A 55000-nucleotide genomic window follows, 5' to 3' on the forward strand; every position below is an offset into this window, starting at 1 on the left:
TGGCTTATCAAGCACCCTGTTGAGTTCTCAAAGAACAACCACACACCATCAGAACACCCACATCAGCAGGCACCCCTCCGGGGACCAACCCGCACCCACCTCGCGGCGAGCACTTTTACTACGTTACCCGGTGGTTTCAACCGTGTCAAACCGGCTTCCGCTGGTTTGTCGCGCTTCAACCCTTTTAACGGGCACCATGAATTCGTTCGGCTTTCGCCGCCCGTCTCGTGGCTTTGGCAGGCCGGCCGCTTGCGGTCTCCCGCTCGCTCGCCCGTTTCCCTGCCGGTCGTCAACCCTACCCGGTCGGTTCCGCCTCGCCAAATCCGCCTCGCGGCGGATCCGGGGGCACCACCCGGCCTCGGCATCGGTGAGTGTGTCCACCGCGTTCGAGGGGTTGACCAGCGCTCCGGCCTCAGGTCTTTCGACCGTTTCGTCCGTTCCGCGCTGACAGAGAGAAAGTTACGCGCCCGACGGATTGATCGTCAAATCCGCCGGACGCGTCCCGCGTCACACCGGGCTCAGCTCTCCAGTTCGACGCCGGCGAAGGAGCGCTTGCCTCGGCGTAGCACCAGGTACCGCCCGTGCAGCAGGTCCTGCGCCGTGGGAACGGCGTCGACCTCGGTCACCCGCTCGTTGTTGAGGTAGGCACCACCCTCGGTGATTACCCGCCGGGCCTCCTTCATGCTCGGCACCAGGCCGGACTCCTTGAGCAGGGTGGCCACGTCCGGCAACCGGTCGAGGCGTACCAGGCCGGCCTCGGCGAGCGCGGCGCGCAGCGTCACCGGCGTCAGGTCGGCCAGTGAGCCCCGACCGAAGAGCGCCTGGCTGGCGGCGACCACCTGCGCCATCTCGCGTTCGCCGTGGACCAGGGTGGTCAGCTCCTCGGCCAGGGCGCGTTGCGCCGCCCGAGCCGCCGGGCGCTCCGCGCTCTCCTTCTCCAACGCCTCCAGCTCCTCCCGCGATCGGAAGCTGAAGTAGCGCAGGTAACGGCCGATGTCCCGGTCGTCGACGTTGATCCAGAACTGGTAGAAGGCGTACGGGCTGGTCATCTCCGGGTCGAGCCAGACGGCGCCGCCCTCGGTCTTGCCGAACTTCGTGCCGTCCGACTTGGTGACCAGTGGAGTGGTGAAGGCCTGGACCGGGCCGAGCCCGCGGCGGCGTACGTAGTCCACGCCGGCGGTGATGTTGCCCCACTGGTCCGAGCCGCCGAACTGGAGCTGGCAGCCGTGCCGACGGTGCAGCTCGAAGAAGTCGTTGGCCTGGAGGAGCTGGTAGCTGAACTCGGTGAAGCTGATCCCGCTCTCCAGCCGGGCGCGGACCACCTCGCGGGCCAGCATCTTGTTGACCGGGAAGTGCTTGCCGACGTCGCGGAGGAATTCGACCACCGACATCTCGCCGGTCCAGTCCAGGTTGTTGACCAGTTCGGCGGCGTTGTCCCCGGCGTACGAGACGAACGGGGCGAGCTGGTCGCGGATGCGACTGACCCATCCGGCCACCACCTCGGGGGCGTTCAGGGTGCGTTCCGCGCTCTCCTTCGGGTCACCGATCTGCCCGGTCGCGCCGCCGACCAGCAGCAGCGGCCGGTGCCCGGCGAGCTGGAGACGGCGGGCGGTGGTGACCTGCATGAGGTGGCCGGCGTGCAAGCTCGGCGCGGTCGGGTCGAAGCCGACATAGAACGCGGCCCCGCTGCCGTCGAGCAACGCGCGCAGCTCGTCGGGGTCGGTGGAGTCCTGGATCAGGCCGCGCCACCGCAGGTCATCGGTCAGGGAGTCCCGCCGGGGCGACGGGAGGCTGCTGTCGGTCACGGTCACCGATTCTCCCCCATCGGCCGGGTCCGGCCCTACCGGGTCAGCGCGTTCCGGGACTACGGCTACGCTGACGACGCCAAGATCGAGGAGGCTGCCGTGGAGTTCCCGGACGTGTCGAGCGGCTTCGCCGGGCTGCTCGGGCTGGAGTTCGACGAGATGACCGGCGACCGGGTGACGATCCGCTGGCGGGTACGCCCGGAGTTGCACCAGCCGTACGGGCTCCAGCACGGCGGGGTCTACTGCGCGGTGGTGGAGACGGCGGCCAGCGTGGGCGGCGGTGTGTGGCTCGGTGACCGGGGCCAGGTCGTCGGCGTGTCCAACCAGACGGACTTCCTGCGGGCGGTACGCGACGGCGAGTTGACCGCGGTGGGCACTCCGGTGCACCGGGGACGCAGCCAGCAGCTCTGGCAGGTGGAGATCACCGACGCGGACGACCGGTTGGTGGCCCGTGGACAGGTACGCCTGCAGAACCTCTACCCGAACGCCTGAACCCCGGCTTCCGCCGTCGGTGCCGCCTCCCGCGGCAGACTGATCGGCCGTGGGTGCGGCTGAGTCCGGCAGCGGATGCCGGTTTTGCGGAAAATTGACGCTTTAACGGCGATATGGTCGCGTCGATGACCGAGCCCGCGCCGCCGCCGACGTGAGGAAGCTGCTCGCCGCCACGCTCGGCATCCTGTCCGCGGTCGGTGGCTTCGTGGACATCGGCGACCTGGTCGCCGCCGGGCAGGCCGGCGCGCGGTTCGGCATGGCGCACACCTGGGTGCTGCTGCTCGGGGTGGTCGCCATCTGCGCGTACGCCGAGATGGCCGGACGGATCGCGGCGGTGACCGGCCGGGCGGTCTTCGACCTCGTCCGGGAACGGCTCGGCGCGCGGGTGGCCCTGGTCAACCTGGTGGCGTCGTACCTGGTCACGGTGATCACCCTGGCCGCCGAACTGGGCGGGGTGGCGTTGGCGCTGCGACTGGCCACCGGCGTGCCGTACCTGGTGTGGGTGCCGATCGCCGGGGCCGCCGTCTGGCTGGTGCTGTGGCGGATGCGCTTCCCGCTGATGGAGCGGGTGTTCGGACTCGCCGGGCTGTCCCTGGTGGTCTTCGCGGTGGCGCTGTTCTGGCTGCCCACCGACTGGGCGGAACTCGGCCGTAGCGCGATCTCGCCGAGCGACTCCGGGCAGGGCTGGGGCGCGTACTGGTTCGTGGCGGTGGCGTTGTTCGCCTCCACGGTCAGCCCGTACGAGGTGTTCTTCTTCTCCTCCGGCGGGGTGGAGGAACGCTGGAGCGCGGCCGACCTGGCCGACGCCCGGTTCAGCGTGCTGGTCGGGTTCCCGATCGGCGGGTTCCTCGCGTTGTCGCTGATCGCCACCGCCGCCGTGGTGCTGCGTCCGGCCGGGGTGACGGTGAGCAGCCTGAACGAGGTCGCCCACCCGGTGGTGCTGGCCTTCGGCACGGTCGGACTGGCGGTGGCGGCGTTGGCGTTCTTCGCGGTCACCTTCGGCGCCGCGCTGGAGACCGGGCTCTCCGCCGCGTACGCCGCCGCGCAGTACTTCGGGTGGCAGTGGGGCAAGCGGGTCAGCCCGCGCGAGGCGGCGCGGTTCCACACGGTGCTGCTGGTCAGCGTGCTGCTCGGGGTGCTACTGCTGCTCACCGCGATCGACCCGGTGACGCTCACCGAGTACATGCTGATCATCAGCGCGGTGGCGTTGCCGCTGACGTATCTGCCGATCCTGGTCGTCGCCAACGACCGTACGTATCTCGGCGACCGGGTCAACGGGCCGGCGCTCAACCTGCTCGGCGCGGTGATCCTGCTGGTCATCGTCGCGGCGGCGATCGCCGCCGTACCGCTGGCCGTGGGCACGAGGATGGGACAGTGAGGATCGAGGTGAGTCGGCAGTTGCTGGACCGCCAGCTCGTCGACGTGGCGGGGCGTCTGATCGGTAAGGTGGACGACGTGGAGTTCGCGTTCGACGCGGACGGGGTGCCGTACCTGCGGACGCTGCTCAGCGGGCCCGGCGCGCTCGGCGCACGGGTCGGTGGGCGGCTCGGGCGGATGCTGGTGCTCACCGCCGAACGCTTCGTCACGGACCGGCCGGTGGCGCCGCTGCGTATCCCGTACGACCTGGTCGCCCGGGTCGACAGCGCGGTGTGGCTACGGGTGTCGGCCGAGGAGCTGGCTCCCTCGCCGGTGGAGGAGTGGCTACGGCGCAGGTTGATCAGCCGAATCCCGGGGTCCGGCCGTGCGAGCGGGTGAGCTGCTCGGCCGGACCGTCTACGACGAGCAGGGCCGGCGGCTGGGTCGGGTGGTCGACCTGGTGGTGCGGGGTGGTCCGGCGGGGCCGCTGCGGTTGACCGACCTGGTGGTGACCCGACACTGGTACGGCCGGGTGAGCGGGCGGCTGATCGGGCCGGAGCGGCATCCGTCCGGCCCGTGGGCGATCCGCGCGGTGGCCCGGCGACTCGGCCGCAGCACCGTGCAGGTGCCGCTGCACCGGGTCCGGCTGGACCCGCCGCTGCCGGAACCGCCCGGCGACGAGGTGCCGCCGGGCGGGCCCTAGGGTCGGGTCCCGTCCAGCACGGTCCGCTCGTCCGGCGTCGGCTCCGGCGTCGGCTCCGGCGTCTCCGTCCGCGCCTGGCCCGCACGACCGGCCGCAGACGGACCCGTCGGGTCCGTCGACGCCCTCGGCGGGTCGGCCGGGGACGAGACCTCCCCGTCGGCCGGCGGGTGCTCCGCCGGGTCGGTCGAGGACCGCTCGGCGGAGTCGGTCGCGGCGTCCGGGGTCTCCGGGTCGCCGGGCCGGCACAGCCGTACCCCGTGGATGGCCCGGGTGTCGACCTCGGTGACCTCCAGCAGCCAGCCGTCGACGGTCACGTGCTCGCCCTGGGTGGGGATGCGGCCCAGGGCGGCCAGCACCAGGCCGGCGATGGTGGTGTAGTCACCCTCCGGACGGCTGGGCAGCTCCACGGAGATGTCCGGCAGGTCGTGCACCGGGAAGGTGCCGGGCAGCAGCAGCGCGCCGTCCGGCTCGGTACGCACCGAGTGCACGTCCCGGTCGGTCTCGTCGTAGATCTCGCCGACGATCTCCTCCAGGATGTCCTCCAGCGTGACGATGCCGTCCACGGCGCCCCGCTCGTCCACCACCAACGCCATGTGCTGACGTTCGGACTTGAACTGGCGCAGCGCGTCGACCACCGGCACCGAGTCGGGCAGCAGCATCGGCGGGCGGACGTACTCGTCGACGGGCCGGTCGTCGCGGACGCCGACCAGGTCGCGCAGGTGGATGACGCCGACCGCCTCGTCCAGCCCGCCGTGCCGGACCACCGGCGCCCGGGAGTGTCCGGACGCGGCGAGCACCAGCCGGGCGTCCTCGGCGGTGGTGCCGCTGTCCAGGCAGAAGACCCGCAGCCGGGGCACCAGCACGGCGCGCAGCCGGCGGTCGGCGATCTCCACCGCCCCGGCGATGATGGTCTGCTGCTCCTTGGTGAAGCCGTGGTGGCCGGAGACGATGTCCCGCAGCTCGTCGGGGCTGATCTCGTCCGGCTCCGGTTTCGGGTCGAGCCCGAACAGCCGTACCACCAGGTCGCTGGTGGCGCCGAGCACCCAGACCGCCGGCCGGGTGAGCGCGGCGAGCAGGTCGAGCGGGCGGGCGACCATCAGCGCCCAACGCTCCGGCACCTGCATCGCGATCCGCTTCGGGGCCAGTTCGCCGAAGACCAGCGTGACGAAGGTCAGCACCAGCGTGACCAGGACCACCGCGACCATCTCGGCGGCCCGGCCGAAGACGTCCTCCAGCAGTGGCACCAACGGTCGGGCCAGCGACACCGCGGCGGCGGCCGAGGCGAGGAAACCGGCCAGGGTGATGCCGATCTGGATGGTGGCCAGGAACCGGTTCGGGTCCCGGGCCAGCCGGGCCAGCACCTGTCCGGCACGGCCGGTGCGCTCCAGCCGCTGGACCTGGCTGTCCCGCAGCGACACCAGTGCCAGTTCACTACCGGCGAAGATCGCGTTGATCACGATCAGGACTCCGACCAGGGCCAGCTGGCTCCAGTAGCTCTGCACGCCCGGTTCTCTCCCTCACTGGACCACGCCGGGTGGCGTCGCCGGCGGAGGCCCCGCGGCGTAGCGGTGCCAATTCCCCGTCGCCCCGACGCCGAATCCTGGTATCGGCACGAGGCTTGTGACCGGGTACGGCCGCCGCGCGGACGGTCAGCCCAACGACACCGTCGGTGCCGGCAGGTCCAGGACGAACGAGTCGCCCTCGCGGCGGAAACCGAGCCGGTGGTAGTACGCGCCGACCATGCCCGGTGGGCTGACCACGCGGCGGAACCCCCGGTCGGTGAAGAGGCTGCTGCGCCGGTAGACGAACTCGCCGGGGGTGAAGTCCCGGAAGGCCGGGGTGACGTAGTCGAGGTCGATCTGGGCGACGCCGTCGCCGACGTCGCGGGCCAGCACCACGCCGACCACCTCGTCGGCGCGTACCACCAGGAAGGCCGCGCGGCCGGTCACCCGCCCGGAGTCGAAGCCGGGATTGAACCGTGCGATGTCGGCGGCGTGCACCCGCAGCGTGTGGGCCAGGAAGGCGTCGTCGGCACCCACCTCGACCACCTGGTAGGTCTGCTCGTCGTGCCGGGTGGTGAGCAGCCCCCGCAGATACCACACGTTGATCACGGCCAGGACGACGTTAAGCCCCACCATCGGCCAGACCTGCACGGCGGTGTTGTAGCCGATCAGCACGAAACAGCCGACCAGGTTGAGGGCGCGCAGCCGCAGGATGCGCGTCTGCAGCAGCGACCACACCAGCAACGCGGAGCCGGCCCAGCCGACGAGTTCCAGCCAGTTCACCCCGCGAGGGTAGTCGCCGCCCTGGTCAGCGGCCCGGCGGGGCGGGCCGTCCGGCGAGGTGGGCGGTCAGGCGGGCAGTTCCAGGACGTACTCGTCGACCTCGTGACCACGGGCCGGGGCGAAGGCCCGGTCAGTGCCGCGCACGACGAACCCGCAGCGCCGCAGCACGGTCAGCGAGCCGGCGTTGTCGACTGCCGCGCGCGCGTGCAGCGGCCGTCGGGTCACCTCCCCGAGCAGCGCGCCCAGCGCCCGCGTGGCGTGGCCCCGGCCCCATCGGGTCGGGTCGATCCAGTAGCTGACCTCGGTGCGGTCCCCGACGGGGAAGGCCAGCACGTAGCCGACCACGGCGTCGTCGACGGTCACGGTGCGGGCCAGGATGTCCGGGTCGGTCAGGATGCGGACCCAGCGCGCGGCGAACACGCGCGGGTCGGCCGGGTCCGCCGGACCGAAGGCGGCCATCCGGTTGGCCTCGGCGTCCAACTGGTGGGCGTAGAACTCCGGCAGGTCGTCCTCGCCGACGGGCCGCAGTCGCAGGTCGTCGGTCATTCCTCAGACGATACGCAGCGCCTGCCTCGGTCGGGCAGGGTCGTTGGTCCCGGGCCACGCGGGCGGATCGCCCCTGCCGCCCGGCGCCGGACCGGACCAGGCTGGTGCCGGGAGAGCCGTCAGCGGGACGGCCCGGGCACAGGGCGGAGCGGACGTTGGCCGGACAGGTCCAGGTCACCGGCGGAGAGCGACCGACGCGGACCGGGGTGGTCGCGCAAGCGGCACCGGACGGCGCGACCGGCGCCCGCACCGAGAGGCGGTGGGCGGTACGGCACGTGGTCACCTCGGGCGGCGTCCGCTTCGACGTGACCGGCACCGGGTACGCCCCGTTCGGCGGCGTGCACCGCGACGGCACACCGGTGGCCGTACCGGACGAGCTACGCCGCCTGGCGCGGGCCGGGCTGCTCTGCTCCGACGCCTCCGTCGCTCCGCCGGACGCCGACCGACCGGACTGGTACGCCGTCGGCGATCCGGTGGAGGCGGCGCTGGTGACCTTCGCGGCCCGCTGCGGGCTGGACCCGGTCCGCACCCGGACCGCCTGGCCACGTCTCGCCGCGTACCCCTTCGACCGGCGGTTGCGCCGGACGACAACGGTGCACCGCTGCTGCGACCGCCGGTACCTGGTGGTCTGCGCGGGCGCCCCGGAGGGGGTGCTGCGCATGCCGCTGCTCGACGCCGTCGACGGGGACGTGACCACCCTGACCGCCGCCGCGCAGCGGATGGCCGGCACCGGGCTGCGGGTGCTGGCGGTGGCGGCGGCCCTGGTGGGGACGGCACCCGTCGACGCCGCCCACCCGGTCGGGTTGCGCCCACTGGGGCTGGTCACGGTCGGCGACTGCGCGCGGGCCGCCACCTCCTGACGCGCGGGTTCGGTGCCGCGCAGACCCCGTACCGTCGAGGGATCATGAGCCGGTGACGGGTCGGGCCCGGTGGTGTGTCGAGGCCGGCTCGCCGGTGGACGGCCCCGACAATGGGCAGAGGCGAATCTGGAGGGCCGATGAACCGACCTGTCGTGGTGGGGGTGGACGGATCACCGCCGAGCCTGGTCGCCGCGGAACACGCGGCGCAGGCGGCGGTCTGGCGATCCCGCCCGCTGCATCTGGTGCACGGCTACCTGCACCCGCTCGGCTACGGGGTGCCGATCAACCCGTACGAGGTGGGGTTGCCGGCGCCGACCGAGGACGGCCGGAAGATGCTCGAACAGACCTCCGCCGAGCTGGTCGACCGGTGGCCGGGGCTCACCGTCGAGGTACGCCAGGTGGCCGGAGGCCCGGGCGCGACGCTGGTGGAGGAGTCCCGGCGGGCGGAGCTGGTCGTGGTCGGCAGCCGGGGTCTCGGCGGCTTCGCGGGGCTGCTGCTCGGTTCGGTCGGTACCCAGGTCGCCGCGCACGGCCACTGTCCGGTGCTGGTGGTCCGGCCCCCGGACCGTCCGTTGCCGACCGAGGGGCCGGTGCTGGTCGGGGTGGACGGCTCCGAGTCGGCCGAGCTGGCCGTCGGGTACGGCGCCGAGGAGGCGGTCCGGCGCGGTGGCACGCTGGTGCTGGCGCACGTCGCCGACGAGCGGCACGCCGACGACGGCGGGGAGGCGGCGGCGCTGCTGGCCACCGCGGCGGCCTCGGCCCGGGGCAGCCATCCGGCGCTGACCGTCGAGGAACGGTTGATCACCGCGGCGAAGCCGGACCAGGCACTGATCGAGGCGACCTCCGACGCGGCCCTGGTGGTGGCGGGCTCCCGTGGGCGGGGCGGCTTCGCCGGACTGCTGCTCGGCTCGGTCAGCCAGGCCCTGGTGCAGCACGCCCGCTGCCCGGTGCTGGTCGCCCACCCGCACGAACCGGAGCTCTGAGTCGCCAACGCCCTCGCCGTGGTCACGGCGAGGGCGAACGCGTCGTACGGTCAGGCGTCGCCGCCGCGCAGCAGCCGCTCGAAGTCGGTGCCGAGCGCGAACGGGTCGGCCGGTCCGCCCGACGGGGCGGCGCGGTGCACCTGCTCGGCGAGTTCCCGGGCGGCACGGGTGATCCGGGACCGCAGCGCGCCCTCGGCCGTACCGCCGGACCAGTCCTCGGAGGCGGCGAAGACCGCCGTCGGCATCACCACCGACCGCAGGTAGCCGAACATCGGGCGGAGCGCGTGCTCCAGGGCGAGGGAGTGCCGGGCGGTGCCCCCGGTGGCACCGATGAGCACCGGCCGTCCGCCCAGCGCGTCGGCGTCGAGCAGGTCGAAGAACGACTTGAACAGGCCGCTGTACGAGGCGTTGAAGATCGGCGTGACGGCGATCAGGCCGTCCGCGCCGGTGACCCGGTCGAGCACCTGCCGCAGCGGATCCGGGGCGAACCCGGTGAGCAGGTGGTTGACGATGTCGTGGGCGTACTCGCGCAGCTCGACGTGGTGCAGTTCGACCTGCTCGCCGCGTCCGACCAGCTCGTCGCGGGTGGCCACGGCGAGCTGGTCGGCGAGCAACCGGGTCGACGACGGCTGGCTGAGGCCGGCCGAGACGACGGCGATCGCGCGTGCGGTCACCGCTCCCCCTCCGCCGACGCGGCGCCGGCCAACGCGTCGTCGCCGGAGGCGGCCCGCTCGGCGGCGGCGCGCAGCGAGGCGTGCGTCGGTGCCGCCGGGACGTGGGCGGGACGCAGCGACTCGAACTCCTTGCGCAGCACGGGTACGACCTCCTCGCCGAGGATGTCGAGCTGCTCCAGCACCGTCTTCAGCGGCAGACCGGCGTGGTCGACCAGGAAGAGCTGACGCTGGTAGTCGCCCACGTAGTCACGGAAACCGAGGGTCCGGTCGATCACCTGCTGCGGGCTGCCCACGGTCAGCGGCGTCTGCGAGGTGAACTCCTCCAGCGACGGGCCGTGCCCGTAGACCGGCGCGTTGTCGAAGTAGGGCCGGAACTCGCGTACCGCGTCCTGGGAGTTGCGCCGCATGAAGACCTGCCCGCCGAGGCCGACGATGGCCTGGTCGGCGGAGCCGTGGCCGTAGTGCGCGAAGCGCTGCCGGTAGAGGCCCACCATCCGGCGGGTGTGCTCGGCCGGCCAGAAGATGTGGTTGGCGAAGAACCCGTCGCCGTAGTACGCGGCCTGCTCGGCGATCTCCGGGCTGCGGATCGAGCCGTGCCAGACGAACGGCGGCACGCCGTCGAGCGGTCGCGGCGTCGAGGTGAAGGACTGCAACGGGGTACGGAACTTGCCCGACCAGTCGACGACGTCCTCCCGCCAGAGCCGGCGCAGCAGGTCGTAGTTCTCGATCGCGAGCGGGATGCCGTTGCGGATGTCCTGGCCGAACCAGGGGTAGACCGGGCCGGTGTTGCCGCGCCCCATCATCAGGTCGACCCGGCCGTCGGCCAGGTGCTGGAGCATCGCGTAGTCCTCGGCGATCTTCACCGGGTCGTTGGTGGTGATCAGCGTGGTCGCGGTGGACAGCAGCAGCCGCTCGGTGCGGGCCGCGATGTAGCCCATCATGGTGGTGGGCGAGGAGGGCACGAACGGCGGGTTGTGGTGCTCGCCGGTGGCGAAGACGTCGAGACCGACCTCCTCGGCCTTGAGCGCGATGGCCACCATCGCCTTGATCCGCTCCGCCTCGGTCGGCTCACGACCGGTGGTCGGGTCGACCGTGACGTCGCCGACGGTGAAGACTCCGAACTGCATGACAGCTCCTCGTGTCGTCCGACCCGGGCGGTTCGTACCCGGCGTTGCGGACAACATATTTGACTCGTCAACTATTCCGTAGCCCCGGCCCCCTCCAGTGTCCCCCGTCACGCCGCGCTTATCCCCGGCCGGGGGTCGCCGCCGGGAAGCCGGATCGCCGCCGAAACGCTACGGGACCGTCGGGCTCGCCGTCTGGCGCTGGTAGTGCCGGGACACCCGGGCACGGTTGCCGCAGGACGGCTTGCACCACGCCTGGCGGGGATGGTCCTTGACGAAGTAGCGCACGCAGCGCGGCGCCGGGCAGGCGAGCAGTTGGACACGCGTCGGGCCGGTGAGGAACTCGATCGCCGCCCGCGCCAGCACCGCCGTGAGCCACCGCCGGGCGTCGGGGGACGTTCCCCGCCAGGCGACCGTCGGCGTCGAATCCTCCGGCCAGCTCAGCACCGGCCGGACCGGCAGCCGACCGGCGGCCTCGTTGAGTCGGTCGACGGCGTCCGGCACGGCCAGCAGCGTCGAGGAGTCGGCGCGACTCGGCGGCCCGGGACGGACCGCGTGCGCGAAGAGAGCGCGTACGGCGCGCCGCACCGCGACCACGTCGAGGCGGAGTCGCTCGTCCGGCCTGCCGGCGAACGGCCCGTCGGCGTACGCCCGCAGCGGTTCGGCCTGCTCCCGGAGCCAGGTGGCCAGTCCGGTCACGTCCGCGAGGTCGTCGGCCACGCCTCCGTTGCCGTCGTGCCGGATGGTGCTCGCCAGAGCGAGCACGAGCTGCTGTGACATCGGGCCTCCTCGGACCTGCTTGACGCACCCGATTCGATCACGTGTAGTTTCCCTAATGCCTAAGGACGCTACAACCATTAGGGGATGTCGTGCTCGTCATCGCACACCTCAGTGACACGCACCTCGACAGCCACCCTCGCTCGGCCGAGCGGACCGCCCGGGTGATGGACTACCTGCACGCCCTGCCCCGACCGGTCGACGCGATCCTGATCAGCGGGGACATCGCCGACCACGGCGAGGTGGCCGAATACCGCCTCGCCGCGGAACTCTTCGCGTCCCCACTGCCGGTCATGGTCTGCCCCGGCAACCACGACGTCCGCGACGCGTACCGCAAGGGCCTGCTCGGCGACGACGGGGGCGGCAGCGGCCCGATCAACACCCGGCACGACGTCGCCGGCGCGGTCTTCCTGCTCGCGGACTCGTCGATCCCGGGCGAGAACGACGGTCACCTCGACGAGGAGACCATGGAGTGGCTCGCCGGAGAACTCGGCTCGGTGCCGGCCGGGACACCGGTCTTCGTCTCCTTCCACCACCCGCCGGTCGCCCTGCACCACCCCGTCGTCGACTCGATGCGGCTCACCCCCACCGCGCCGCTGGCCGCACTGCTGGCCGCCCACCCACAGGTCGTCGCGGTGCTCACCGGCCACTTCCACACCGCCGCCGCGAGCACCTTCGCCGGTCGGCCACTGCGGATCGCGCCCGGCGTCGTCTCCACGCTCCGACTGCCCTGGGAAGGTGACGGACCGCTTGTCGACCTGCGCCAACCACCCGGCGTGGCGTTCCACGTGTACGACGACGCCGGACTGCTGAGCACCCACTACCGCGTGGTGGTCTGAGGTTGGACAGGGTCGCCGTACTCGGCTTCCTGGTCGCCGTCGCGCCGATCACCCTGACGCCGGGGACCAGCCTGACCCTGGTCGTGTCGCGGGTCGCCGTCGGAGGGTCCCGGCTGGGGTGGTGGGTGATCCTGGGTACGGTCACCGGGATCTACGTGCACGGCACGCTCGCCGCCGTCGGCCTCGCCGCGCTGGTGCTCCGCTCGTCGCAGGCGTTCTGGACGGTGAAGCTGCTCGGTGCCGCCTATCTGGTCGGATTCGGGCTGTGGATGCTGCTGTCCACCATCCGTCGCCGACACCCGACCGACCCCGCCCTGCCCGACCACCCCACCCTGCCCGACGGTCCGGCCGGGTCCGACGAACCGGCCACCGCCCGCCGGCCCCGGCGGCTGCCGTGGCGCGGGCACCACCCGTACGCGCAGGGGCTGCTCGGCACCGTGCTCAACCCCAAGGCCGCCGCCGTGTACCTGACCCTGGCCCCGCAGTTCCTCGGCTCACACCGCTCCGTGCTGGTGCCGATGCTGGTGCTGGCCTCGGCGCACGCGGTGCTGCACACCTGCTGGCTCGCCGGCTGGACCGTCGCCTCGGGTGCGGCGGCCCGGCTGCTGCGCACCCTCCGGGTACGCCGGATACTGGACCGGCTGACCGGCGCGCTCCTGGTCGGTCTCGGCGTCCGTACCGCAGTCGGATAGAGCGGCCTGACAAGCCCGGGTCAGCGCGGGCGCGGGTCAGCGCCGTCGCCGGGGCACGTGGCGACGGTAGGCGCTGACCGTCGGGTCACCGGTGATCCAGAAGCGCCAGGGAACGTCGTGGGCGGCAGCCACACCGACCCGAGGGCCGGCGGAGACCTCGGACGGCGCGACCGGACGCGTCGGCGGAGTCAGCAGCAGCGGCCCGCTGCCGTCGACGAGGTTGGTGCCGTTCGCCGTCGCGTCGAGCCCCAGCGCCACCACCAACCGGGCCGGGCCGCGCGCCAGGTCCCGGTCGGGCACCTCGCCGCGACGCTTGCGGGCGAGATCCACCCCGTCGACCACCGCACCGGCGCGCAGCAGCACCGCCGCCGCCTCCCCCTCGCGCCCGCAGACCACGTTCAGGCACCAGTGCATGCCGAAGACGAAGTACGTGTAGGCGTGGCCCGCCGGACCGAACATGACCTTCGTACGCGGAGTCGGCCCGCGATGGGCGTGCGAGGCCGGGTCCTCACCGGTGCCGGCGTACGCCTCGACCTCGGTCAGCCTGATCCGGACGCCGTCAGCCGCGAGTTCCCAGCCGAGCAGCGTGCGCGCGGTCTCGGCGATCTCGGCGGCGGGCGCGGTCAGCCAGGAGCGGTCCACCCGTCCAGATAACCCCGACCGGAGTTCGATCGGCAACCACGCGCCGACGTCCCGCCCCGAACAGCCGCCAGGCCAGAACAGCGACAGAGAGTTACGGAACGAACTCGGCAGGTCGTCGCGGCGGCCATCCGGATCACTTCGCTCAGCGTGCCAGCATCACAACTTTCTGCTGTACGGCCAGGTGAAAATCTTGATCCTTGATCTCCATGAACTTTGTGGACTATGCCCCATCAACATCTGGACCCCCGCCACGGATAGTAATTGACGGGATTGAGGGGACGAGGGGACACGATGAACGAGACGCTGCCGGAGTCGCTCTCCGCTTACGGAGCGATTGCCCTGGCCCTGACCGCCGCCGGAACGGCGGCGGGGATGGTACGCGCCTACGTGGCACACCGGACACGGCTACACGAGGAACGTGAGGCGTCGACACGCACCGCGACCCGCCTGGCCGGGCTGGTCGAGCTCGCGGCGGCCGACCGTGAGGTCGTACGAATCGTGGAGCGGGACCGCGACGGACATCGCGAGGTGCAACTGGGCAGCCGCGTGATGCTCGGCTGCGACGATGCCGAGAAGGCCGCGTGACCGGGGTCGAGGGCACCGCCGCCCTGACTCCGGAACCGGCGGACCGCGAGGCGATGCGCAAGACGGAGGCCACGCGCCTCAAGGCCGAGCACGACGAGCAGTTCGCTTCTTTCGTCGAAACTTCGTACCACCAAGTGGAGCGCGCCCTGAACGCCAGGTGCCGGAACCGCGACCTGGTCGAAGATGCGCTCAACGAGGCGTACGAGGACGCGCGGATCAAGTGGCCCGCGCTCCGCGACCACGTCAAACCTGCTGCCTGGGTGGTCCTTACGGCGCGGTACAAGATACGCAAGGCCGAGCAACGGCGGCGGCGGGAAGCAGCCACGGCGCCGGAAGAACTGCCGCTACCACTCACGGCGCCGGACATCGCCGACGTCTGGGAGGCCCAGGAGGTACTGCGTACCTGGTTGATCCAGCTTCCGCCGCGGCAAGCGGAGGTGTTCCAGATGGACCACGACGGCTTCTCCAACCAGGAGATGGCCCGGATTCTCGGGTTGACCGAGAACAGCGTCCGTTGGTACAAGACCGCGGCGAAGAAGCGGATGCGCGAACTCGCCGAGGAGGCCGGCTACACGGATTCGGAAGGTCGCCGACGTGAGGGGGGCAGCCGTGGATCTCGATGACATTCTGGCGCTGGCCAAGACCCGTCCACCGAGTCCGCTGGAACTCGCCCGGGCCCGCCGCTTCGCGCGAGCCGTGCAGAACCAGTACGACCTCTCCTGTGCCGATGGACACGAGGTCATCGTCGACACCGACCTCGTCGATCCGCTGTCCGTGGTGGTCGACGAGGCGACCCGCAGCGCCCGCGCCGCTGAGCTGGCCAAACTGGGAACAATCATCTGGACACCAGGCACCGACGCCATCGAGGGCGCCGAACACCTCACCTGGTCCGACGAGATGGCAATGATCTTCGGACACGCACCGGGCACGCTGCGCCTCACCTTCGACGCGCTGGTTGAGCTCGTGCACCCCGACGATGTGCACAGGGTGCGCCACGTGGTGCGGGCGGCCTGGATACAGAAGCGTCCCGACGAGTTCACCTTCCGGGTGATCCAACCGGGCGGCAGTGTCCGCCACGTGCAGATCCACCTTGAGATAGTCGAATCCGCAGGTAAGCCGACGGGGATGATCGCCACCGGCGAGGACGTCACCTCGTTCGAGCTCGCCCGGCAGGAGCGACGACGGCTGACCATCCGTAGCCGGATGCTCTCCGCTGACTTGGCCGAGCGGGACATCCTGACCGGACTGTCGACCCGCAGCTACCTCACCGACGAGGTGGATCGTGCCCGGCGCTCCACCGGTGGGGCCCTCATCATCGTGACGACAGAGCCCTCCACACGGCCGTCCGATGCGCTCAGCGACGCGGACCGCGACGAGTTGACGGCTTCGGTCGCCGGGCTCCTGCGGGCGATCGTGGGTGACAAGGTGACCTGCGGACTGGTTGGTGCGGGCCTGTGGGGCGTGCTCGTCACCTCCGTCGAGCACACGGACGCCGCAGCGTTGGCCGCCCGGATCGTCGACAGGTTCAAGCGTCACCTGTTCGGTATCCGGCAACCGACGTCGCGGCTCAACACGTGGGCGGGTGTGGTGCATTTCCACGGCGACGTCCATGCAAGCGGATCCGACCTGCTCGTCGACGCCGAGCACGCGGCCTACGACGCCCGCGCCAACGCCATACCGGTCACCGTTCTCGACGAACCCGTTCTCGACCAGGATCGGATCGTGAGATGCCGTGCGCGAGTACGCCGCGCGGTCGCTTCTAGCCGGTTCGCCCTCTACGCCCAGCCGATTGTCGACCTCCGCCTCAACCAGGTCACCCGGCACGAGATCCTGCTACGCGTACGCAATGAGACGGATGAGCTTGTCGCACCCTGGGCCTTCCTCGACATGGCCGAGCGGGTGGGCGAGATCCTCGCGGTCGACAAGTGGGTCGTCGACCATGCCCTAGAACTGATCGGCCGTGGCGCCCAGACCTCCCACTACCAGGTCAATATCTCCGGCAAGTCGCTGGCCGACCCCGGCCTGCTCAGTCATGTGACGGAGTCGATCCAACGGCACCACGTCAGGCCGGAATGCCTGACCTTCGAGATCACCGAGACCGCACTCATCGAGAACCGCAACGAGGCCCTGGGCTTCGCTAGTGGGATCAGGGAGATCGGCTGTGGCCTCGCCCTCGACGACTTCGGCACGGGGTACGCCACCCTGTCCCATCTGAAGTACCTCCCGGTTGATCTCATCAAGATCGATGGGACCTTCGTGTCGGACCTGCAACGGTCGCCGGCGAACCAAGCCATCGTGTCCAGCATGGTCCGTCTCGGACATGACCTGGGAATCCAGGTCGCGGCCGAACATGTCCAGGACGAGGAGACCATTGAGCTGCTGAAGAACTGCGGGGTCGACTTCGCGCAGGGCTACCAGACCGGCCGACCTCAACCGATAGCGGCGACTCCAGAGCCGCCGGTACGGAGCATCGAGTTCGAGTTCCGGCTACCACCGCAGTACACCGCGCTCGGTTGAGACGGTCGGCATGGCGGTTCCACCCATCGGCGGGAGCGCACCCGACCTCGACGGATCGGGCCTCCCGCACTCCTCCTTGCCGCCTTTCGAGCTGAACCGTCGGCGCTATCGCCCGCACCGGGTACGGACTCGGGGCGATGCCCGATCCGCTGCTGCGGTCAGCTCGACAGGCGCCTCGGTGGACTAGGTGTCGACGCCCGACCGGCACCCGGCAATCGACGCTCCTCTGGGCTCAAGGCTCCTGGCCGTCCGATCGGCATCTCCTTCACCGAAGCCGTCTTTCAACGATCCGTTGACAACGTTTCGTTGAAATGGTGGAGTGAGGGCATGACCGCCGCCTCCCGCACCTCAGCACAGGCCGTCCAGGACCGGGCCCACCACACCTACGCGGCCCTGCACCGACTCACCGAGCGGCACGCCGCCACCGAGGCGCAGCGCCGCCGGCACACCAACCCGTACGCGGCCGACCCGTACGCGGCGATCGCCGTGGTGTTGGCCCTGGCCGCCGGCGCGGCCGAGGCGGCGCCGGGCGAGGAACCGGTCGACGAGGCGGACCTGCTCGCCGCGCTTACCCTCTTCCCACATCTGCGGGCGGAGGTCGACACGATGGAGGCGGGACTGCTGGACCTCGCGCGCAGCCGTGGGCTGACCTGGCAGGCGATCGGGCACGGGCTCGGCCTGGGCAGCGCCCAGGCCGCCCGCCAGCGTTACGACCGGCTGGCCGCCCGCACCCGATCAGACCAGGCCGCAGGCGCAGGAGCCGACTAGGACTTGGGACTGGGGCCGAAACGGTTCAGACCGGGCTGGCCGTCCTGCACGAAGAACACGACCAGCACGATCCACCCGACGATCGGGATCAGCCCGATCAGGAGCCACCAGCCGGAACGACCCAGGTCGTGCAGGCGGCGTACGGAGACCGCCAGCGACGGCAGCAGGAAGGCCAGGTTGACGAGCAGGGAGACCGGCCCACCCGTCGTCGCGTCGAAGTCGAGACCCAGCGCGCTGTCGATGAGCGCAGCCACGATTCCGACACCGAAGAGGAACAGTGCGAACCACCAGTACTCGGAGCGACGAGCCCGCCCTCCGAAGCCCGCGTACTGGGAAAGCGCGGAGCGAATTGCATCGGTGAATGACACGACGACCCCATTCCACGATGAAGCGACGCTGATGCCAGCAGCGTACGAGGTCGTGTCACTCGATTCGGCCGACCGTCGTCACCCCGACGCAGACGGCCCGGCCGGTGCGACCGGGCCGGGCCGTCCGCCTCAGCGGGGTACGACCTGCTCCGCCGCCCACTCCCGCCAACCGGCCAGCCGGTCGGCGGCGGTGGCGAGCTGGTCGGCGACCGGGCCGGGGCCGGTCGAGCCGGGCGTGGTCCGGGCGGCCAGCGCCGAGCGGACCGACAGCACGTCGCGGACGCTCGGGTCCAGGTGCTCGCTGACCGTGGCCAGGTCCTCGTCGGAGACCTCGTCGAGGGCGCAGTCCCGGACCGCGCAGAGCGCCACCAGCTTGCCGGTGATCTCGTGCGCGTCGCGGAACGGCACACCCTTGCGGACCAGCCAGTCGGCCACCTCGGTGGCCAGCGAGAAGCCCACCGGCGCGGCGGCGACCAGGCGGTCGACGCGTACCGTCATGGTGGAGATCATCCCGGCCAGGGCCGGCAGCAGCAGTTCCAGGGTGTCGACCGCGTCGAAGGCCGGCTCCTTGTCCTCCTGCATGTCCCGGTCGTACGTCATGGGCAGGCCCTTGAGCATGGTCAGCACCGCGACCAGCCCACCGACCAGCCGTCCCGACTTACCCCGGGCCAGCTCGGCGATGTCCGCGTTCTTCTTCTGCGGCATGATCGAGGAGCCGGTGGCGAAGGCGTCGTCCAGCTCGACCCAGCCGAACTCGTGCGACGTCCAGAGCACCACCTCCTCGCCGAGGCGGGACAGGTGCACGCCGACCAGCGCGGTGATGAAGAGGAACTCGGCGACGAAGTCCCGGTCCGCGACCGCGTCCATCGAGTTGGCGAACGAGGTCCGGAAGCCCAGCTCCTTGGAGACCGCCACCGGGTCCAGCGGCAGCCCCGACCCGGCCAGCGCGCCCGCGCCGAGCGGGCTGACGGCGGTGCGGTGGTCCCAGTCGCGCAGCCGCTCCAGGTCCCGCAGCAGCGGCTGCACGTGGGCGAGCAGCCAGTGACCGAAGGTGACCGGCTGGGCGTGCTGCAGGTGCGTCATCCCGGGCGCGGCGGTGTCCACGTGCCGCTCGGCCTGCTCCACCAGCGCCTCGGCCAGCTCGACCAGCCGCGAGGCCACCCCCCGGGCGTGGTCGCGCAGATAGAGCCGCAGGTCGGTGGCGACCTGGTCGTTGCGGGACCGGCCGGCGCGCAGCTTGCCGCCGAGGCTGCCGAGCCGTTCCAGCAGCCCGCGTTCCAGGGCGGTGTGCACGTCCTCGTCGTCGACCGTGGGCCGGAACGCGCCGGAGGCGCAAGCGGCCTCCAAGTCGTCCAGGGCGGCGAGGATGCGGCCCAGTTCGTCCGGGTCGAGCAGGCCGGCGCCGGCCAGCACCCGGGCGTGGGCCCGGGAACCGGCGATGTCGTACGGGGCCAGCCGCCAGTCGAACTGGACGCTCACCGACAGCCGGGCGAGCGCCTCCGACGGGCCACCGGCGAACCGGCCACCCCACAGGCTCGTACGGTTGGCGGGCGCGCTGTTCTCGGTCAGGCTCTTGTCGTCCACCTGGCCCATTCTGGTGGTCACCACCGCGACGCTCCGCACCGGGCGTCCCGCCCGAGGTCCCGCTCGGTCATGGTGCTGTGTTCCCTTCGGTGTACTCGTCGCGACGGGCCCAGCCGGCGAGTCGTTCGCCGAGCGCGGCTCCGCCGTCGGATTCGCGGGCCACCACGAGGATGGTGTCGTCACCGGCGATGGTGCCGACCACCTCCGGCAGGCCCGCCCGGTCCAACGCGCTGGCCAGATACTGTGCCGCCCCCGGCGGGGTGCGCAGCACCGCGATGTTGCCGCTGGAGTCGACCTCGTTGAGCAGTTCCCGCAGCAGCCGTACCAGTCGGGCCGGCGCCGCCTCGGCGTCGCGCAGCGGCCGGTGACCGTCCTCCGGGATGACGTACACGGCCCGGCCGTCGCCGCCCCGGGCGGTGACCGCACCGAGTTCCTTCAGGTCCCGCGAGAGCGTGGCCTGGGTGACCTGGACGCCCTCGTCGCCGAGGAACTCGGCCAGCTCGGTCTGCGAGCGGACGGCCCGGTCGCGGATCAGCTCGACGATGCGGGCGTGCCGGGCGGCACGGGTCAACGGTGCGCTCATGTGGTCTCCGTCAGCAGGAACGTCAGCAACGCCTTCTGGGCGTGCAGCCGATTCTCCGCCTGGTCGAAGACGGCGCTGCGCGGGCCGTCCAGCACCTCGTCGGTGATCTCCTCGCCCCGGTGCGCCGGCAGGCAGTGCAGCACGATCACCGTCGGTGCGGCGTGCCCGAGCAGTTCCTCGTTGACCTGGTACGGCAGGAACGGGGTGGCGCGGTCCAGCCCGTCGCTCTCCTGCCCCATGGAGACCCAGGTGTCGGTGGCGACCACGTCGGCGTCCCGGACCGCGGCGACCGGGTCGACGAGCACCCGGACGCTGCCGCCGGTGTCGGCGGCGATCGCCTCGGCGCGGGCCACCACGTCGGCGTCGGGCGCGAAGCCCTCCGGACCGGCGACGCGGACGTGCATCCCGGCGGTCGCGCCGGCCAGCAGGTACGAGTGGGACATGTTGTTCGCCGCGTCACCGACGTACGCCAGGGTGCGCCCGGCGATGTCGCCGAAACGTTCCCGCACGGTCAGCAGGTCCGCCAGGAGCTGGCAGGGGTGGAAGCCGTCGGTCAGCGCGTTGACCACCGGCACGGTGGCCCCCTCGGCCACCTCGGCGATCCGGTCGTCGCCGTGCGTGCGCAGCACGATCGCGGCCACGTAGCGGGACAACACCCGACCCGCGTCGGCCAGCGTCTCCCCCCGCCCGAAGTGAGTGACCTGGGTGTCCACCACCAGCGGGTGCCCGCCGAGTTCGGCGATGCCGGCGTCGAACGAGATCCGGGTCCGCAGACTCTGCTTGTCGAAGAGCACCGCCACCGACCGGGGCCCGGCGAGCGGCGCGTAGGCGAACCGGTCGGCCTTCATCCGGGCCGCCAGGTCGAGCACGGCGGCCTGCTCGGCGGGCGACAGGTCGTCGTCACGCAGGAAGTGCCGGGTCATTCGCTGGCCTCCGTCGAGGTCGGATCAGGGGTGCCGGCCGGGACACGGGTACCGGCCACGGCGGTGAGGGCGAGGGGCAGCGCGGCCAGGAACGCGTCGGCCTGGTCGGCGCTGAGGATCAGCGGCGGGGCCAGCCGGAGCACGTCCGGCTGGATCGGGTTCACCAGGAAACCGGCCGCGCGCAGCGCCTCGGTGGCGGCGGCCGACACCGGCGCGGTCAGCGTCACGCCGAGCAGCAGCCCGGCACCCCGCACCCCGCCCACCAACGGGTGCCCGAGCCCCTCGATGCCCCGGCGCAGCCGCTCCCCAATCCGCTTGACGTGATCGAGCAGCCCCTCGTGGGCGATCGTGGAGATCACCGCGAGCGCGGCGGCGCAGCTCACCGGGTTGCCGCCGAACGTGCTGCCGTGCGACCCGGCGACCAGCAGCTCCGCGGCCGGACCGAAGGCCAGGGTGGCACCGATCGGCAGCCCACCGCCGAGCCCCTTGGCCAGGGTCACCACGTCCGGCTCGACGCCCTCGGCCTGGTGCGCGTACCAGTGCCCGGTGCGACCGATCCCGGTCTGCACCTCGTCGATCACCAGCAGCGCGCCGTGCCGGGCGGTGATCCGCCGGGCGGCGGCGAGGTAGCCGGCCGGCGGGACCACCACGCCGTTCTCGCCCTGGATCGGCTCCAGGATCACCATCGCCGTCGCGTCGGTCACCGCCGCCTCCAGCGCGGCGACGTCACCGTACGGGACGTGGTCGACCTCGCCGGGCAGCGGACGGAACGGGTCGGCTTTGGCCGGCTGACCGGTCAACGCCAGGGCGCCCATGGTCCGGCCGTGGAAACCACCGACGGTGGCGACCGCGTGGGTGCGGCCGGTCCGCCGGGACAGCTTGAACGCCGCCTCGTTGGCCTCCGCGCCGGAGTTGGCGAAGAACACCCGACCCGGACGTCCGGCCAGGGCCAGCAACAGCTCCGCCAGGGCCACCGGCGGTTCGGCGACGTACAGGTTGGAGACGTGTCCGAGCGTGGCGACCTGCTTCGACACGGCGGCCACCACGGCCGGGTGCGCGTGACCGAGGGAGTTGACGGCGATGCCGCCGAGCAGGTCCACGTACTCCCGACCGGTCTCGTCGGTCACCACCGCGCCGGAACCGGACACCAGGGCCAGCGGCGGCGTGCCGTAGTTGTCCATCATCGACTGCCGCCACCGCTCGACCAGCGTCATGCCGGCACTCCGCTCGCTCATGAGGGGATCACCATCGTTCCGAAGCCTTCCGAGGTGAAAACTTCCAACAGGGTGGAGTGCGCGACCCGGCCGTCGACCACGTGGGCCGCGGGTACGCCGCCGGTGACCGCACGCAGGCAGGCCTCCATCTTGGGCACCATGCCCGACTCCAGCGACGGCAGCAGCTCGGCCAGCTCGGTGGTGCCGATCTCGCTGACCAGGCTGGAGGTGTCCGGCCAGTTGGCGTACAGACCGGGCACGTCGGTGAGCACGACCAGCTTGCGGGCGCGCAGCGCCACCGCCAGCGCGGCGGCGGCGGTGTCCGCGTTGAGGTTGTGCAGCACCCCGTCCACGTCCGGGGCCACCGTGGAGATCACCGGAATCCGGCCCGCCCCGATCAGGTCGTCGACCGCCGAGACGTCCACCGACTCGACGTCGCCGACCTGGCCCACGTCGACGGCTTCCCCGTCCACGTACGCGTGTCGGCGTACCGCGGTGAACAGCCCGGCGTCCTCGCCGGAGAGCCCGACCGCGAACGGACCGTGCGCGTTGATCAGCCCGACCAGTTCCCGGCCGACCTGCCCGACCAGCACCATCCGGACCACGTCCATCGCCTCCGGGGTGGTCACCCGCAGGCCGCCCCGGAACTCGCTGTCGATGCCGAGCCGACCGAGCATCGCCGAGATCTGCGGCCCCCCGCCGTGCACCACGACCGGCTTGAGCCCGACGTAGCGCAGGAACACCATGTCGGCGGCGAAGGCCCGCTGCAACTCGGGGTCGACCATGGCGTTGCCGCCGTACTTGACCACGACCGTGGACCCGGAGAAGCGGGCCAGCCAGGGCAGGGCCTCGATCAGGGTGGCGGCCTTCTCCTGGGCGCGGGTCAGATCCGAGGTCAGGGTCACCGGACCGGCCTTCCGTGATAGATCATGTTGAATACGCGGAGTTCTCGTGCACGTACCCGTGCGACAGGTCGTTGGTCCACACCGTCGCCTCGGCGGCCCCGGCGTGCAGGTCGATCCGGATGGTGACGTCCCGTCCGGTCAGGTCGACGCGGGAGCGATCCTCGGCGGCGGCGCCGGAGCGGCAGATCCAGATCCCGTTGACCGCCACGTCGATCTCGTCCGGCTCGAACGTGGCGGCGGTCGTGCCGACGGCGGCGAGGATCCGCCCCCAGTTCGGGTCGTTGCCGAACAGCGCGGTCTTCACCAGGTTGTTGCGGGCCACCGACCGGCCCACCTCGACCGCCTCGTCCTCGTTCGCCGCGCCGACCACCTCGATGGCGATCTCCTTCGTGGCGCCCTCGGCGTCGGCCAGCAACTGCCTCGCCAGGTCGTGGCAGGCGGCGGTGACCGCGTCGGTCAGCTCCGCCTCGCTCGGCGCGACCCCGGAGGCGCCGCTGGCCAGCAGCAGCACGGTGTCGTTCGTCGACATGCAGCCGTCGGAGTCGACCCGGTCGAAGGTGACCCGGGTGGCGGCCCGCAGCGCGGTGCCGAGCGTCTCCGGCGTGGCCACCGCGTCGGTGGTCAGCACGCAGAGCATGGTGGCCATGCCGGGAGCCAGCATGCCGGCGCCCTTGGCCATGCCACCGACGGTCCAGCCGTCGCCGCGCGTCACGGCGGTCTTCGGTCGGCTGTCGGTGGTCATGATCGCCTCGGCGGCGGCGTCGCCACCGTCACCGGTCAGGGCCCGCACCGCCGCGCCCACTCCCGGCAGGAGCTTGTCCATGGGGAGCCGTTCACCGATCAGGCCGGTGGAGCAGACGGCCACCTCACCGGCGCCGTACTCCCGACCGGTGACCGCGCTCAGTTCGGCGGCGGTGTGTTCGGCGGTGGCGTGGGTGTCCTGGAAGCCGGCCGGACCGGTGCAGGCGTTCGCGCCGCCGGAGTTGAGCACCACCACCCGGACCAGGCCGCCGTGGACCACCTGCTGGGTCCAGATCACCGGCGCGGCCTTGACCCGGTTGCTGGTGAAGACCGCAGCGACCCCGGCGTCCGGGCCGTCGTTGACCACCAGGGCCACGTCGGAGGCGCCGCTGGTCTTGAGGCCGGCGGCGACCCCGGCCGCCCGGAATCCCGCCGGAGTGGTGACGGTCATGGCGCGACTCCGAAGCAGGACAGGCCCGTGGTCTCGGGCAGACCGAACATCAGGTTGGCGTTCTGCACCGCCTGGCCGGCGGCGCCCTTGCCGAGGTTGTCCAGGGCGGCGACCACGATCAGCCGACCGGAGTCGACGTCGACGGTGGCCTGGAGGTGGCAGGCGTTGCCGCCGAGGGTGGCGGCGGTGTGCGGCCACCGTCCCTCGGGCAGCAGGTGCACGAAGGGTGCGTCCGCGTACGCCTGTGCCAGCACCGCGCGGGGGTCCACCTCGCCGGTCGGCCGCGCCGTGACGGTGGCCAGGATGCCGCGCGGCATCGGCGCCAGCACCGGCGTGAAGGACAGCCCGGTCGCGCCGGTGGCCTGCTTGATCTCGGGTACGTGCTGGTGGGCACCGACCTTGTAGGGCGACAGGTCGCCCGCCACCTCGCTGGCCAGCAGATGGGTCTTGGCGGCCCGGCCCGCGCCCGAGGTGCCGCTGGCGGCGACGACCACCACGTCGGCCGGGTCGGCGGCTCCGGCGGCGATCAACGGTGCCAGCGCCAGCACGATGGTGGCCGCGTAACAGCCGGTGTTGGCCACCCGCGTGGAGGCGGCGATGCGCTCCCGCTGGCCGGGCAGCTCGGGCAGGCCGTAGGTCCACGCGCCGGCGTGGGTGCCGCCGTAGTAGCGGGTCCAGGCCTCGCCGTCGACCAGGCGGTGGTCCGCGCCGAGGTCCACCACCCGCACCTGCGCGGGCAGCCGGGCCGCGAGAGCGGCCGACTCACCGTGCGGCAGCGCGAGGAAGACCAGGTCGGCGTCGGCCAGTACGTCCGGGGTGGTCGCCGCGAAGGTCAGGTCCATGCCGGTGAGCTGCGGGTGCACGGTGTCCAGCGGTTGCCCCGCCTGACTGTGCGCGGTGGCGGCGACCAGCTCGAACTCGGGGTGCCCGGCCAGCAGGCGCAGCAGCTCACCTCCGGCGTATCCGCTCGCCCCGGCGACTGCGACCCGAATTCCCATACCTACCTCCGCATGACTATGCAGAAGAGGTTAGCAGCGCCTGATGACTGACCGCAAGGTCATGCATACCGCTGCATGGTGATGTCACCGGACGGCGTTCGGGACCTCAGAGACGCCCCTCGGCCACCGCCCGGGTCACCCACGGGATGACCTCGTCAAGCATCTCGTCCAGCGAGGTGGTGGCCGTGAAACCGAGCACCTCGGCGGCCTTGGTGGTGTCCGGGACGCGCTTGCGCACGTCGTACTCGAAAGGATCGTCACTGACGTGGCGGAACGGCACGTCCGGTCCCTTGATCTTGTGCCAGATCAGCTCGGCCAACTCCAGGACGGTGGTCGACCGCGTGGTGGAGAGGTTGAAGTCCTCGTTGCGCGCGGCCGGGTGCTCGACGGCGAGCGCGATGCCCCGCGCCAGGTCACCGCCGTAGGTGTAGTGCCGCACCTGGTCGCCCTCGCCGAGGATGTGCAGTGGGTCCTGCCCCTTGACGATCTTCTGCACCAGGTCGGGCACCACGTGCGACATGGCCAGCTTCACGTTGCCGGAGAGCACCTCGGCCTGGCCCAGGGCCCGCCCCTCCCCCACGCCCACGCAGTTGAACGGCCGCACGATCGTGTACGGCAACCGGTACTGCTCCCAGGCGGCCCGGGCGTAGTACTCCACGGCCAGCTTCTGGAAGCCGTACGAGGACAGCGGCGGCGGGATCCGACGCTCGTCGCCCTCCCGGCTCGGCCAGTGCGCGGTCGACTCGAACACCATCGAGGAGGAGAGGTAGGTGACCTTGGCCAGCCGTCCCTCCCGATGGGCCCGGATCGCCGCGTCGCAGGTGGCCGCCATGATCCGTTCGTTGGTGGCGAGCAGGTCGTAGGCGTACGCGTGGAAGTAGGAGATCCCGCCGATCATCGCCGCGCCGGCGACCAGGTGATCACAGCCGTCGAGCAGGTCGGTGAGCAGGTCGACGTCGCGCGCGTCGCCCTCGACGAACCGGAAGCGCGGGTGCGCGTCGTAGCTGTGGGTGACCGGCCCGTACTTCGAGAAGTCGTCGATACCGACCACCTCGTGCCCGCGATCGAGCAACTCGGAGACCAGGTAGCCGCCGATGAAGCCGGCCGAACCGGTTACCAGGACCTTCGCCACGTACGCTCCTAAGCCGTCTTCTCGTACTCGGTGCCGCGCTTGTCGTACTCGGTGCCGCGCGGAACCGCCACGACCGCCGGACCGCGCCGGGCGGCCATCTTCTCCCGGCTCAGCCGTCGACCGTAGGAGAAGAAGTACCAACGCAGGTAGCCCGGCAGGAAGCGCCCCAGGTCGAAGTGCGACTCGCCGAGCGGCCGGTCCAGCCAGATCGTCGGGATCTCCGCCACCGGCAGCCGCAGCCGGGTCGCCTTGGCGGTCAACTCCAGCCCGATCTCGAAGCCGGTCCGCGACTCGATACCGACCTCCCGCACGAACGCGGTGTCGTACGCCTTGAAGCTGTTGGTGGCGTCCCGGGTGCCGACCCGGGCGAAGGTGTAGAGGCTCCGGCCCGCCCAGCGGGACATGAGCCGCTTCAACCGTGGACCGCCGACCTGCTGGCCGCCCGGCATGTAGCGGGACGCCGCCGCGACCACCACCCCACGGTCCACCAGCCGGGCCAGCTCGTCGATCTGCCGGGGGTCGTCACAGCCGTCGGCCATCGTCACCACCACGACCGGCCCCCGGGCCGCGTCGATGCCGAACCGGATCGCGTTGGCCGGTCCCCGGCCGTAGGTGTTCAGCACCGCCCGCACCCGAGGATCGGTCCGCGCGATCTGCGCGACGTACGGCACCGTGCTGTCCTCGGGCTGGTCGTGCACGATGAGCACCTCGGCGGGGAGCATCAGCTCCCGCAGCATCCGTTCCAGGCAGCGGACGATCGCCTCGCCCTCGTCGTAGACCGGCACGATCACCGAGACGCGCGGGTTCACACCCGCACCCCCTGCCCGGTCAGGCCCCACATGTCGATCACCGGTCGATCGGTGTCGAGGCGGGCGTACTGTTCGTGCGGTGCCGCGATCACCAGGAGATCCGAGCGGCGCAGCACCTCGTCCAGGTCGAGGAACCGCTCGTCGACCACGTACGGGTCGGTGCACAGCGTCGCCCGGGTCTTCAAGGCCAGGATCTTGCGCAGCTTGTACGCCAGGCTCTCCCGAGGGTCGTCGCTGCCGCCCTTGAACGCCATCCCGAGGATGCCCACCGTCGAGGCGGCCAGGTCGAAGCGGTCCTCCAACCGGGACACCAGGTACAGCGGCAGCCCCTCGTTGATCAGCATCGCCGAGTGGCCGAGCACGAAATTGTTCCGGTTGAACGCGGCCAACTGCATGGTGTCCTTGAACAGGCACGGTCCGGCGGCGAACCCCGGCATCGGCAGGTCCGCCGCGCGCGGGTAGTCGTACGCCACCGCGTGCCGGATCCGGGAGAAGTCGAGCCCGAAGTCGTTGGCCATCATCCAGAACTGGTTGGCGGTGGCGAACTTGATGTAGCGCCACGTGTTGGTGAACAACTTCGCCAGCTCCGCCTCCTCCGGCTGCAACGGCACGATCTGCTCGGTGAGGTGCCGGAACAACCGCTCCGCCCGAGCCTGTGCCTCCGGCGTACGCGCGGCGACGATCTGCGGCAGCGCGAACAGCTCGGTCATCGCGTGGCCCTCGGCGATCCGCTCCGGACAGAAGGCGACGTCGGCGTGCACCCCCTTGGCGGCCAGCAGCTTCTCGGTCAGCGCGGTCACGCCCGGATAGACGGTGCTGCGCAGCACGACGAGCTGCCCGTCCCGCAGGTGCTCGGCGCACCGCTCGAGAGCCCGGGGCACGGCGCCGAGATCCGGGTTGAGGTGCTCGTCGACCGGGGTCCCCACGACGACCACCAGATGCTCGGAGACGCCCACCGCCGCCGGGTCGGTGGTGGCCCGGAGACGACCGGTGGCGACCGCCTCGGCCAGCGGTGCGGCGGCACCCGCCTCCGCGAACGGCAACGTGGCGGCGTTGACGGTGTCCACCGCGTCGGCGTTGAGGTCGTACAGCACGACGGAGAGCCCACGGGCGGCGAAGGCGATGCCCAGTGGGAGGCGACCCGGCCACAACCACCGACTATGCAGACGTCGACCGCGGAGGGTGGCTCGTCGGACATGAGGGGACTCCCGTGGGGGTGGCGGGGCGATCGGCCTCGGTGCGCGGAATCCAAGCAGGCTAACCGCTCGGACGTGACTCGCGGGTAACCAAACAGCTATCGATACGCGCCTTTCGGCCGATCTCTGCCCTGGATGCAAGGAAGGGGCCCCTCCTATGCACGAGGCGTTAGGAGGGGACCCTTCCTTTCATCGTCGTCAGGCGCCGCGCAGGGTCGCCTGGAAGCGCTCGGCGGCACGGGCCACCGCGGCGTCCCGGGCGGCGACCGCCTCCTCGACGGTCAGCGTCCGGTCGGGTGCGCGGAAGGTCAGCTTGTACGCCAACGACTTGCGGCCCGCGCCCAACTGGTCGGAGGCGTACACGTCGAACAGCCGCACCGATTCCAGCAGGTCACCGGCACCCTCGGTGAGGGCCTGCCGCACCGACTCCGCCGGGACCGACTCGTCCACCACCAGCGCCACGTCGATCAGCGCCGGCGGGAAGCCGGACACCGTCGGCGCGAGCGCCACCGGCGCCTCCGGCAACGCGTCCAGGTCCAGCTCCATGGCGCTGGTCCGGCGGGGCAGTTCCAGCGTGGCGAGCACCGTCGGGTGCAGTTCACCGGCGTGACCGACCACCGTGCCGTCCACCAGCAACGCGGCGCACCGGCCGGGATGCCACGGGGCGTACTCGGCGGCCCGCACCTCGATGCTGTCCTGCGGCACCCCGGCGGCGGCGAGCACCGCCCGACCCGCCTCGACAGCGTCCGCCCAGCCGGCGGCCCGACCCGCGCCCCACCAGCCGGCCGGCTCGACGTCGCCGGTCAGCACGACCGCGACGTGCCGGGGCTGGTCCGGGACGACCGCGTCGGCGGCGGCGAACTCCTCGTCGGTGGGACGCCGGTCGACGCCCATCACCGGCGGACGTCCGGCATCCGGACGCGCACGGAACACCGTGCCGGTCTCATACAGCGCCAGGTCCCGCAGGCCACGACCCAGATTGCGGCGGACGATGCCGAGCAGCGGACCGAGCAGCGCGGTCCGCAGCAGCGGCTCCTCCTCGGACAGCGGGTTGGCGAGCCGGACCGCCTGGCGACGCGGGTCGTCGGCGGGCAGCCCGAGCTGGTCGGCCAGTTCGGCCGCCACGAACGGATGCGCCAGCACCTCGACGAAGCCGCGTTCGGCGAGCGAGCGGCACACCGCGCGGTGACGACGCTGCCGCGCGGTCAACCCCCGCCCGGGCGGCGCGGTCGGCAGCACCGACGGCACCTTGTCGTACCCGTCGAGGCGGGCCACCTCCTCGACCAGGTCGGCCGGATCGGTCAGGTCGGGCCGCCAGGTCGGCGGGGTGACGCTGAGCGCCTCGACACCGGCCACGGCACCCACCTCGCCCGCGTCCTCGGTGAGCCGGTCGGCGCCCCGGGCGACGGTGCACCCGACCTGTTCCAGCAGCGCTACCACCCGAGCCGGCGGGTATTCCACGCCGACCCGCCGGGTGGGCAGGTCCACCGGCAGCACCACCGGCGTACGCGGTGCGACGTGGTCGATGTCCAGCACCTCGTCGGCGACGGTGCCGCCCGCGTACTCGGTGAGCAGCCGTACCGCCCGCTCGATCGCGACCAGCGGCAGGGCCGGGTCCACGCCCCGCTCCCAGCGCTTCGCGGCCTCGCTGAACAGCTTGTGCCGGCGAGCGGTGCGCCCGACCATCACCGGGTCCCAGTGCGCGGCCTCGAACAGCACGTTGACGGTGCCGGGCACCACCTCGCTGGTCTCGCCACCCATCACGGCGGCGAGCGAGATCGGCACGCCCTCACCGGCGACCGGGTTCGGTGCCCCGGTGTCGCAGATGACCATGTCCTCCGGCGCCAGCGCCCGGGTCACCCCGTCGAGCGTGGTCAGCTTCTCGCCCGCTTCGGCCCGTCGGACCACCAGCGCGCCGGTGATCCGGTCCGCGTCGAAGGCGTGCATCGGCTGGCCGAGTTCCAGCATCACGTAGTTGGTGATGTCCACCGGCAGCGAGATGGTGCGGATGCCGGCGACGGTGAGCCGCCGCTGCATCCAGTCGGGGCTCGGCGCGGTCGGGTCCACGCCACACACCAGCCGGGCCGCGAACCGGTCGCAGCCGACCGTGTCCCGGACCTCGACCGGGTACGCCGGCGCGTCCGTGCCGGCCGGCGCGGGGACCAGACCGGGGTCCCGGAAGCCGACCCCGAGGGCCAGCGCCAACTCGCGGGCCAGACCCCGCAGCGACATCTGGTAGCCCCGGTCCGGGGTGATCTCCACCTCCACCACGACGTCGTCGAGGCCGACCACCGGTCGGGCGTCGTCACCGGGCTTGGCGGCGGTGCCCTCGGGCAGCACCACGATGCCGTCGTGGTCGTCGCCGAGGCCCAGCTCGCGCTCGGAGCAGATCATGCCGTTGGAGTTGCGCCCGTACGTCTTGCGGGCGCCGATGGCGAAGCCACCCGGCAGGACACCACCGGGCAGGATCACCACCACCCGGTCGCCCGGGGCGAAGTTGCGCGCCCCACAGACGATCTCCTGCGGCTCGCCGGTGCCGTTGGCGGCGCCGACGTCGACCCGGCAGAACCGGATCGGCTTCTTGAACCCGGTCAGCTCCTCGATCTCGAGGACCTCACCGACCACCAGCGCCCCCTGGACCGTGTCGGCCAGGTCCACGATCGACTCGACCTCGATACCGAGGTCGACCAGGGCCCGCTCCAGGTCGGCGGCGGGCAGGTCGGCCGGGAGGTCGACGTACTCCCGCAGCCAACTGACAGAAACTCGCATGACTTGTGACCACCGTCTCCGTGACTCGAACCCGTCGCCCTACACCCCGGCCCCGAACGCGCGGGTGAACCGCACGTCGCCTTCGGCCATGTCCCGCATGTCGCTGACCCCGTGCCGGAACATCACCGTGCGGTCGATGCCCATGCCGAAGGCGAACCCCGAGTAGACCTCCGGGTCGATGCCGCAGGCGCGCAGCACCCGCGGGTTGACCATGCCGCAGCCGCCCCACTCCACCCAGCGGGGGCCGTCGCGGTGCTCCGGGAACCAGACGTCGAACTCGGCCGACGGCTCGGTGAACGGGAAGTAGTGCGGCCGGAAGCGGGTCCGCGCACCCTCGCCGAACATCGCCCGGGCGAAGTGGTCCAGGGTGCCGCGCAGGTGGGCCATGGTGATGCCCTTGTCCACCACCAGGCCCTCGACCTGGTGGAAGACGGGCGCGTGGGTGGCGTCCAACTCGTCGGTGCGGTAGACCCGGCCGGGCACGACCACATAGATCGGCGGCTTGCGGGTCAGCATGGTCCGCGCCTGCACCGGCGAGGTGTGGGTCCGCAGGACCAGCCCGGACTCCTCGGTGGGTGCGATGTGGAACGTGTCCATCAGGCCGCGCGCCGGGTGGTCCGGTCCGATGTTCAACGCGTCGAAGTTGGTCCACTCCAACTCGACCTCGGGTCCCTCGGCCACCTCGTAGCCCATCCCGACGAACAGATCGCTGATCTGCTCGGTCAGCTGGCTGATCGGGTGCCGGGAGCCACGCGGCCGCCGGTCGTAGGGCAACGTCACGTCGACGCGCTCCTCCACCAGCACCCGCTCGGCCTGTTCGCGCTCCAGCACCTCGGCGCGGGCGGCGTGGGCCTGCTCGATGGCACGGCGGGCCTCGTTGACCCGCTTGCCGGCGTCGGACTTGGCGGCCGGCGGCAGCGCGCCGATCTCCCGGCGGGCCAGCGAGACCGGGGCGCGGTCACCGAGGTGCGCCGGGCGCACCGCGGCCAGCGCGTCGGGGTCACCGGCGGCGGCGAACGCCTTCTCGGCCTCGGTCACGGCCTCGGCCAGGGCGGCCGGGTCGAGCAGGGCGACCTGCTTCGGGTCGTACGGATCGTTGCGGTAGCTCATGGCGTACGGGCACTCCCTCACGGCGGTGCCGGCCCTCACGGGCGGCGAAGCGAGTCTACGGACGCGCGGCTGCGCCGCAGCCCGCCGGTGGGAGTCGCGTGGGGAGCAGGTCAGGCCCGCCGCCCGCCGACACCGGCGGGCTGGCTAAAGGAACGCCGTATCGCGTTCACCATGGGGGCCGCTCTCCTTGTGGGGTGTGAGGTCAGCGCTGCGCTCTCGCCGAAGCGTACAGGCAGACCGCCGCAGCCGCAGCCAGGTTGAGGCTCTCGGCACGCCCGTGCAGCGGCACCCGGACCCGGGCGTCGGCGGTCTCGACCAGCTCGGCGGGCAGGCCGTGCGCCTCGGAGCCGAACAGCCAGGCGGTGGGCGTGGCGAGCCGACCGGCGTCGGCCAGGTCGTCGAGGTCGTCGGCGCCGTGCCCGGTGGCGGCGAACACGGTCAGCCCGGCGGACCGCGCCGCGACGACCACCTCGGCGGGGTCGCGTTCGCGGACCACGTCGACGTGGAACAGGCTGCCGGCCGAGGACCGGACACACTTGCCGTTGTACGGGTCGACCGCCTCCCCGGCGAAGACCACCACGGCGGCCCCGGCCGCGTCGGCGGTCCGCAGCACTGTGCCGGCGTTGCCCGGGTCACGGATGCCGGCGAGTACGGCGACCAGGCGCGGGCCTCGGGCCAGGGCGGTCTCCAGCGGTACGTCGACGTGCTCGCAGACGGCGACCAGTCCCTGCGGTGCGACGGTCTCGGCGAGCGCGGCGAGCGCCTCCTCGGTCACCTCGGAGACGGGTACGTCGTCCCGGGCGGCGGCTGCCGCGAGGTCGGCGTACCGGTCGAGGGCGGCCGGGGTGCCGAACAGCTCCCGCACCGTACGCGGACGGGCCAGGGCCTCGCGGACCGCCTGCGGCCCCTCGGCCAGGAACCGGCCGGTGGCCTCGCGGTCCCGGCGGCGGTGGAGCCGGCGGGCGGCGACCACCCGGGGGGTACGCGGTGTGAAGGTCATGTTGTCCTCACCACACACGCGCGAGGCGCCCCCGGTCGTGGGGACGCCTCACTGCGTTGTGCGGGGATCAGGCGGCCTGAGCCGGCGCGCCGCCGGTGCCCTCGGCCTTGACCGCGGCCCGGGCCAGCTCGACGATCGCCGCGAACGCCGGAGCGTCGTGGACCGCCATGTCGGCCAGGATCTTGCGGTCGACCTCGATGCCGGCCAGGCGCAGGCCCTGGATCAGGCGGTTGTAGGTCATCCCGTTGGCACGGGCACCCGCGTTGATCCGCTGGATCCACAGCTGCCGGAAGTCGCCCTTGCGGTCGCGACGGTCCCGGTAGGCGTACTGCATCGAGTGCAGCACCTGCTCCTTGGCCTTGCGGTACAGCCGGGAGCGCTGACCGCGGTAGCCACTCGCGGTCTCCAGCAGGGTACGGCGCTTCTTCTGGGCGTTCACAGCCCGCTTGACGCGTGCCATCTCAACTCCTTCTTGGACTCAGGTTGGCGCGCGTCAGCGGCCGAGCAGCTTCTTGAGGCGCTTGACGTCGGACTTGGCGACCTCGACCAGGCCCGTCAGCCGCCGGGTACGGGTGGAGGACTTCTTCTCCAGGTTGTGGCGCAGACCGGCCTGCTGCTTCATGATCTTGCCCTTGCCGGTCACGCGGACCCGCTTGCCCGTCCCCGTGTGGCTCTTCATCTTCGGCATGTGGAACGTCTTCTCCCCTGTTACTCGCCGCTGTTGTCGGCGACGGTGCCGGTGTCACCGGCTGCTGCGGTCTCGCCGGCCTCCGGCGCGGCGGAATCCTCCGCTGCCCGGTCCCGGGGCGCCCCGCCCCGGGAGGCGACCGCGGCGACCGCGGCGGCCTTGGTGGCGCGGTGCGGCGCGAGCACCATGATCATGTTTCGACCGTCCTGCTTCGGAGCGGCCTCGACGTACCCCAGCTCCGAGATCTCGCTCTCCAGCCGACGCAGGAGCCGGTAACCCAGCTCCGGGCGACTCTGCTCGCGACCGCGGAACATGATCGTCACCTTGACCTTGTCGCCGGCCTTGAGGAACCGCACCACGTGACCCTTCTTGGTCTCGTAGTCGTGCGGATCGATCTTCGGCCGGAGCTTCATCTCCTTGATGACGGTCTGCTGCTGATTACGCCGCGCTTCGCGCGCCTTGAGTGCGCTCTCGTACTTGAACTTGCCGAAGTCCATGAGCTTGCACACCGGCGGGCGCGCCATGGGCGCAACCTCGACCAGGTCCAGATCGACGTCCGCGGCCAGCTGAAGGGCGCGCTCCAGCGGGACGATGCCCACCTGCTCACCCTCGGGGCCGACCAGTCGGACCTCACGTGCCCGGATCTGCTCGTTCACGCGTGGTTCGACGCTGATGGGGCCTCCTCGAGTCGGTTCTTCATGCGTGGCCGACCCGGTGGCTCCCGGTTGGGAACCGACCCGGAAAGCAGAAGGCCCCGGCGCATGCCAGGGCCCGCTCGACCGGTCGGCACGATCACAGGATCGCGCATCCCGGCCCGGGACATGCCCGGAACCGGAGACCGGACCCGGCCGCCGCAGTCGGCGACTCGGGTGGGAGCAGGCGCCCCACTTTCATGGCCGCCCGCGCAACGCGGACAGCCTGGTCGACTCGACCACACTACACCGTCGGTAACCACGCCCCCAAACCGACCCGCCCCTGTCTCGCTCCGCCTGCGCTGATCCAGCCGCCTGCGCTGATGGTCTGTCGTCCGCGCGCCGGTTGGTGGTCTGGTCCGGGCCCTGTCGAGCTGAACCGTCGACGCCATCACCGAGGGCCGGACCCGGGGCGATCCGTTCGTGCGGTCAGCTCGACAGGCCGCCGACCACACGAGTGCAGCGGCGAAGGCGACGCAGCGTGACGGCCGGCCGCGTGGCAGCGGTTCGGCCGGTGCGACAGCGACCGACCAGGACAACCAGCACGCGGCAGAGGCGGGTCAGCGGGTGGCGCGCTCGGTGACGGCGGTCAGGTGCGCCTGGTGCAGGCGGCGCAGGGCACGGACGCCGTCGACGGCGAGCTGCTTGTCGGCGGCCTGGAGGGCGACCACCGGCAGCAGGTCGTCGTCGTACAGCTCCAGGGCCGCCCACGGTGCGCCCCGGTCGAAGCGGACGCCGCGGACGACCTCCCAGGGCAGCTCGTACGAGCCGATGATGTTGCGGACCCGGATGCGGTGGGCGTCGGCCTCGACCCGGGGGCGGGTGAACAGCAGCGTGCCGAGGGCGAAGAGGACGCCGAGCCCGATCATGGCGAACTGGTCGCCACGCTGGAAGGTGCCGTAGCCGTTGCCGGTGGGACCGGTCAGCGTGGTGGCGATCAGGGCGAACACGACGACCAGTACGGCCGCCGAGATCCAGCAGACCAGCCGGATGCGGCGCGGTTGCAGGCGGACCCGGTCGGTGCCGCCCGCCGGGTCGCGTTCGCTCGTGCCGGCACTGGCCTGCGTCGCGTCCCGCCGCTCACTCATGTGCCCAGTTTGCCATCCGGCCCCGGCGTGTCGTCCGGCGCCACACGGACCGCGCCGTCGTCCCCGTCGGTCCCGGCCCCGGCGACCGAGGGCGGACCGGCCGACAGCGGACCCGACGGCGACCGCTCCGGCACCGGCGGACCGGACTGTGGCGGGACCGGGGGTGGTGGTGTGCCGGTGGCCGGGGCGGTGGCGGCGCGGGGGCCGCGACTGGCGACCAGCACGGCGAGCAGGGTGAGCACGGCGCCGGCCAGGACCGGTAGCCGGGCGCCGGGGCCCTGCGGCAGCAGCACGTCCAGCAGCAGGGCGCCGACGAGTTGGCCGCCGACCAGGGCCAGGCCGGTGCGCAGGACGCCGGCCGCGCGGACGCCGATCACCAGGGCCGCGACGATGCCGACGCCGAGCAGCCCGCCGGTGTAGAGGTGCCAACCGCTCGGCCAACTGATGGACGGGCCGGTGAAGGCACCGGCCAGCGCGGCGACGAGCAGCACCACCGGCGTACTGACGACGAAGTTGACCGCGACTCCGGCGGCGGCCGAACCGGCGGCGGAGATCCGGCCGTTGAGCGCGGCCTGCAACGCCACGGCGACGCCGCCGAGCACGGCCAGCAGGAGCACGCCGACGGCCAGGTCACCGATCGGTCGTCCGGTCTGGGCCAGGGCCACCGCGGCCACCCCGAGCAGCGCCCCGGCGATGCGCGGCGCGGTGAGCGGCAGCCGACCCACCGGGGCCAGGCCGGAGCGGTCCGAGGCCAGCCCGCCGAGGCTGCTGCCGGCGACCTGGGCGATGGTGAAGACCGCGACGCCGAGCACCGGCACGGCGTAGGCGGCGAGCACCACGATGGCCGCGCCGCCCAGCCCGCCCAGGTACGACCACCAGGGCAGCCGGGCCCGCCGCAGCGCGACGAGCCCGGTCCGCATGGACGGCAACGCCAGCAGCCCGAGCAGCACCAGCAGGCAGCCGCCGAGGTTGTTGACGACCGCACCCAGGGTGGCGTTGCCGGTCTGCTGCCCCAGCTCGGCGTTGACCGCGCCCTGCGCCGCCGACGCGACGCCGCCGAGGGTGACCAGGGCGAGCGCGAGCGCCGTCGGGCGCGGCCTCACAGCCGGCAGGCGTGGATGTTGGTGACCAGGATCGCCCGGGCGCCGAGGTCGTACAGCTCGTCCATGATCTGGTGTACGTCGTCGCGCAGCACCATGGCCTGCACCGCGACCCAGCCCTCGCGGTGCAGCGGGGAGACGGTCGGCGACTCGATGCCGGGGGTCAGCGAGCTGGCCCGGTCCAGCAGCCCGGCCGGTACGTCGTAGGCGAGCATCACGTAGCGGCGGGCCACCAGCACCCCGTGCAGCCGCCGTAGCAACTGCTCGGCCTGCGGGTGGCCGTCGGCGCCGACCCGGCGGACCAGCACCGCCGACGAGCGCAGCAGCGGCTCGCCGAAGACCACCAACCCGGCCTGGCGCAGCGTGGCGCCGGTCTCGACCACGTCGGCGACCACGTCGGCGACGCCGAGCCGGATGGCGTTCTCCACCGCGCCGTCGAGCCGGATCACGTCGGCCTTGACGCCCAGCTCGGTCAGGTGCCGTTCGACCAGCCCCGGGTACGCGGTGGCGATCCGGTGCCCACCGAGTTCCCGGACGTCGTCGACGTCGTCGGGCCGGGCGGCGAAGCGGAAGGTGGCCCGGCCGAAGTTCAGGTCGACGATCTCCTCGGCCGGCGCGCCGGAGTCGATCAGCAGGTCCCGGCCGGTGATGCCGACATCCAGGTCACCGGAGCCGACGTAGGTGGCGATGTCCTTCGGGCGCAGGTAGAAGAACTCGATGTCGTTGGGCTCGTCCCGGCAGACCAGGTCCTTGGGATCGGTGCGCTGGCGGTAGCCCGCCTCGCGCAGCATCTTGGCGGCGGATTCGGCCAGGGCGCCCTTGTTGGGTACGGCGACACGCAGCATGACGGAGTGCTCCTTCGATCGGGTTGAGGTCGACGGCGGGGCACTCACAGATGTCGGTAGACGTCCTTCAGGTCGAGACCGCTGGCCAGCATCAGCACCTGGACCTGGTAGAGCAGCTGGGAGATCTCCTCGGCGGTGCGCTCGGGCCCCTCGTGCTCGGCGGCCATCCACGACTCGGCCGCCTCCTCGACGACCTTCTTGCCGATGAAGTGCACGCCCTTCTCCAGCGCGGCGACCGTGCCGGAGCCCGGGGTGCCGGCGGCGGCCTTGGCCTGCAGCTCGGCGAACAACTCCTCGAACGTCTTCACGGAATCGGATTCTTTCAGTCGCCCTCGGTCGCCGTGAGCACGGGGCCGGTGCCGACCGCTGGGCGGGACCGGAATTCCCTACCGACATGGTGGGACACCCCTTCGACGTCCGCCGATGCAGGTCGTACGCTGACCGCCATGGTCAGCACTCCTCGCATCCTCGCGCTCGCGGCCGCCGGCTCGGTCCTGCTCGCGGTCAGCGCCTGCGCGCCCGAATCCGCACCCGCCCCCCAGCCCACCGCGTCCGCCGCGTGCGACAAGGAGAGCCTGGTCACCCGTACGCCGGGCAAGCTCACCATCGCCACCGACGAGCCCGCGTACCAGCCGTGGTTCGTCGACGACAAGCCGGACAACGGGGAGGGCTTCGAGTCCGCCGTGGCGTACGCGGTCGCCGAGAAGCTCGGGTACGCCCGCGCGGACGTGGTCTGGACCCGGGTCAAGTTCGACACCGCCGTCGCCCCCGGGCCGAAGGAGTTCGACTTCGACATCAACCAGTTCTCCATCACCGACGAGCGCAAGCGGGCGGTGGACTTCTCCGCGCCGTACTACCTGGTGCGGCAGTCGGTCATCACGCTGAAGTCCTCCAAGATCGCGGGTAGCAGGGCGCTGGCAGACCTGCGCGACGCCAAACTCGGCGCCCAGGTCGGCACGACCAGCTACCAGGCGATCACCGACCTGGTGAAGCCGACGGTCGAGCCGCAGGTCTACAACAGCAACGACGACGCCAAGAAGGCGCTGCAGAACGGGCAGATCGACGGGCTGGTGGTGGACCTGCCCACCGCGTTCTACATCACCTCGGCCGAGATCGACGACGCGGTGATCGTCGGGCAGTTCCCGCAGGTGGGTTCGCCGGAGGCGTTCGGGCTGCTGCTGGACAAGGACTCCCCGCTGACCGGCTGTGTCAGCGGCGCGGTCGGTCAGCTCGCCGGTGACGGTGTGCTGAAGCAGTTGGAGCAGCAGTGGCTCGCCCAGGTGGCGGGTGCACCCGAACTCACGTGAGCACCCTCACCCACCACGATCCGTCGCCCGCGCAGCGGGCCCGGGACGCGTACCGCCGTCGGCAGACCGTGCTGAGCGTGCTGGTCGCCGCCGCCTCCACGGCGGTGATCGGCACGCTGCTCGCGGTCGCGGTGACCGGGGCGCCGGGCTGGGACCGGGTACGCGAATCGTTCCTCGACCCGGAGATCGCCCGGGACGCGCTGCCCCGGGTGCTCGCCGGGCTCTGGCTCAACGTCCGGTTGCTGGTCTGCTGCGCGATCGGCGCGCTGCTGCTCGGGCTGCTGATCGCCGTCCTGCGGACGCTGCGCGGCCCGGTGTTCTTCCCGATCCGGGCGCTCGCGGCCGGCTACACGTACACGTTCCGCGGCCTGCCGTTGATCATCGTGCTGTACGTGCTGACCCTCGGCGTGCCGGGGCTGCGGTTGCAGGGCATGCCGCCGGTGCTGGTGCTGGGCGGGTTGGCGCTGGTGCTCACCTACGGCGGATACCTGGCCGAGGTGTTCCGCGCCGGCATCGAGTCGGTGCATCCCAGCCAGCTCGCGGCGGCCCGCTCGCTGGGGCTGACCTATCGGCAGACGATGCGGCACGTGGTGCTGCCGCAGGCGGTCCGGCGGGTGGCACCGCCGCTGCTCAACGACGTGGTGGCGTTGCAGAAGGACGTCGGGCTGGTCTCCCTGGCCGGGCCGATCGACGCGGTACGGGCGGCACAGATCGCCACCGCCCAGACGTTCAACTACACGCCGTACATCGTGGCCGGGGTGCTCTTCGTCCTGCTCGCCATCCCGCTGATCGCGGTCACCGACCAGGTGACGTTGCGGGCGGCCCGACGCCAGTCCGGAGGCTGACCGTGGACGTGTTGCGGTGTCGGGGGCTGCGCAAGGAGTTCGGTGGCCGGGTGGTGCTGGACTCGCTCGACCTGACCGTGGCCGAGCACCGGGTGGTGGCGTTGATCGGGGCCTCCGGCTCCGGCAAGTCGACGCTGCTGCGCTGCGTCAACCTGCTGGAGGAGCTGCACGACGGGACGATCGAGCTGGACGGCGAGGAGATCACCGCCCCGGGCGTGGACCCGGACCGGGTACGCCGCCGCATCGGCATGGTCTTCCAGGCGTACAACCTCTTCCCGCATCTGAGCGTGCTGGACAACGTGACCCTGGCTCCGCGTCGGGTGCACGGGCGGTCCCGGGCCGACGCCGAGGCGCACGCCCGGGAGCTGCTGGACCGGGTGGGGCTCGCGGACCGGGCCGACGCGTACCCGGATCGGCTCTCCGGCGGCCAGCAACAGCGCGTGGCGATCGTGCGCGCGCTGGCCAACTCGCCCCGGCTGCTGCTGCTCGACGAGGTCACCTCGGCGCTCGACCCGGAGCTGGTCGGCGAGGTGCTGACGATGATCCGCGACCTCAAGGCCGACGGCATGACCATGGTGCTGGCCACGCACGAGATGAGCTTCGCCCGGGACGTGGCCGACCAGGTCTGCTTCCTCGACGGCGGCCGGGTGGTCGAGTCGGGCCCGCCGGCCCAGGTGCTCGGCGCGCCCACGCAGCCGCGTACCCGGCAGTTCCTGGCCCGGATCATCGAGGCCGGTCGCCTGCCGGGCTGAACGGCGTCCGCTCCGGGCATCGTGACGACGGTCACCTGCACTGACCGGCAGGTTTGTACCCTTGATTGGGTACAAACCGACCATGACGACGTCAGTTGAGGTAGCCGTGCCCCGTTCCGTGTCCGACCCCGTCGACGTCGCCCACCTGCGGAAGGTCCTTGACGGGCCGTGGGCCGAGGTCCGCGACGTACACCGGGACAAACTCGACGAACGTTTCCTCCCCGTGTACGGGGAGAGCGGCGACCAGGCCCGGGAGCGGATCAGTCGACTGCTCACCGAGCTGCCCGTCGAGTTGGGCATGGCGGCGTCCTTCCCCACCGAGTACGGCGGCCACGCCGACGTCGGCGCCTCGGTCGTGGCCAGTGAGATGCTGGCGCAGGTCGACCTCTCGCTGATGGTCAAGGCGGGCGTGCAGTGGGGTCTGTTCGGCGGGGCGGTGCTGGCGCTCGGCACCCGTCGACACCACGACGCCCACCTGCGGGACATCGTCGCCGGTGATCTGCTCGGCTGCTTCGCGATGACCGAGACCGGTCACGGCTCGGACGTCCAGCAACTGCGCACCACCTGCACGTACGACCCGGAGACGCAGACCTTCGAGCTGCACACCCCGCACCAGGCCGCCCGTAAGGACTACATCGGCAACGCCGCCCGGGACGGTCGGATGGCGGTGGTCTTCGCACAGCTCGTGACCGGCGGGCAGCGGCACGGCGTACACGCCTGGTTGGTGCCGATCCGCGACGCGGACGGCAACCCGATGCCCGGTGTGACGATCGGCGACGCCGGGCCCAAGGCCGGGCTGCTCGGCGTGGACAACGGGCGACTCAGCTTCGACCACGTCCGCGTGCCGCGCGACATGCTGCTGGACCGCTACGGCCAGGTCGCTGCGGACGGCACCTACGCCAGCCCGATCGCCGACGACTCCCGGCGCTTCTTCACCATGCTCGGCACCCTGGTCCGGGGCCGGGTGAGCGTGGGCGGCGCGGCAGCGGCGGCGACCAAGTCGGCGCTGACCATCGCGGTCCGCTACGGCGACGTGCGTCGCCAGTTCGGCACCCCCGACGCCGACCGTGAGGTGCTGCTCAACGACTACCTGGCCCACCAGCGCAAGCTGCTGCCCGCCCTGGCGACCACGTTCGCGCTGCACTTCGCCCAGGCCGAGCTGGTGGCCGCCGTCCACGAGGTGCAGGGCAGCGACGAGCCGGTCGACGAGCACCGGCAGCGGGAGTTGGAGTCGCGGGCCGCCGGCCTCAAGGCCGCGCAGACCTGGCACGCCACCCGGACCATCCAGATGTGCCGCGAGGCGTGCGGCGGCGCCGGTTACCTGGCCGAGAACCGGCTGCCCAGCCTCAAGGCCGACACCGACGTGTTCACCACGTTCGAGGGCGACAACACGGTCCTGCTGCAACTGGTGGCCAAGGGACTGCTCACCGGCTACAAGGACGAGTTCGGCTCGCTGGACGGCTGGGGGCGGGCGTCCTTCGTCGCCGAGCAGGTCCGCGAGATGGTGCTGGAGCGGACCGCCGCGCGGGCGCTCATCGAGCGGCTCGTCAGCGCCGTTCCCGGTCGGGGCGAGGAGGTCGCCGTCACCGACCGGGGGTGGCAGCTCAGCGTCTTCGAGGACCGCGAGAAGCACCTGCTCGACGGCGCCGTCCGGCGGCTGCGCAACGGCGCGAGCACCAAGCGGGACCGGCCCTTCGACATCTTCAACGACGTGCAGGACCACGTCCTCACCGTCGCTTCCGCGCACATCGACCGGGTCACGCTGGAGGCGTTCGTCGCCGGCATCGAAGCCACCAGCGACCCGGCCGTCGCGGCCCTGCTCTCCCGGGTCTGCGACCTGTACGCCCTCAGCGTCATCGAGGCCCACAAGGGATGGTTCCTGGAGCACGGCCGACTCACCCCGGCCCGCGCCAAGGCGATCACCGCCGTGGTGAACAGCCTGCTCAAGGAGCTGCGCCCGCAGATGCGCACGCTTGTGGACGGTTTCGCTATCCCCGAGGCGTGGCTGCACTGCGCCATCCTGCGGGAGGAGAGCGACCGGCAGGAGGCGATGGCCGCTCACGACCAGTTCCCGACTGATCGGTAACGGATCGCGGACAGGGTGATCACCAGCGGTACCCCATCCTGGGGCGACACCCCTCGTCGACGGGAGCCCCCTGGTGATCTGGATCATCGAGAGCAAGAGCAAGCTGAGTCGCGTGTTCGCGGCCGACCTCAAGCGCCTCCGGGCCAACGAGGCGGTCGCGGCGCACGCCGCCCGGTCCGTGCTGAACAGCAAGATCGCCGAGATGCAGACCCCGCTCGCACCCCCGCTCGACCCCGGCGAGCCGGTGCTCGTCCTCGCCCACTCCGGTTACGCGTTCGACGACCGGCACAACGAGGACCGGCCCTGGGTCGGCGGGCGCTGGCTGGACGAGTTCGTGCAGGACGTCACGGCGAAGTTCACCCCGGCCGGCATCAGCGGCCGTACGCTCTGGTTCCTCGTCTGCCACACCGGGCACGACGTCACCACGCTGGGCACGCTGCTGGCCGCCGCCGGGGTCAACGACGTGACGATCTATATGCCGACGGACTTCATGTACATCAGCAAGAACGGCATCCCGCACGTCCTCAAGAGCGAGGCCGACCTCGAATCCGTCAACAAGGACGTCGCGAAGTGGGACGGCGACTACCTGAGCATCTCGGGCTCACAGCCCACCGGCGGTTACTGGGCCGGCTGCACCGTCCGGCACCAGGTGGTCACCGCGCTGGGCGCGCGGACGGTCGAGCAGGCCGTCCGGGAGCAGTTCGACCCGGACGAGGACGAGGCCTGAGCCGCCGTCGCCGGGGACCCGGACGCGGTCCCCGGCGACCAGCGAACATGCGGTACGTCAGCGGGCGTCCACGCTGACCGGCCCGTCCCAGAACTCGTACCGGCCTACGCCTTGCCGAGGTCGAGGATGCTCCATCCGGTGGGCAGGACGGTGGCGGCCGGCTCGGGGGCGGTGGTGGCCAGGTGTGCCTGGTGAGCGAGGGCGGTCCGGGCGGCGTGGCCGAGGGCGATGTCGCCGCCTGCGGCGCGGGCCAGGACGCCGACCTGGCGGACGTCGTCGATTCCGGGCTCAGCCCCGAGGGGTAGCACGGTGACGGTCGGCGTGGTGGTCAGGAGGGTGAGCAGTGCCGCGCTGACCTCGCTGCTGGTGGCGGCGTACGCGGCGGCGAGGCAGGCCGCCGGCACGCCGACCGTGCGGCCTTCGTCGGCAACCTCAGCGATCAGCTCGCCGACGGCCACCTGCCCGTCGACGTACGCGGCGAGCGCGCTGGCGTCCAGGACGACAGCGACCTGGTCGCCGCTCACGCGGCCTCGTCGAGCAGGCGCCGCCCCTCGGCCAGTGCCTCGTCGGGGATCGGGGTGGCGAGGCGGTCACGCCAGCGGGCCTTGCCGGCTTCGGTGACCTCGATGCCCGCCCTGCCCAGCACCTCGTCCAGCTGGGCGCCGGCCATCTGCGCGCGGACGGCCGCGGTGATGGCGGCACTGGCGTTGGGCTGACCGTCGAGCCACTGCGCGACGTCGTCAGGAACGCTGATGGAACGCTTCGCGGTCATGTCCCGAGCCTAGCACCGCTGGTAGCACCGCCGGTGCCACCAGCGGGACCCACTAACCGGGAACACGGTGCTACTGTCTCGTTCTCGTCGGTGACCTTGGTATGCGGGGGAGGCATCAGGTGACGGGTGGCAACTGCGCGGCTGCGGATCTTCGCCGCCTGGCCCGAGGGGACTGACATGCCTCCCGGACCGGCATCACCGGACTCTGCCGAGCACCCGATACGGACCCGACTCGGTCTCATCGCCGCAGCCGCCCTCGTGGCGCTCATCATTCTGGCCGGGCTGGCGATCGCCGTCCTCGACGCGGGTGACGATGATCCTGGCTCTGTCGGCGGCGCACCGCCAGCAGCCGCCCCGAGCACACCCGATCAGGCGCTACCCACCGCCATCCCCACGACCGCGCCCGACGGCGTCCGATGGGAACTGGTCGGCCCACTCGCGGTGCCGGTCAGCGCCGCCGGCCCGATGCAGTTGACCCGTACGACAGCCTCTGACTTCACACACACCCCGGAAGGCGCACTGATCGCCGCCGCGCAGATTGGCTTGCGATCCAGCTACTCGCTCGGTGAGGAGCACTGGAGGCCGACCATCGAGCAGCAGTTCCTGCCCAGCGCTGACCGGGACAGGTTGCTCGCTGCACTGGAGGCCGAAGACAGCGCCCCGGCCGATCCAGGTACACAGAGCCAGATCGCTGGCTTCATCTACCAGTCATACACACCGGACACCGCCGTGATCGGACTTGTGCTCCGCGCACCGTCGGCCGGCACCCCGCGGTACCACGTTCTGTCGCTGACGCTGCTCTGGCGAGACGGCGACTGGCGAATGCAGGCGCCACCCGGCGGCGCGTGGCTATCCGTCAACCGGGCGACAGACGACCTCACCGGCGTCGTCGAATGGGGAGCCCGATAGTCGGGCCCGTGCCCGCCGATCGACCTCACCTGCCATCCGCGCCGGTGGGGAGCTTCTAACGTCCCGGTCATCGGCCCCACCCGCTCCAGGTCACCGGCCCGCAGCGTGCTCACTTCAACCACCCGAGGAACCTCCGGTGCAGCAACCCGGCCGGAGCCCACCCCATGGAAGGCGTTGACTCTGGGCAACCCCTAAGGGGTTGGCTGACCGACCACTTCCTTGTGCAACTCTTCCGGGTCATTGCGTCAGGGGCGTGGAGCTGCTTGGGTTGGATGAGATCCGCGATCTCCTCGGCGGGATCAGCAAGCAACGCGCCACGATCATCGTCGGCCGCAAGGGATTCCCTGATCCGCTGGTCACGTTGAAGATGGGCCGCGTCTGGGATGGCAAGGCCGTTTGGGCATGGATCGCCGAGAACCGCCCCGGCCCAGCAGACGAGGAGTGACCGGACGCTCTGCCGATCTGCCCGGCTCTCCCAAGGTTCAGGAACCCAAGAATCTCGACATGCGTTGCCCCGCTGTCGGATCAACTCAAGATCTTGGACAGTTTGCGTTACGTGCTAACGGAAACTGTCCAACATTCACATCCGCGCCGGTGGTGATGGCCACAAGGGCGAGACCGCCCAGTCGCTGGCCGGAGCCGTAGCGTCGCCGGACACGCCCTGCTTCAAGCGGTCAGCCAGCGCGTACCCCTCCGGTGCCGGAGGGGTGACGGGCGGGTCAGGCGCCGAAGCCGACGCGTTGGTTGCCGGCGGTGGCGACCTGCCGGACGGCCAGCGCCGCGTCGAGCGCGGCGACGGTGGCCGCCCAGCCCTTGTCCTCGGCGGAGCCGGGCAGCCCGGCCCGGTCGCGGGCCTGCTCGATGGTGTCGACGGTGAGCACGCCGTGTGCCACCGGCTTGCCCTCGTCCAGCGCGATGCGGGTCAGCCCGTCGGTGACCGAGCGGCAGACGTAGTCGAAGTGCGCGGTCGCGCCACGGATCACCACGCCGAGCGCCACCACTACGTCGCAGCGGCGGGCCAACGCCTGCGCCACCACCGGCAGCTCCACCGAACCGGCCACCCGGGCCGTCACGGCCCGCGCGCCGCACGCCTGCGCGGCGGCGACCGCCCGCTCCAGCATGTGGTCGGTCAGCTCACCGTGCCACCGAGCGGCGACCACTCCCACGGTCATCCCGGACGCGTCGACCGGGGTCGTCCCCGGCTCGCCGAAACCCGCCATCTCCCCTACGCTCCGATCTCTTTGCCGGCGACCGGGCGGCCCATCGGGGCCTCCGACACCTCGTCCAGGTCCAGCAGGTGCCCCATCCGGTCCCGCTTGGTGCGCAGGTAGCGCACGTTCTCCGGGTGCGGGCGCACCGGCAGGCCCTCGCGGCCGGTCACGGTGAGCCCGTAGCCCTCCAGCCCGGCGCGCTTGGCCGGGTTGTTGGTCAGCAGCCGCATCGTGCGGACCCCGAGGTCGTAGAGGATCTGCGCGCCGGTGCCGTAGTCCCGGGCGTCGGCCGGCAGGCCCAGGTCCAGGTTCGCGTCGACGGTGTCCCGGCCCTGGTCCTGCAACTGGTACGCCTGGAGCTTGTGCAACAGGCCGATGCCGCGCCCCTCGTGACCACGCACGTAGAGGACCACGCCCCGGCCCTCCCGGGCCACCCGCTCCAGCGCGGCGTTGAGCTGCGGCCCGCAGTCGCAGCGCACCGAGGCGAAGACGTCGCCGGTCAGGCACTCGGAGTGCACCCGCACCAGCACGTCGTGCCCGTCCCCGATGTCGCCGATCACCAGTGCCACGTGCTCGGCCGTGTCGTACTCGCTGCGGTAGCCCAAGGCCCGGAACACCCCGTGTTCGGTGGGCATCCGCGCGTCCGCGACCAGCTCCACCTGCTTCTCGGTACGCCGCCGGTAGGCGATCAGGTCGGCGATGGTGATCAGGGTCAGCGAGTGTTCGGCGCGGAACTTCTCCAGGTCCGGCAGCCGCATCATGGTGCCGTCGTCGTTGACCAGCTCGCAGAGCACACCGGCCGGACGCAGCCCGGCCAGCCGGGTCAGGTCCACCGCCGCCTCGGTGTGCCCCGGCCGACGCAGCACCCCGCCGGTGCGGGCGCGCAGCGGCACCACGTGCCCGGGTCGGGCCAGGTCGGTCGGGCCGGTGGCCGGGTCGGCGAGCAGCCGGATGGTGTGCGCCCGGTCGGCCGCGGAGATGCCGGTGCTCACGCCCTCCCGGGCGTCCACCGTCACCGTGTACGCGGTCTGCCGCCGGTCCTGGTTCGTGTGGTGCATGGGCGGCAGGTCGAGCCGGTCGCACTCGTCCTCGGTGAGCGGTACGCAGATGAAGCCGGAGGTGTGCCGCACGGTGAACGCGAGCAGCTCCGGGGTGGCCAGCTCGGCGGCGAAGATCAGGTCGCCCTCGTTCTCCCGGTCGGCGTCGTCGGTCACGATGACCGGTCGGCCGGCGGCGATCTCGGCCAGCGCGTCTTCCACACTGTCGAAGGTCATGCCGTCACCTCCTTGGCGGTGAGCAGGCGCTCGACGTACTTGGCCAGGACGTCGGTCTCCAGGTTGACCGGGTCGCCGACGGTCCGACCGCCAAGCGTGGTCAGCGACAGCGTGGTGGGGATCAGGCCGACGGAGAACCAGTCGGCACCGACCTCGGCCACGGTCAGCGACACCCCGTCCACGGTGATCGACCCCTTCTCCACCACGTACCTGGAGAGCGTGGCGGGCAGCCGGAACCGGACCGTCTCCCAGCGCGGCGCCGGTTCCCGGGAGAGCACCTCGCCCACCCCGTCGACATGCCCCTGCACCAGGTGGCCGCCGAGGCGGCTGTTGAGTGCGGCGGCGCGTTCCAGGTTGACCGGGTCGCCGGCCCGCAGCGCGCCCAACGCCGTACGCCGCAGCGTCTCGCCCATCACGTCGGCGGTGAACACCCCGCCGTCGACCTCCACCACGGTCAGGCAGACGCCGTTGACCGCGATCGAGTCGCCGTGTCGGGCGTCGGAGGTGACCAGTGGGCCGCGTACGGCGACCGTGGCCGAGTCCTGTGCCGTCGGGGTTATCCCGACGACCTCGCCCAGTTCCTCGACGATGCCGGTGAACATGCCTAGCCCTCCCTCTTTCGGGGCAGCGCGGTGATCCGCAGGTCGGGACCGATCTGCGTAACGTCGGTGAGTTCCAGGTCGATGGCCTCGGCGATGGTGCTCACGCCGGCGTCGACCAATGCGGCGGGTCCGGCGCCGAGCAGCCGGGGCGCGAGGTAGCCGACGACCCGGTCGACCAGGCCGGCGGCGAGGAACGCCCCGGCCAGTCGCGGGCCGCCCTCCAGCAGCACGGCGCGTACCCCGCGCCCGTGCAGCGCGGCCATCAGCGCGAACAGGTCCACCCCGCCGTCCGGGCCGGTGCCCACCTCGGCGGCGGTGGCGATCCAGGTCCGGGCCGCGCCGTCGCGGACCGTGGCGTCGGCCGGGGTACGCCCCGCCGAGTCCACCACCACCCGCAGCGGCTGCCGGATGGCGAGACTGCCGTCGCGCAGGTTGCGGACGGTGAGCCGGGGATCGTCGGCGAGCACGGTGCCGACACCGACGACCACCGCGTCGACGGTGGCGCGCAGCGCGTGCACGTCCATCCGGGCCGCCTCGGAGGTGATCCACATGCTGGTGCCGTCGGCCGCCGCCGAGCGGCCGTCGAGCGTCGCGGCGTACTTCCAGATGACGAAGGGCAGGCCCCGGCGCATGGCGGTCAGCCAGGCGATGTTGCCGTTCTCCGCCTCGGTGCCGCGTACCCCCAGGTCGACCCGGACCCCGGCGGCCCGCAAGGTGGCCGCGCCGCCGGTGGCGACCGGGTTGGGGTCCGGCACCGCGATCACCACCCGGGCGACCCCGGCCTGGACCAGGGCGGAGCTACAGGGGCCGGTGCGGCCGGTGTGGTCACAGGGTTCCAGGGTGACGACCGCGGTGCCGCCCTTGGCCCGCCGTCCGGCCTGCGCCAACGCGACGATCTCGGCGTGCGGACCGCCCGCGTACGCGTGGAAGCCCTCGCCGACCACCTCGCCGTCGGCGTCGAGCAGGACACAGCCGACGACCGGGTTCGGACTGGTCGTGCCGAGCCCGCGCGCCGCGAGCTCGATCGCGCGACGCATCGCCTCGTCGACGGAGACGCTCGCCATCACCTGGCCCTGCCCTCTCGCTCTGCTCGCGCGGGCAGGAAGATCGACTCGCGAGCAGGCGGCGCAGGTCCGGGTACGGCACAGCCGCCCCGGCAGACGGTGGAGACGCCGAGAACCCGGCGAACCACACGCCCGTGCCGTCCCGCGCGCTGTCTCCCATCCGGACTGTCTGGGTGCGGACCTGCCGCCCCCAACCGTCGGCCCCGGATTCTCACCAGGTCCACCGGGCGGACGAACCGCTCCCGGGTCGCGGGCTTACCACGGTCGGACCGTGGATCACCGCCGGTTCGGAATTACACCGAGTCCCGCCAGCGCGTGGTGGGTACTGAGGGAAGTCTTACACGCTTGGCAGGGTTCTGCGCCACCCCGGCGAGCTACTTCACATGTCGGTGACCGGGGTCGGCGACGCCCCGACGGCGGTCCACCGCCACGTACGAGCCGGGTTGGCTCTTGGCCACGGTCTTCATCTCCGAGGCGATGGTCATCGCCTCCAGGGGGTCGGTGAGGCGTTTGTCCTGATCCGAGACGGAGACCCCGATGGAGAGCGTGACCAGGGCGGCCCGGCGGATGTTGCCCCGCCGGTCCTTCAGCTCGACGTAGCCGCGTTCCCGGTCGGTCGGGTCGTAGAGCGCGTCGGCGGCCGTCTCGAAGTCCGCCGAGACCCGCGAGGTGAGCGGCAGGACCTGTTCCGGGGTGCAGACGAAGACGAAGTCGTCGCCGCCGACGTGACCGAGGAAGGCCGGGGGCAACGCGACCGACACCACCGCCCGGTGCAGGCTGCGGGCCAGCGCGGAGATGAAGCCGTCGCCCCGGGAGAAGCCGTACCGGTCGTTGACGCTCTTGAACCGGTCGACGTCGATGTACCCGACGGCGTAGTCCGAGCCGACCCGGATCCGGTCGGCGATCTCCCGTCGGATACGGCTGTTGCCGGGCAGCCCGGTCAGCGGGGAGACCTCGCGGAACTCCTTGTTGCGCCGCAGCGTGGAGCTGACCCGGGCGACCAACTCGGCGGTGTCGAACGGCTTGACCAGGTAGTCGTCGGCACCGGCACTGAGCCCGTGGACCTTGTCCACGGTCATCCCCTTGGCGGTCAGCATGATCACCGGCAGGGCGGCGGTCATCGGGTCGGCGCGCAACCGGCGGGTCAGCTCCAGCCCGTCCACCCGGGGCATCATCAGGTCCACCACGGCCAGGTCGGGCCGCTGCCGCTCGATCACTTCGAGCGCCTCCTGACCGTCACCGGCGAGCACCACCTCGAAGCCGTGCAGGCGCAGGTTCACCTCGACGAATCGGGCGATGTCCCGGTCGTCGTCGACGACCAGGATCACGTCCTTGTGTTCCCCGGTCGGCTCCACCTCAGGCTCCGGGCGCCGCGCGCTCCGCGAGGGCGCGCAGTCGGCGTACCGCCTCGGCCGGGTCGTCGGCGCCGTAGACCGCGGTGCCCGCGACGAAGGCGTCGGCACCGGCGGCGGCGGCCTGCTCGATGGTGTCGGCGGCGATCCCCCCGTCCACCTCGATCCGCAGTTCCAGATGACCGGCGTCCACGTGCCGCCGCGCGAGCCGGACCTTGTCCAGCAACTGCGGCACGAACCGCTGCCCGCCGAAGCCGGCCTTGATGGTCATCACCAGCAGCGTGTCGAAGCTCGGCAGCAGGTCGAGGTACGGCTCGATCGGGGTGTCCCGGTCGATCGCCAGCCCGGCCTTGGCACCGGCGGCGCGCAGGTCCTTGGCCAGGGCCGCCGGGTCGTCACACGCCTCGGCGTGGAAGGTCACGTTGTACGCACCGGCGTCGGCGTAGCCGGGCGCCCACCGCTGCGGGTCCTCGATCATCAGGTGCACGTCGAAGGGCAGCCGGGTGGCGGCCCGCAGGCTCTGCACCACGGGCAGCCCGATGGTCAGGTTCGGCACGAAGTGGTTGTCCATCACGTCGACGTGCAACCAGTCCGCGGCGTCCTCGACGGCACGGACCTCTTCGGCGAGACGGGCGAAATCGGCGGCGAGAATACTGGGCGCGACGATCGGCGGCGGTACGGTCACTGGGCCAGTGTACGAACGCCTCCGGCGGTCGCGGCAGCACGCCACCAACGGGGACACCCGGTGACTCGGGCGTGACCATTGGTGCAGAATGACCCCCTTCGGACCAGTCGATCCGGACGAAGCGTGAACTCGACTGGCCATAAGTCCGAATCGCGGCAACACTCCATCGGGGACGGTGACGGTAACGTGCAGGCCGGTGGGCACGGGATCCGACAGCCGGGCGACGGTTCCCGGAAAGGGCGGACGATGCGACGGTGGCTCGCGGCGCTGGCGCTGGCCGGCGCGGCTGCGATGGTGCTCAGTGGCTGTGTGCGGCCGGGCGGCACGGACGGCGACATCACCAACGGCTGGCCCGCCCTGCGGGCGCCGACGATGTTCGTCCCGGCCACCGACGCCTGTCTGCCCCGGATCACCGCGATCGTGCAGGCGAGCACGTACGAGACGGTGGACTGCGCCCGCAACCACCTCGCCGAGGCGGTCCACGTGGGCACGTTCACCGGGTCGGCGGCGCAGGGACGGCGGCCGGAACCCGGCTCGGCGGCGCTGCGGACCGCACGCGCCGAGTGCGACCAGCGCGCCCGCCTGGTGCTCGGCGGCGACTGGCACACCGCACGGCTGACGATGAACATCGCGCTGCCCTCGGTCTCCGCCTGGAACGGCGGCGCCCGGTGGTTCCGCTGCGACCTGAGCGAGACCGACAGCATCGACAACACCCGCGCGGTCAACCGCACGGGCAGTCTGCGCGGCGCCCTGATCGGCGATTCGCCGCTGGTGCACCGTTGCTTCGACCCGAAGCTGATCGGCGACAACCTCAACTACATGGCGCCGGTGCTCTGCACCGAACCGCACCGCGCCGAGTTCGTCGGTGTCTACGTCGAGCAGGACATGAGCTGGGAGAAGTTCGTCGCCTCCTCCGCCCAGGCGCACCAGCGGTGCATGGAGCTGATCGCCTCCTTCGCCGACGTGCCGAACAACGCCGACCTGCCGTACCGGGCCGGCTCGATCTTCTATCCGCCGTCGCAGCGCGAGTGGGAGGAGGGCGACCGGGGAGTGCGGTGTTTCCTGTGGAGCGACGACCGCAAGCTGACCGGCTCGATGCGCGGTGTCGGCCCGCAGGGACTACCCGTCACCTGACCCCGGTGCCGTATGCTGCCGCACCGTGGCGTGCCGTGTCCACGGTCACGCCCGGCAGGAGGTCGACGGGGGATGCGACGGTGGTGGATCGGGGTCGCGCTGGGCGCGGTGACGCTGGCGTTGACCGCGTGCAGCACCAGACCGGCCGGCATCGACGGTGACCTGGTCGACGACTGGCCGGTGATGGCCGCGCCGGAGGTGTTCACCCCGGCGGCGCAGACCTGCCACACCCAGCCGCAGGACGTCGGATACCTCAGCGGGTACGCGCCGGTGGACTGCGCACAGCCGCACCGGTCCGAGACACTGCACGTGGGCCGGCTGACCGAGGCGGCCGGGACGACCCCGCCCGAGGCGGGCAGCCGGGCGATGCGCACCGCGTACCGCGAGTGCGACCGGGCCGTACGCGGCGTGCTGGGTGGCGACTGGCGGACCGCCCGGATCGGATGGACCGTCGTCTTCCCGTCGCCCCGGGCCTGGACCGGTGGGGCCCGCTGGTTCCGCTGCGACGCCCACGAGACAGATGCCCTGGACACCCCCACCCCGGTCCGCCGCACCGCCAGCCTGGCCGGCGCGTTGGACGGGTCGTCGCCGCTGCGGCACCGCTGCTTCGAGGCCAGGACCAAGGGTGACGAGGTCACCGAGATGGTGGCCGTGAAGTGCAGCACCCGGCACCGCGCCGAGTTCGTCGGGGTGTGGAAGTCCCCGGCCACCAGCTACGCCGCGTTCGAGAAGGACACCGCGCGGGCGCACCGCGGCTGCCTCAGCCTGATCGCGAAGTTCGCCAAGGTGCCCGACGACGGCAACATGAAGTACCGCGCCGGCACGGTCTATTACCACCCCTCCGAGCCGGACTGGCGCAACGGCGAGCGTGGGGTGCAGTGCTTCCTGTGGCTCAACGACCGCACCCTGACCACGTCGCTCAAGGGCGGCGGCACCCGAGCCCTGCCGATCGGCTGACCGGCGGGGCACCACCGCCCCCGGGGCGGCCGGGGGCGGTGCGGACGGTTCAGGCGGTGCGACGCAGCAGGGCCAGGAACATCGCGTCGGTGCCGTGCCGGTGCGGCCACAGTTGCACGGTCGGTCCGTCGCCGAGCCCGGGCATGCCGGCCGGCAGCAACGGCCGGGCGTCCACGAAGTCCACCGGCGCACCGCAGCGGCGGGCCGCCTCGGTGACCGTCACGTGCGTCTCCACCACGTGCGGCGAGCAGGTCACGTACGCCACCACCCCGCCGGGCCGGACCGCCCGGAGCCCGGCGGTGAGCAGCTCGCGCTGCAACCGTGTCAGGGCCGGCAGGTCGGAGGGCTGACGACGCCACCGCGACTCCGGACGGCGACGCAACGAGCCCAGTCCGGTGCACGGCGCGTCCACCAGCACCCGGTCGAAGTGCTCCTCCGGCAGCTTCGGCTCGCTGCCCACCAACCGGCCGTCGGTGTTCAGCACGGTCACCGGCAGCCCCCGGGTCGCGTTCTCGACCAGCCGGGCCCGGTGCTCGGCCACCTCCACCGCCGTCACCCGCGCGTCCCGCTGCGCGGCGATCGCGCCGAGCAGCCCCGACTTGCCGCCGGGACCGGCGCACAGGTCGAGCCAGCGGCCGTCCGGCCCGTCCAGCGGCGCGGCGGCGAGGGCGTCGGCCACCAACTGCGACCCCTCGTCCTGGACGTGCGCCCGGCCGTCGGCCACCGCCGCCAGGTCGCCGGGGGCACCGCCGCCGAGATAGACCGCGTACGGCGAGAAGGCGCCCGGCGCGCCACCGACCTCGTCGGCGAGGTCGACCGGGTCGGCCCGGCCCGGCCGCGCGCACAGGTGCACCGGTGGACGCTCGTTGTCCTCGATCAGCAGCCGGGTGGTCTCGCCGAGGTCGCCGCCGAGCGCCTCGGAGAACGCCCGGACGATCCACTGTGGATGGCTGTAGGCGAGCGCGAGGTGACCGATCGGGTCGGTCTCCAGCGGCGGCGCCAGCCGGGCCACCCAGGCGTCGCTGTCGCGCTCGGCGACCTCGCGCAGCACCGCGTTGGCGAAGCCGGTGGCCCCCGGGCCGACCACCCGGACCAGGTCGACGGTGGACGACACCGCCGCGTGCGCGGGCACCCGGGTGTGCAGGAGTTGGTAGGCGCCGATCCGCAACGCGTCCCGGACCGGTGGATCGATCCGCTGCACGTCCCGGCCGGCGGCGGCGGTGAGGATCGCGTCGAGCGTGCCGACGTGCCGCAGCGTGCCGTAGGTCAGCTCGGTGGCGAAGGCGGCGTCCCGGCCGATCAGTCCCTCGTCGCGCAGGATCGCCGGCAGCACCAGATTGGCGTACGCGTCGTCGCGGTGCACCGCCGCGACCGCCTCGTACGCGGCGTGGCGGGGCCGGTCCGCGGCGTTGCGCCCGCTGCGGGGACCACGGCGCTCGGGCCCCCGACGGGCGGTGGTCTCCCTCACGCGAACTCCTC

The 55000-nt window shown here is 72.0% G+C and carries 60 protein-coding genes (2 of these 60 running past the window's edge); 21 read left to right on the forward strand and 39 right to left on the reverse strand.

What is annotated here, in order from left to right; genetic code table 11:
* Positions 1 to 518: 518 nt before the first annotated feature.
* Positions 519 to 1805, reverse strand: coding sequence for a tyrosine--tRNA ligase (gene tyrS, locus ACIBO1_RS28670; protein ID WP_396751939.1), 1287 nt, complete (start codon positions 1803 to 1805; stop codon positions 519 to 521).
* A gap of 99 nt (positions 1806 to 1904) precedes the next feature.
* On the opposite strand from tyrS, the gene ACIBO1_RS28675 reads away from it, so the two are divergent.
* From ACIBO1_RS28675 to ACIBO1_RS28690, 4 genes are all read left to right on the forward strand, one after another.
* Positions 1905 to 2297 carry a PaaI family thioesterase gene (locus tag ACIBO1_RS28675; protein WP_350700039.1) on the forward strand — a complete coding sequence of 131 codons (393 nt, stop codon included), beginning with the start codon at positions 1905 to 1907 and terminating at the stop codon, positions 2295 to 2297.
* A 151-nt stretch (positions 2298 to 2448) separates the two neighbouring features.
* A complete protein-coding gene (locus ACIBO1_RS28680) occupies positions 2449 to 3675 on the forward strand; it encodes an NRAMP family divalent metal transporter (protein WP_396751828.1) in 1227 nt (408 codons plus the stop codon).
* The gene (locus ACIBO1_RS28685; RefSeq protein WP_396751830.1) at positions 3672 to 4052 is read left to right on the forward strand and encodes a hypothetical protein; all 381 of its coding nucleotides are present in this window, start codon (positions 3672 to 3674) and stop codon (positions 4050 to 4052) included. Before ACIBO1_RS28680 ends, ACIBO1_RS28685 begins: the two co-directional genes overlap by 4 nt.
* The gene (locus ACIBO1_RS28690) at positions 4039 to 4356 is read left to right on the forward strand and encodes a PRC-barrel domain-containing protein (RefSeq protein WP_396751833.1); all 318 of its coding nucleotides are present in this window, start codon (positions 4039 to 4041) and stop codon (positions 4354 to 4356) included. The genes ACIBO1_RS28685 and ACIBO1_RS28690 overlap by 14 nt, the downstream gene beginning before the upstream one ends.
* On the opposite strand, the gene ACIBO1_RS28695 is transcribed toward ACIBO1_RS28690, so the two are convergent.
* From ACIBO1_RS28695 to ACIBO1_RS28705, 3 genes are all read right to left on the reverse strand, one after another.
* Complete coding sequence (locus tag ACIBO1_RS28695) at positions 4353 to 5858, reverse strand: hemolysin family protein (RefSeq protein ID WP_396751835.1); 1506 nt, start codon at positions 5856 to 5858, stop codon at positions 4353 to 4355. The two genes, ACIBO1_RS28690 and ACIBO1_RS28695, sit on opposite strands and share 4 nt — an antisense overlap.
* Positions 5859 to 6005: 147 nt before the next feature.
* Positions 6006 to 6641 (reverse strand): hypothetical protein, encoded by a 636-nt coding sequence (locus ACIBO1_RS28700; protein ID WP_396751837.1) that lies wholly within the window; start codon positions 6639 to 6641, stop codon positions 6006 to 6008.
* Between the two features lie 66 nt (positions 6642 to 6707).
* Complete coding sequence (locus ACIBO1_RS28705) at positions 6708 to 7187, reverse strand: GNAT family N-acetyltransferase (RefSeq protein ID WP_396751840.1); 480 nt, start codon at positions 7185 to 7187, stop codon at positions 6708 to 6710.
* A 155-nt stretch (positions 7188 to 7342) separates the two neighbouring features.
* Here ACIBO1_RS28705 and ACIBO1_RS28710 point away from each other — a divergent pair, with 155 nt between their 5' ends.
* Both ACIBO1_RS28710 and ACIBO1_RS28715 read left to right on the forward strand, forming a co-directional pair.
* Positions 7343 to 8047 carry a hypothetical protein gene (locus ACIBO1_RS28710; protein ID WP_396751842.1) on the forward strand — a complete coding sequence of 235 codons (705 nt, stop codon included), beginning with the start codon at positions 7343 to 7345 and terminating at the stop codon, positions 8045 to 8047.
* Positions 8048 to 8184: 137 nt separating this feature from the next.
* Positions 8185 to 9030, forward strand: a complete 846-nt coding sequence (locus ACIBO1_RS28715; RefSeq protein WP_396751844.1) for a universal stress protein — start codon at positions 8185 to 8187, stop codon at positions 9028 to 9030.
* Positions 9031 to 9080: 50 nt separating this feature from the next.
* Here the strand turns inward: ACIBO1_RS28715 and ACIBO1_RS28720 are convergent, their stop codons facing one another.
* The 3 genes from ACIBO1_RS28720 to ACIBO1_RS28730 form a co-directional block, all read right to left on the reverse strand.
* Complete coding sequence (locus ACIBO1_RS28720) at positions 9081 to 9704, reverse strand: FMN reductase (protein WP_396751846.1); 624 nt, start codon at positions 9702 to 9704, stop codon at positions 9081 to 9083.
* Positions 9701 to 10831, reverse strand: coding sequence for an LLM class flavin-dependent oxidoreductase (locus ACIBO1_RS28725; RefSeq protein WP_396751848.1), 1131 nt, complete (start codon positions 10829 to 10831; stop codon positions 9701 to 9703). The genes ACIBO1_RS28720 and ACIBO1_RS28725 overlap by 4 nt, the downstream gene beginning before the upstream one ends.
* Before the next feature lie 168 nt (positions 10832 to 10999).
* Positions 11000 to 11608 (reverse strand): CGNR zinc finger domain-containing protein, encoded by a 609-nt coding sequence (locus ACIBO1_RS28730; RefSeq protein WP_396751850.1) that lies wholly within the window; start codon positions 11606 to 11608, stop codon positions 11000 to 11002.
* 89 nt (positions 11609 to 11697) lie between these two features.
* On the opposite strand from ACIBO1_RS28730, the gene ACIBO1_RS28735 reads away from it, so the two are divergent.
* On the forward strand, positions 11698 to 12444 hold the full coding sequence (locus ACIBO1_RS28735; protein WP_396751852.1) for a metallophosphoesterase: 747 nt from the start codon (positions 11698 to 11700) through the stop codon (positions 12442 to 12444).
* A gap of 2 nt (positions 12445 to 12446) precedes the next feature.
* Complete coding sequence (locus ACIBO1_RS28740; RefSeq protein ID WP_396751854.1) at positions 12447 to 13136, forward strand: LysE family translocator; 690 nt, start codon at positions 12447 to 12449, stop codon at positions 13134 to 13136.
* Positions 13137 to 13172: 36 nt separating this feature from the next.
* Here ACIBO1_RS28740 and ACIBO1_RS28745 read toward each other — a convergent pair whose 3' ends face one another.
* Complete coding sequence (locus ACIBO1_RS28745) at positions 13173 to 13778, reverse strand: DNA-3-methyladenine glycosylase (protein ID WP_396751857.1); 606 nt, start codon at positions 13776 to 13778, stop codon at positions 13173 to 13175.
* A 291-nt stretch (positions 13779 to 14069) separates the two neighbouring features.
* Here ACIBO1_RS28745 and ACIBO1_RS28750 point away from each other — a divergent pair, with 291 nt between their 5' ends.
* The 4 genes from ACIBO1_RS28750 (at position 14070) to ACIBO1_RS28765 (ending at position 17648) form a co-directional block, all read left to right on the forward strand.
* On the forward strand, positions 14070 to 14363 hold the full coding sequence (locus tag ACIBO1_RS28750; protein ID WP_396751859.1) for a hypothetical protein: 294 nt from the start codon (positions 14070 to 14072) through the stop codon (positions 14361 to 14363).
* The gene (locus ACIBO1_RS28755) at positions 14360 to 14986 is read left to right on the forward strand and encodes an RNA polymerase sigma factor (protein WP_396751860.1); all 627 of its coding nucleotides are present in this window, start codon (positions 14360 to 14362) and stop codon (positions 14984 to 14986) included. The genes ACIBO1_RS28750 and ACIBO1_RS28755 overlap by 4 nt, the downstream gene beginning before the upstream one ends.
* Positions 14987 to 15137: 151 nt before the next feature.
* Positions 15138 to 16880, forward strand: a complete 1743-nt coding sequence (locus ACIBO1_RS28760; RefSeq protein ID WP_396751862.1) for an EAL domain-containing protein — start codon at positions 15138 to 15140, stop codon at positions 16878 to 16880.
* Between the two features lie 327 nt (positions 16881 to 17207).
* Positions 17208 to 17648 carry a DNA-binding protein gene (locus tag ACIBO1_RS28765; RefSeq protein WP_396751864.1) on the forward strand — a complete coding sequence of 147 codons (441 nt, stop codon included), beginning with the start codon at positions 17208 to 17210 and terminating at the stop codon, positions 17646 to 17648.
* Here the strand turns inward: ACIBO1_RS28765 and ACIBO1_RS28770 are convergent.
* From ACIBO1_RS28770 to ACIBO1_RS28870, 21 genes are all read right to left on the reverse strand, one after another.
* Entirely contained in the window at positions 17645 to 18016 is a 372-nt protein-coding gene (locus tag ACIBO1_RS28770) for a DUF805 domain-containing protein (protein ID WP_396751866.1), read from the reverse strand. The genes ACIBO1_RS28765 and ACIBO1_RS28770 overlap by 4 nt on opposite strands.
* 129 nt (positions 18017 to 18145) lie before the next feature.
* Entirely contained in the window at positions 18146 to 19609 is a 1464-nt protein-coding gene (gene argH, locus ACIBO1_RS28775; RefSeq protein WP_396751941.1) for an argininosuccinate lyase, read from the reverse strand.
* 58 nt (positions 19610 to 19667) lie between these two features.
* Positions 19668 to 20183, reverse strand: coding sequence for an arginine repressor (locus ACIBO1_RS28780; RefSeq protein ID WP_117230175.1), 516 nt, complete (start codon positions 20181 to 20183; stop codon positions 19668 to 19670).
* Positions 20180 to 21106 carry an ornithine carbamoyltransferase gene (gene argF, locus ACIBO1_RS28785; RefSeq protein ID WP_396751868.1) on the reverse strand — a complete coding sequence of 309 codons (927 nt, stop codon included), beginning with the start codon at positions 21104 to 21106 and terminating at the stop codon, positions 20180 to 20182. The genes ACIBO1_RS28780 and argF overlap by 4 nt, the downstream gene beginning before the upstream one ends.
* Complete coding sequence (locus ACIBO1_RS28790) at positions 21103 to 22320, reverse strand: acetylornithine transaminase (RefSeq protein ID WP_396751943.1); 1218 nt, start codon at positions 22318 to 22320, stop codon at positions 21103 to 21105. The genes argF and ACIBO1_RS28790 overlap by 4 nt, the downstream gene beginning before the upstream one ends.
* Positions 22321 to 22337: 17 nt before the next feature.
* Complete coding sequence (argB, locus tag ACIBO1_RS28795; RefSeq protein WP_350700076.1) at positions 22338 to 23225, reverse strand: acetylglutamate kinase; 888 nt, start codon at positions 23223 to 23225, stop codon at positions 22338 to 22340.
* Positions 23226 to 23247: 22 nt separating this feature from the next.
* On the reverse strand, positions 23248 to 24417 hold the full coding sequence (argJ, locus tag ACIBO1_RS28800) for a bifunctional glutamate N-acetyltransferase/amino-acid acetyltransferase ArgJ (protein WP_396751871.1): 1170 nt from the start codon (positions 24415 to 24417) through the stop codon (positions 23248 to 23250).
* A complete protein-coding gene (argC, locus tag ACIBO1_RS28805; RefSeq protein ID WP_396751873.1) occupies positions 24414 to 25415 on the reverse strand; it encodes an N-acetyl-gamma-glutamyl-phosphate reductase in 1002 nt (333 codons plus the stop codon). Before argC ends, argJ begins: the two co-directional genes overlap by 4 nt.
* 106 nt (positions 25416 to 25521) lie before the next feature.
* Complete coding sequence (locus ACIBO1_RS28810) at positions 25522 to 26547, reverse strand: NAD-dependent epimerase/dehydratase family protein (protein WP_396751875.1); 1026 nt, start codon at positions 26545 to 26547, stop codon at positions 25522 to 25524.
* A gap of 8 nt (positions 26548 to 26555) precedes the next feature.
* Positions 26556 to 27356, reverse strand: a complete 801-nt coding sequence (locus tag ACIBO1_RS28815; protein WP_396751877.1) for a glycosyltransferase family 2 protein — start codon at positions 27354 to 27356, stop codon at positions 26556 to 26558.
* Positions 27353 to 28507, reverse strand: coding sequence for a nucleotide sugar dehydrogenase (locus ACIBO1_RS28820; protein WP_396751880.1), 1155 nt, complete (start codon positions 28505 to 28507; stop codon positions 27353 to 27355). The genes ACIBO1_RS28815 and ACIBO1_RS28820 overlap by 4 nt, the downstream gene beginning before the upstream one ends.
* A gap of 243 nt (positions 28508 to 28750) precedes the next feature.
* On the reverse strand, positions 28751 to 31321 hold the full coding sequence (gene pheT / locus ACIBO1_RS28825; RefSeq protein WP_396751882.1) for a phenylalanine--tRNA ligase subunit beta: 2571 nt from the start codon (positions 31319 to 31321) through the stop codon (positions 28751 to 28753).
* 39 nt (positions 31322 to 31360) lie between these two features.
* Positions 31361 to 32431 carry a phenylalanine--tRNA ligase subunit alpha gene (pheS, locus tag ACIBO1_RS28830; protein ID WP_396751884.1) on the reverse strand — a complete coding sequence of 357 codons (1071 nt, stop codon included), beginning with the start codon at positions 32429 to 32431 and terminating at the stop codon, positions 31361 to 31363.
* Positions 32432 to 32633: 202 nt separating this feature from the next.
* A complete protein-coding gene (locus ACIBO1_RS28835) occupies positions 32634 to 33431 on the reverse strand; it encodes a TrmH family RNA methyltransferase (protein WP_396751886.1) in 798 nt (265 codons plus the stop codon).
* A gap of 67 nt (positions 33432 to 33498) precedes the next feature.
* Entirely contained in the window at positions 33499 to 33891 is a 393-nt protein-coding gene (gene rplT / locus ACIBO1_RS28840) for a 50S ribosomal protein L20 (protein ID WP_117230164.1), read from the reverse strand.
* A gap of 33 nt (positions 33892 to 33924) precedes the next feature.
* On the reverse strand, positions 33925 to 34119 hold the full coding sequence (gene rpmI, locus ACIBO1_RS28845; protein ID WP_117230163.1) for a 50S ribosomal protein L35: 195 nt from the start codon (positions 34117 to 34119) through the stop codon (positions 33925 to 33927).
* A gap of 20 nt (positions 34120 to 34139) precedes the next feature.
* Positions 34140 to 34775: a translation initiation factor IF-3 gene (infC, locus tag ACIBO1_RS28850; RefSeq protein WP_350700095.1), complete on the reverse strand. Its 636-nt coding sequence runs from the start codon at positions 34773 to 34775 to the stop codon at positions 34140 to 34142.
* Between the two features lie 596 nt (positions 34776 to 35371).
* Complete coding sequence (locus ACIBO1_RS28855; protein WP_396751888.1) at positions 35372 to 35899, reverse strand: PH domain-containing protein; 528 nt, start codon at positions 35897 to 35899, stop codon at positions 35372 to 35374.
* Positions 35896 to 37002 carry a DMT family transporter gene (locus ACIBO1_RS28860; protein WP_396751890.1) on the reverse strand — a complete coding sequence of 369 codons (1107 nt, stop codon included), beginning with the start codon at positions 37000 to 37002 and terminating at the stop codon, positions 35896 to 35898. The genes ACIBO1_RS28855 and ACIBO1_RS28860 overlap by 4 nt, the downstream gene beginning before the upstream one ends.
* On the reverse strand, positions 36999 to 37844 hold the full coding sequence (gene hisG, locus ACIBO1_RS28865; RefSeq protein WP_396751893.1) for an ATP phosphoribosyltransferase: 846 nt from the start codon (positions 37842 to 37844) through the stop codon (positions 36999 to 37001). The genes ACIBO1_RS28860 and hisG overlap by 4 nt, the downstream gene beginning before the upstream one ends.
* Before the next feature lie 44 nt (positions 37845 to 37888).
* Positions 37889 to 38170 carry a phosphoribosyl-ATP diphosphatase gene (locus tag ACIBO1_RS28870; RefSeq protein ID WP_396699188.1) on the reverse strand — a complete coding sequence of 94 codons (282 nt, stop codon included), beginning with the start codon at positions 38168 to 38170 and terminating at the stop codon, positions 37889 to 37891.
* 120 nt (positions 38171 to 38290) lie between these two features.
* Here ACIBO1_RS28870 and ACIBO1_RS28875 point away from each other — a divergent pair, with 120 nt between their 5' ends.
* The 5 genes from ACIBO1_RS28875 to ACIBO1_RS28895 all read left to right on the forward strand — a co-directional run bounded on the left by ACIBO1_RS28875 (position 38291) and on the right by ACIBO1_RS28895 (position 43561).
* A complete protein-coding gene (locus ACIBO1_RS28875) occupies positions 38291 to 39151 on the forward strand; it encodes an ABC transporter substrate-binding protein (protein ID WP_396751895.1) in 861 nt (286 codons plus the stop codon).
* Positions 39148 to 39996, forward strand: coding sequence for an amino acid ABC transporter permease (locus ACIBO1_RS28880; protein WP_396751898.1), 849 nt, complete (start codon positions 39148 to 39150; stop codon positions 39994 to 39996). The genes ACIBO1_RS28875 and ACIBO1_RS28880 overlap by 4 nt, the downstream gene beginning before the upstream one ends.
* A 2-nt stretch (positions 39997 to 39998) precedes the next feature.
* Positions 39999 to 40748, forward strand: coding sequence for an amino acid ABC transporter ATP-binding protein (locus tag ACIBO1_RS28885; RefSeq protein ID WP_396751901.1), 750 nt, complete (start codon positions 39999 to 40001; stop codon positions 40746 to 40748).
* Positions 40749 to 40830: 82 nt separating this feature from the next.
* Positions 40831 to 42834 (forward strand): acyl-CoA dehydrogenase, encoded by a 2004-nt coding sequence (locus ACIBO1_RS28890; RefSeq protein ID WP_396751903.1) that lies wholly within the window; start codon positions 40831 to 40833, stop codon positions 42832 to 42834.
* 73 nt (positions 42835 to 42907) lie between these two features.
* Positions 42908 to 43561, forward strand: a complete 654-nt coding sequence (locus tag ACIBO1_RS28895; protein WP_396751906.1) for a hypothetical protein — start codon at positions 42908 to 42910, stop codon at positions 43559 to 43561.
* Positions 43562 to 43665: 104 nt separating this feature from the next.
* On the opposite strand, the gene ACIBO1_RS28900 is transcribed toward ACIBO1_RS28895, so the two are convergent.
* Together ACIBO1_RS28900 and ACIBO1_RS28905 are read right to left on the reverse strand one after the other, a co-directional pair.
* Positions 43666 to 44085 (reverse strand): hypothetical protein, encoded by a 420-nt coding sequence (locus ACIBO1_RS28900; RefSeq protein ID WP_396751908.1) that lies wholly within the window; start codon positions 44083 to 44085, stop codon positions 43666 to 43668.
* Entirely contained in the window at positions 44082 to 44333 is a 252-nt protein-coding gene (locus ACIBO1_RS28905) for a hypothetical protein (RefSeq protein ID WP_396751910.1), read from the reverse strand. The genes ACIBO1_RS28900 and ACIBO1_RS28905 overlap by 4 nt, the downstream gene beginning before the upstream one ends.
* Before the next feature lie 258 nt (positions 44334 to 44591).
* Here ACIBO1_RS28905 and ACIBO1_RS28910 point away from each other — a divergent pair, with 258 nt between their 5' ends.
* Both ACIBO1_RS28910 and ACIBO1_RS28915 read left to right on the forward strand, forming a co-directional pair.
* Positions 44592 to 45242 (forward strand): hypothetical protein, encoded by a 651-nt coding sequence (locus ACIBO1_RS28910; protein ID WP_396751912.1) that lies wholly within the window; start codon positions 44592 to 44594, stop codon positions 45240 to 45242.
* 253 nt (positions 45243 to 45495) lie between these two features.
* Complete coding sequence (locus ACIBO1_RS28915) at positions 45496 to 45687, forward strand: hypothetical protein (protein ID WP_396751915.1); 192 nt, start codon at positions 45496 to 45498, stop codon at positions 45685 to 45687.
* 274 nt (positions 45688 to 45961) lie between these two features.
* Here ACIBO1_RS28915 and ribH read toward each other — a convergent pair whose 3' ends face one another.
* From ribH to rpe, 6 genes are all read right to left on the reverse strand, one after another.
* The gene (gene ribH / locus ACIBO1_RS28920) at positions 45962 to 46462 is read right to left on the reverse strand and encodes a 6,7-dimethyl-8-ribityllumazine synthase (RefSeq protein WP_176093313.1); all 501 of its coding nucleotides are present in this window, start codon (positions 46460 to 46462) and stop codon (positions 45962 to 45964) included.
* A 5-nt stretch (positions 46463 to 46467) separates the two neighbouring features.
* The gene (locus ACIBO1_RS28925; protein ID WP_396751918.1) at positions 46468 to 47727 is read right to left on the reverse strand and encodes a bifunctional 3,4-dihydroxy-2-butanone-4-phosphate synthase/GTP cyclohydrolase II; all 1260 of its coding nucleotides are present in this window, start codon (positions 47725 to 47727) and stop codon (positions 46468 to 46470) included.
* The gene (locus ACIBO1_RS28930; RefSeq protein ID WP_396751920.1) at positions 47724 to 48329 is read right to left on the reverse strand and encodes a riboflavin synthase; all 606 of its coding nucleotides are present in this window, start codon (positions 48327 to 48329) and stop codon (positions 47724 to 47726) included. The genes ACIBO1_RS28925 and ACIBO1_RS28930 overlap by 4 nt, the downstream gene beginning before the upstream one ends.
* A gap of 2 nt (positions 48330 to 48331) precedes the next feature.
* Positions 48332 to 49393, reverse strand: a complete 1062-nt coding sequence (gene ribD, locus ACIBO1_RS28935; RefSeq protein ID WP_396751922.1) for a bifunctional diaminohydroxyphosphoribosylaminopyrimidine deaminase/5-amino-6-(5-phosphoribosylamino)uracil reductase RibD — start codon at positions 49391 to 49393, stop codon at positions 48332 to 48334.
* A 374-nt stretch (positions 49394 to 49767) separates the two neighbouring features.
* Positions 49768 to 50748, reverse strand: a complete 981-nt coding sequence (locus ACIBO1_RS28940; protein WP_396751924.1) for a response regulator — start codon at positions 50746 to 50748, stop codon at positions 49768 to 49770.
* 1 nt (position 50749) lies between these two features.
* The gene (gene rpe / locus ACIBO1_RS28945) at positions 50750 to 51430 is read right to left on the reverse strand and encodes a ribulose-phosphate 3-epimerase (RefSeq protein WP_350700120.1); all 681 of its coding nucleotides are present in this window, start codon (positions 51428 to 51430) and stop codon (positions 50750 to 50752) included.
* Positions 51431 to 51676: 246 nt separating this feature from the next.
* Between rpe and ACIBO1_RS28950 the strand changes: the two genes are divergently transcribed.
* Positions 51677 to 52564, forward strand: coding sequence for a septum formation family protein (locus ACIBO1_RS28950; RefSeq protein ID WP_396751926.1), 888 nt, complete (start codon positions 51677 to 51679; stop codon positions 52562 to 52564).
* 72 nt (positions 52565 to 52636) lie between these two features.
* On the forward strand, positions 52637 to 53521 hold the full coding sequence (locus ACIBO1_RS28955; protein ID WP_396751928.1) for a septum formation family protein: 885 nt from the start codon (positions 52637 to 52639) through the stop codon (positions 53519 to 53521).
* Between the two features lie 49 nt (positions 53522 to 53570).
* On the opposite strand, the gene ACIBO1_RS28960 is transcribed toward ACIBO1_RS28955, so the two are convergent.
* On the reverse strand, positions 53571 to 55000 hold the 3' portion of the coding sequence (locus tag ACIBO1_RS28960; RefSeq protein ID WP_396751945.1) for an RsmB/NOP family class I SAM-dependent RNA methyltransferase. 31 nt of this gene lie beyond the right edge of the window; only the last 1430 of its 1461 coding nucleotides appear in the window; its start codon lies off the right edge, out of view — the gene reads right to left on this strand; the stop codon is at positions 53571 to 53573.
* Positions 54986 to 55000 carry the final stretch of a methionyl-tRNA formyltransferase gene (fmt, locus tag ACIBO1_RS28965; RefSeq protein WP_396751930.1) on the reverse strand. It continues 912 nt past the right edge of the window, so only the last 15 of its 927 coding nucleotides appear in the window; the start codon falls outside the window, past its right edge; its stop codon occupies positions 54986 to 54988. The genes ACIBO1_RS28960 and fmt overlap by 46 nt, the downstream gene beginning before the upstream one ends.

The sequence above is a fragment of the Micromonospora sp. NPDC049903 genome (assembly GCF_044460945.1).
Taxonomy (GTDB): Bacteria; Actinomycetota; Actinomycetes; order Mycobacteriales; family Micromonosporaceae; genus Micromonospora.

What these genes read in the sequence shown, in the direction of transcription:
- ACIBO1_RS28705 (WP_396751840.1), bottom strand. Translation starts at nt 7,187, where the DNA reads ATGACCGACGACCTGCGACTGCGGCCCGTCGGCGAGGACGACCTGCCG.
- ACIBO1_RS28715 (WP_396751844.1), top strand. Translation starts at nt 8,185, where the DNA reads ATGAACCGACCTGTCGTGGTGGGGGTGGACGGATCACCGCCGAGCCTG.
- ACIBO1_RS28725 (WP_396751848.1), bottom strand. Translation starts at nt 10,831, where the DNA reads ATGCAGTTCGGAGTCTTCACCGTCGGCGACGTCACGGTCGACCCGACC.
- ACIBO1_RS28730 (WP_396751850.1), bottom strand. Translation starts at nt 11,608, where the DNA reads ATGTCACAGCAGCTCGTGCTCGCTCTGGCGAGCACCATCCGGCACGAC.
- ACIBO1_RS28750 (WP_396751859.1), top strand. Translation starts at nt 14,070, where the DNA reads ATGAACGAGACGCTGCCGGAGTCGCTCTCCGCTTACGGAGCGATTGCC.
- ACIBO1_RS28765 (WP_396751864.1), top strand. Translation starts at nt 17,208, where the DNA reads ATGACCGCCGCCTCCCGCACCTCAGCACAGGCCGTCCAGGACCGGGCC.
- argH (WP_396751941.1), bottom strand. Translation starts at nt 19,609, where the DNA reads ATGGGCCAGGTGGACGACAAGAGCCTGACCGAGAACAGCGCGCCCGCC.
- ACIBO1_RS28780 (WP_117230175.1), bottom strand. Translation starts at nt 20,183, where the DNA reads ATGAGCGCACCGTTGACCCGTGCCGCCCGGCACGCCCGCATCGTCGAG.
- argF (WP_396751868.1), bottom strand. Translation starts at nt 21,106, where the DNA reads ATGACCCGGCACTTCCTGCGTGACGACGACCTGTCGCCCGCCGAGCAG.
- ACIBO1_RS28790 (WP_396751943.1), bottom strand. Translation starts at nt 22,320, where the DNA reads ATGACGCTGGTCGAGCGGTGGCGGCAGTCGATGATGGACAACTACGGC.
- argJ (WP_396751871.1), bottom strand. Translation starts at nt 24,417, where the DNA reads ATGACCGTCACCACTCCGGCGGGATTCCGGGCGGCCGGGGTCGCCGCC.
- argC (WP_396751873.1), bottom strand. Translation starts at nt 25,415, where the DNA reads ATGGGAATTCGGGTCGCAGTCGCCGGGGCGAGCGGATACGCCGGAGGT.
- pheT (WP_396751882.1), bottom strand. Translation starts at nt 31,321, where the DNA reads ATGCGAGTTTCTGTCAGTTGGCTGCGGGAGTACGTCGACCTCCCGGCC.
- pheS (WP_396751884.1), bottom strand. Translation starts at nt 32,431, where the DNA reads ATGAGCTACCGCAACGATCCGTACGACCCGAAGCAGGTCGCCCTGCTC.
- ACIBO1_RS28835 (WP_396751886.1), bottom strand. Translation starts at nt 33,431, where the DNA reads ATGACCTTCACACCGCGTACCCCCCGGGTGGTCGCCGCCCGCCGGCTC.
- rplT (WP_117230164.1), bottom strand. Translation starts at nt 33,891, where the DNA reads ATGGCACGCGTCAAGCGGGCTGTGAACGCCCAGAAGAAGCGCCGTACC.
- rpmI (WP_117230163.1), bottom strand. Translation starts at nt 34,119, where the DNA reads ATGCCGAAGATGAAGAGCCACACGGGGACGGGCAAGCGGGTCCGCGTG.
- ACIBO1_RS28855 (WP_396751888.1), bottom strand. Translation starts at nt 35,899, where the DNA reads ATGAGTGAGCGGCGGGACGCGACGCAGGCCAGTGCCGGCACGAGCGAA.
- hisG (WP_396751893.1), bottom strand. Translation starts at nt 37,844, where the DNA reads ATGCTGCGTGTCGCCGTACCCAACAAGGGCGCCCTGGCCGAATCCGCC.
- ACIBO1_RS28875 (WP_396751895.1), top strand. Translation starts at nt 38,291, where the DNA reads ATGGTCAGCACTCCTCGCATCCTCGCGCTCGCGGCCGCCGGCTCGGTC.
- ACIBO1_RS28890 (WP_396751903.1), top strand. Translation starts at nt 40,831, where the DNA reads ATGACGACGTCAGTTGAGGTAGCCGTGCCCCGTTCCGTGTCCGACCCC.
- ACIBO1_RS28905 (WP_396751910.1), bottom strand. Translation starts at nt 44,333, where the DNA reads ATGACCGCGAAGCGTTCCATCAGCGTTCCTGACGACGTCGCGCAGTGG.
- ribH (WP_176093313.1), bottom strand. Translation starts at nt 46,462, where the DNA reads ATGGCGGGTTTCGGCGAGCCGGGGACGACCCCGGTCGACGCGTCCGGG.
- ACIBO1_RS28925 (WP_396751918.1), bottom strand. Translation starts at nt 47,727, where the DNA reads ATGACCTTCGACAGTGTGGAAGACGCGCTGGCCGAGATCGCCGCCGGC.
- ACIBO1_RS28930 (WP_396751920.1), bottom strand. Translation starts at nt 48,329, where the DNA reads ATGTTCACCGGCATCGTCGAGGAACTGGGCGAGGTCGTCGGGATAACC.
- ribD (WP_396751922.1), bottom strand. Translation starts at nt 49,393, where the DNA reads ATGGCGAGCGTCTCCGTCGACGAGGCGATGCGTCGCGCGATCGAGCTC.
- ACIBO1_RS28950 (WP_396751926.1), top strand. Translation starts at nt 51,677, where the DNA reads ATGCGACGGTGGCTCGCGGCGCTGGCGCTGGCCGGCGCGGCTGCGATG.
- ACIBO1_RS28955 (WP_396751928.1), top strand. Translation starts at nt 52,637, where the DNA reads ATGCGACGGTGGTGGATCGGGGTCGCGCTGGGCGCGGTGACGCTGGCG.